A 55,304-nucleotide genomic window follows, 5' to 3' on the forward strand; every position below is an offset into this window, starting at 1 on the left:
TGGCGAGCGCGGCGCGCAGGGCGTCCAGGTCGCGGACGTGGGAGAGGTCGGTGCCGGAGGTCATCTCCAGGCCCCACACCGGGTGGCTGTGCCCGTCGACCAGGCCGGGCACCAGGCTGGCGCCGGCCAGGTCCACCACCTCGGTACCGGCCCCGCACCACTCGCGTACGGCTGCCTCGTCACCGACGTACGCGATCAGTCCGTCGCGGACGGCGACCGCGCGGGCCTCGGGCGCGTCCGGGTCGAGGGTGCGGACACGGGCACCGGTGAGGACGAGGTCGGCGGTGGGCATGGGACTCCTTGGACTCGGCGGAGGGTGCGGTCGGTCGCGAACGCGGGGGCGGTGGGTCGGTCGCGAACGCGGGGGCGGTGGGTCGGTCGCGGGCTCGGGTGGTGGGTCAGTCGCGGGCCAGGACGGCCGGTCCGGCCGGGGAGGCCGCGGTCTCGCTGCCGGGTTCGGCGGCGAAGTGGGCGTACACCTCGGGCCGGTGGCGGCGCAGCCAGCGGGCGAGCGCGAGCCCGATGAGGAACACGGCCGGGACGACGGCGGCGAGGACGGTGTTCACCGTCGCCGAGGCGCCCGTGAACAGGTCGAGGTGGGTGATCACCAGGGCGATGGCGGTGGCCAGCAGCGCCACGGCGGCCACGGGGGCGACGACGGTGCGCAGGACCCCCTCGCTGTGCCTGACGCGCCGGAAGTAGAAGGGGATGGCGAGCGCGGCCAGCAGTTGCAGCGCCAGCAGGCCGAGCATGCCGGGGGTGTTGACCCACAGCAGCAGCTGGTCGTACGGGTCGGCGCCGGCCGCTGCGAAGGCGAGCACGACCGCGGCGCCGAGCACGGTCTGGCCGATCCCGGCGACGTACGGGGAGCCGTGGCGGGAGTGGACGCGGGCCAGCGCCCCGGGCAGGACGCCCTCCTCGGCGAGGGCGAGGCCGTAGCGGTTGATGGCGTTGTGGAAGGCCAGCAGGGAGGCGAGCACGCTGGTGACGATGAGGACGTGCATGACGTCGGCCGCCCAGCCGCCCACGTAGGTGGTGATCGCGGAGAAGAAGAGCCCGCCGGGGTCCTTGCCGGCCGCCGCCACGACCTGGCTGTCGCCGAAGGCCTGGACGGCGATCCAGACCACGAAGGCGTAGAAGAGGCCGAGGAAGCCGACGGCGATGTAGGTGGCGCGCGGGACCGTGCGGTCGGGGTCGCGGGCCTCGCGTCGGTAGATGACGGTCGACTCGAACCCGGTGAACGCGGCGAACGCGAACGCGAGGACGGCGGCGGTGCCGGGCACGAAGACGTTGCCCGGGGTGAAGGAGGCGAGGGACAGGCCGTGCGCGCCGCCCTTGAGCAGGACACCGCCCGCGAGCAGGACGAGGATGCCGGTCTCGGCGACCAGCAGGACCCCGAGGACCTTGGCACCGAAGTCGATGGAGCGGTAGCCGCCGTAGCCGATGACCAGCAGGCCCACCAGGGAGACGGGGAGCCAGGGCAGGTGCGCACCGGTCAGGGCGTGGACGGTGTCGCGGGTGGCGGTGCCCAGGAGGCCGTAGACACCGATCTCCATGCCGTTGTAGCCGACCAGGGCGAGCAGGGCGGCCCCGACGCCGACGCTGCGGCCGAGTCCGCGGGTGATGTACGCGTAGAAGGCGCCGCCGCCGTGGACGTGGCGGCTCATGGTGGTGAAGCCGATCGCGAAGACGGCGAGGGTGACACCGGCCAGCAGATAGCCGACGGGTGCGCCGATCCCGCCGAGCAGGATCGCCAGCGGGGCGACACCGGCCATGACGGTGAGCGGGGCGGCGGCGGAGACGACGAAGAACGCGATGTCGGCGGTGCCGAGGGAGCCGCTTCTGAGCGCTGCGGCGGGCGGGGGTGGGGCGGTGGTGTCGGGCACGGCGAAGCCCTTCTGAGCTGCGGGCAAGGGGCGGGGCACGGGCATGCGGGATCTCCGGCGCCGTAAACCGAAAGGCTTTCGGTTTCCGCAATGTAACCTCCCCTTCAGACACCTGGGAAGACCCGAGGGGGAAGATCAAGACATGGGACGGCCGCGCACACCCCTGCTGGACCGGGAGCGCATCACCACCACCGCGCTGGAACTCGTGGACGAGCAGGGCGAGTTCAGCGTCCCGCAGATCGCGCGGCGGCTCGGGGTGCAGACCGGCTCGGTCTACCACCACGTGGACGGCCGCGACGGGATCGTGGAGCTGCTGCGCGAGCGGGTGTCACGGGACATGGACATCGCCATGCTCGACATCCGCCCCTGGGACGCGGCACTGGCGGCCTGGGGACGCTCCTACCGGGCCGCGTTCGCGGCGCACCCGCGGGCGATCCCCTTGCTGATGACGAATCCGGTGCGGGCACCCCGGGTGCTGGAGCAGTACGAGCGGGCCGTCACGCTGCTGCTGGACGCGGGTTTCCCCACGTCCGAGGTGATGCCGGTGCTGGTCGCGCTGGAGAACGTGGTCCTGGGCTCCGCGCTGGACCTCGCCGCACCCGAGGCGATGTGGGAGCTGTCCGACGCCTCGGCCACCCCGCGGCTGGCCGAGGCCCTGGACGCGGCCGGCCCGCACCGGGCCGACCGCGCCTTCGAACTGGCCCTGGAGGCGTTCCTGGCCCACGCCAGGCGCAGGCTCGAGGAGTGCCTGCAGGACTGATCAGCGGCAGACGTTGCCGTGCCGGACGTCCAGGACGACGCGGCCCGGGGAGTGGAGCGTGTAGGCGCGGTAGTGGGGGCTGCTGTGGAAGGCGGCGCCGAAGGAGACGACGCCTTCGAAGTCACCGGTCAGCGCCAGACCCCTGAGCTGGGGCAACCGGACGGTGGCCAGACGCGGCCCCCGGTACACGTTCTGCCCGGCCGCGTTGTGCGCGGCGGCGGGCGACAGCCTGAGGGAGAGGAAGTGACGCCCGGGCAGCGGGACCGGCTTGCCCGACGCGTCGTAGCGCAGTTGCCTGACCGGCGTCACGGTGACGTGGGGCACGGCGCCCCGGACGTCGATCACGAGCCGGTCGTAGGTGCAGTGCCCGGCCCAGCGGGCGTTGGTGACCAGCGCGGTCGTGGGCGCCGAAGCGGACTGCGGAGCGGCGGAGGCCGTGGCACCGGCCACGGAGAGTCCGATCAGTGCGGCCACGACAGCGGCCGCACGGCGAGGAAGAGGTTGCATGACGCCCCCCGCTTTCTTCGTGGGTGAGGGGACGGAAGTGTCATCAACAGGGACATTCCACTCGGCCGTACGGTTGCACGCCGCAGGCTGCGGTTCGGTTACGTCTCGCTCACACCTTGGTGTCCGGGCCGTGAGCGCATCATGATGACCCCATGACGTTGGCCCTGCGAGCCATGGACCGGCTGGCGAACTGGGCGGATCTCAGCGAGACCGCCCCGAGCTGCGGCAACGGACGCGCTCTGCGCTCCGCCCAGGCCGAGATCGCCCACTTCCACACCCAGCGCGATGTGGACCTGCACCTGACCACCTGGGCCATACGGCGCTTCGAACAGGACCTCGGCAGCGCGACCGCGGTGCGGCTGGTCCCGGGAGCGCAGTGGGTGACGGTGCGTCTGGAGGTCGACACCGACATCGATCTGCTGATGACCCTGGTCAGCCTGGCCCTGCGCGCCCACCAGCGGGGCCCGGTCGCGCACGGCACACCGCCCCCGCGCTGCACGGTCCACGCGGGCATCCCGGCCCAGCGCCGTTAGCCGGGGTCACCCGACTGGCTGCCACCAGTGGGCCGGGCTCCTGCCGTCGTGCTCGGATGGAGAAGTCCCTCCCCATTCCGAACCGAGGTAGCTGAGATGCACGAGATGTGGTGCGGCGCAGACACCCGGGGTGAACCGGTGTGGCACGTCCTGACGACCGACAAGACCTCCACGCTGTGCGGAATGAAGAAACGGGAGGAGAAACCCCAGGACCCCGACGAGACCGACAAGCACTGCTTCCCCTGCATGAAGACCTTCCAGGAGGCCGTGCAGGCGACGATGTGACCGTCGGCGCGGAGCGACGGCGAAGAAGCCTTGGACCGTCGGAGGCGAGCGCTGGGCCCCTGACGGCGAGCGCTGGGCCGGGCGGCCGCATCCGGCGTACCGTCCGACCATGGGCGGCAAGCACTCGGTGCCACAGCGAGCCGCGCCCCCCGGTGGGCGACCCTCACCCCGCGGGCGCCGGAACGCCGGAGCACGCCTGGACGCGGCCCTGGCCGACACGGTCCGCCGCACCGGCGCCTCCATCGGCGGCCTCTATCTGATCGCCCGGCACGAGCAGACGGACGCCCGGCCCGAGCCGGCGGACAGCCCGCGCAAGACGGCGGACGGCCCGCGCGAGACGGCGGAGGACCGGACCGAGGCGCACGGGGAGGACCGTGCGGAGGCCGTGGGAACGGAAACGCGGACGGCCCCGTGGAGAAGGGGACCCGCGCGGAGGGCCGGCCCCCGGTGTTCTTCACCGCCGTGCGCCCGCCCGGCGAGGGCCTGGCCTTCGAGCTGTACCCGGACGCCAGCGGCGTCAGCGTGCGCGTCACGCCGCGGAGCGGACCGCTGCCGGACGGCGCGCCGGCGGCCCCCCGGCCCGCCGCCCCGGCATCGCCCCCACGGGCCGCCTGTACCAGCTGGTGCATCTCGCGGCCGCGCTCGGCGAGACGGTGGGCGTACGGGGTCGCGCTGATCGCCGGCCGGATCCTGCCTGCCACGGGCCGCTACTGCGACGACATCACCGTCCTGCTGCTGCGCGCGGGCCCGGCGCCCCGGTGAAGGTCGGCCGGGAGCGGTGAAGACGCGGTGAAGGGGGCCACCTGGCGGAGCCCTCGGGCGGTGCGGTTAGCATATGAGCGCCACCTAGCTCGAAAGTTGGACCCGTGACTGTCAACGACGACTCGTTCACCACCTGGAACCACCGCGAGGAGATCGCGGAGTCGATGATCCCGATCATCGGGAAGCTCCACCGGGAGCGGGACGTGACGGTCCTGCTGCACAGCCGTTCCCTGGTGAACAAGTCGGTGGTCAGCATCCTCAAGACCCACCGATTCGCCCGTCAGATCGCCGGCGAGGAGCTCTCGGTCACCGAGACGATGCCCTTCCTGCAGGCGCTCACCACCCTCGACCTGGGCCCGTCCCAGATCGACATCGGCATGCTCGCCGCGACGTACAAGAGCGACGACCGCGGCCTGAGCATCGAGCAGTTCACCGCCGAGGCCGTGGCCGGCGCCACCGGCGAGAACAAGATCGAGCGCCGTGAGGGCCGCGACGTCGTCCTGTACGGCTTCGGCCGCATCGGCCGCCTCGTCGCCCGCCTGCTGATCGAGAAGGCCGGCTCCGGCAACGGCCTGCGCCTGCGCGCGATCGTGGTGCGCGGCGGTGGCGCCCAGGACATCGTCAAGCGCGCCTCGCTGCTGCGCCGCGACTCCATCCACGGCCAGTTCCAGGGCACCATCACCGTGGACGAGGAGAACAGCACGATCCTCGCCAACGGCAACGAGATCAAGGTCATCTACGCCAACGACCCGAGCGAGCTCGACTACACGGCGTACGGCATCAAGAACGCGATCCTCATCGACAACACCGGCAAGTGGCGGGACCGCGAGGGCCTCTCGCAGCACCTGCGTCCGGGCATCGACAAGGTCGTGCTGACCGCCCCCGGCAAGGGCGACGTGCCGAACATCGTGCACGGCGTGAACCACGACACGATCAAGCCCGACGAGCAGATCCTGTCCTGCGCCTCCTGCACCACCAACGCCATCGTGCCGCCGCTGAAGGCGATGGACGACGAGTACGGCGTGCAGCGCGGTCACGTGGAGACCGTCCACTCGTTCACCAACGACCAGAACCTGCTGGACAACTACCACAAGTCCGAGCGCCGTGGCCGTTCCGCGCCGCTGAACATGGTCATCACCGAGACCGGTGCCGCCTCGGCCGTCGCCAAGGCGCTGCCGGATCTCAAGGCGCGGATCACCGGCAGCTCGATCCGTGTGCCGGTGCCGGACGTGTCGATCGCGATCCTCAACCTTCAGCTGTCCCGCGAGACCACGCGCGAGGAGGTCCTCGACTACCTGCGCGACGTGTCGCTGACCTCGCCGCTGCGCCGCCAGATCGACTTCATCAGCGCGCCCGACGCGGTCTCCAGCGACTTCATCGGCTCGCGGCACGCGTCGATCGTGGACGCCGGCGCCACCAAGGTCGAGGGCGACAACGCGATCCTCTACCTGTGGTACGACAACGAGTTCGGCTACTCCTGCCAGGTCATCCGGGTCGTCCAGCACGTCTCCGGCGTCGAGTACCCGACGTACCCCGCCCCGGCGGTCTGACCCCGCCCCCACGGCAGCGACGAGGCCGGCGCCCTGTTCCGGGGCGCCGGCCTCCGGCGTGGAGGGGGTCAGGCCGGACCGGACACCGCCTTCGCGTCGGTCGCGGCCTTCGCGTGGGACGCGGTCATCGCGTCGGGCGCCGCCGTCCGGCCGGGCGCAGCCGTCGGGTCGGACGGCACCGCCGAGTCCGGCGGGGTCTTGTGGGCACGCAGGGCGCCGACCGTCTTCAGCAGGCGGTCGGCCGGCTCGCGCAGGGCGGGATGGGCGAGCACCGTGTTGCGCAGCCCCCGCACCGGCCTGCGCACCATCCGGTGGGCCGCGGCGACCGGGTGGGCCCGGGTGGCGAAGCCCTCGGCGACGCGCAGCTCACGGGTCTTGAGCCAGTCCTTGTACTCCTTGTCGCCGCGCCCCCAGTCGATGAGCCGCACCCCTTCCCGGCGGGCCGCCTCGGCGAGGCGCAGATGCATCATGAGGCCCGGCGAGTAGCGGCGGAAGTCGGGGTCGTACGCGGTGAACCAGGCCGCGAGCACCGTGCGGGAGCGCGGTCCGAAGTGCACCGCGACCGGCCGCTCCCCCGCGTAGAGCACGGACATCACCCCCGTGAAGTACGCCTCGCGGACCTGGAACAGGTACTCCACCAGGTCGACGATCCATGGCCGGGAGAACCGGTCCATCCGGCCCGTGCGGCGGTACTGGGCGGACTTCCACCGCATGAGGGTGCGCAGCGCCTCGGGATCACGGTCGTCGAAGACGAAGCGGACCTCACCGGCGTCCCGCCCCAGCCGGCGCTCCTTCTTCAAGGTCGTCTTGGCGTGCCCCGGGTAGGTGGCGCGCAGCCACTCCGGGTAGCTGTCGTCGCCGTCCTCCAGGTCGATCACCGGAGAGGCGAAGGCTCCGGTGACCGACGGCTCGAACGGTTTCTGGTCCGCGACGAGATGATCGAACTCGAAGCTGGCGAGCCCGCAGGCCCGCAGCAGGTCCTGGGCGTCCCAGGTGACCCCGGGCCGGTGCACCAGGGCCTGGCAGTCGGACAGGCCGAGCCCGATGGCCCGGCCGACGCCGAAGGCGCCGCGCTCGTACGGGAAGAAGCCCACCGGCTCGCCGTCCTCGTGCAGCACGGCCACCCGAGCCCCGCTCCGGTATCTGCCGACACCGATGGCGAACTCGGGTGCCAGAAAGGGGTTGGCGTACTCGGGTGACTCCTCCATCGCGCGGTGCCAGGCCCGTCTCAGGGACTGGGTCAGCTCGCCCGTTCTGTGGATCGTGATCTCCGCGGCGCTGCTGACGGATCGCATGCGATCGCTCCCCCATCCCCCCATGACGCCGACGGCCGGGAAGCGGACTTCTCGACCATGCCCAAACGTCGCGGGACTATGCGTACGTTGTCAAGGCTTTGTGGCGTAATGGGACGACCGGGTGACGGGAGAGGGCCGGTGACGGCGGGTCAGCCCCGAGGGATCAGCGCCGCCGGGTCAGCTCTCCGCCTGGGCGATGTTGACCATCCAGGGCACGCCGAACCGGTCGGTGCACATGCCGAAGACATCGCCCCACATCTGCTTCTCCAGCGGCACCGACACCGACGCGTCCGCGGACAGCTGCTCCCAGTAGCCGCGCAGCTCGCTCTCGTCGTCACCGCTGATGCTCACGGAGTAGTTGTTGCCGGCCGTGCGCTGCATCTCGGGCGGGGTGTCGGCGCCCATGATCGTGAAACCGGCGGAGGTCTCCAGCATGCCGTGCATGATCTTGTCGGCCTGTGCGGGGTCGGGGTGCCCGAACTCGCCGAAGGTGTTCACGGTGAGCGTGCCGCCGAAGACCTCCTTGTAGAACTCCAGCGCCTGCCGGGCGTCGCCGTCGAAGCTGAGGTAGGGGTTGAGACGCGAGGCCATGAGAACCTCCCAGATCAAGCGAACGGTCAGTTGTCCGCAGACTAGCTCCGGGCACTGACAACGGCCCGCCGGAGCGAGGTGATCACGGCCGGGTCAGCAGGGCCGGCCCGTCCGGGGCCGCGATGCCGAACTCCTGATCGAGCACACGACGGGCCTCGGCCTCGTCGGCCAGCTCACGCCTGATGACCGTGCCGTCCGGGCGGGTCGCGGTCAGCAGACGGTCGTCCAGGGAGAGATGGCCGCCGTCGGACGTGAGCCGCTGCGCGTAGAGGCGCCGGCTGAACGGTGAGCGCGGGTTGGTGGCGATGTGCCAGTTGATGACCTCGAAGTCGGGGTGTTCGAAGGGTTCGACGGTGAAGGCGTACTGCGCCTCCCAGCCGTTCCCTGCGCCGTCCGGGTCTCCTGCCCCGGCCGCCCGGTGCGCCTCGAGCACCCACATCGGAAGCGGTCCGTCGTGCGGGACCTGGACCAGCCGGTGCCGGCGTCCCGCGTCGCGGACCTCGGTGCCGGCCGTGAGCGGCACGGCCTCCAGCAGCGCCCCGAGCGCGCCGAACCCGACGTCGGCCAGGTACGGCTGCGGATCGTCCGGGGCCTCGGCGAGCAGGGCCATGTGCGTGCGGGGGCGGCTGAGCAGCCGATCGGCGCCCACCACGACCCGTGCCGCCAGCCGCGTCACCCGGAACCCGAGCGCCTCCAGCGCGTGGGCGAACAAGGTGTTGTGCTCGTAGCAGTACCCGCCGCGCCGGCTGTGCAGCAGCTTCGCGGTGAGGTCGGCCATGCCGAGCGAGGGCACCGTGCCGCCGAGGGCGTCCAGATTCTCGAACGGGATGGAGCGCATGTGGGCGAGGTGCACGCCCCGCAGGGTCACGGCGTCGGGGCGGCGCTCCCCTTCCCATCCGATGTGCCGGAGGTAGGCGTCGAGGTCGAACCGGGCGGTCTCATGCATGCCCTCACCTTAGGGATCACCGCCCGCCCCCGTCGGCGGTCCCTGGTCCCGCCTCCGGCTGCGACTTTCGCCCTAGGGCCGGTGCGGGCAGCCCCGCCGCAGGGGGCGCCGGGGGCATCGGTCACACTCGTGAGGCCGAGATGTGTGTACGCACCACCGGGCTGCCCAGGGGTGCGTCGCGCCAGTGTGTACGACCCTTCGGAGACCTCATATGAACGCAGTACCGGCCGCCGTGGCGGGCGCCGCCGTCTTCACCTGGCTGGGCATGGTGCTGGCCATCTCGTTCCTGGAGGCCCCACTGAAGTTCCGCGCGCCCGGCGTGACGGTGGCGCTCGGGCTCGGCATCGGCCGGCTGGTCTTCCGCGCGCTGAACATCGCCGAGGCGGTCCTGGCCGTCGCCGTCGTGGCAGCGGTCGCCGTGGGGTCGCCCGGCGCGGGGCACATCACGCTCACCGCGGTGGCGGTGGTGCTGCTGGTGGTGCAGCTGGCGGCGGTCCGCCCGGTGCTCAACCGGCGCAGCGACCGGATCCTCGCCGGCGAGGAGGCGCCCCGCTCCCGCGCCCACTTCGCCTACATCGCCCTCGAGCTGCTGAAGGTGATCGCCCTGATCGCCCTGGGCGTGACCGTGCTGGCCTCGACCGTCTGAGGTCGCACATCCGCGCCCGGCACCGCGACCGTAGTGCGGTCACACGGCCCGCCCGGCACCGCGACCGCCTGAGGTCGCACAAGGCACACGACCGTCCGGCGCCCCTGCTGCCGCGCCGGTCATGCCTCCCACGCGACGTCCAGCCGGCCGACGCGGGCCAGGTTCTCGCGGTCCTCGGCGTCGTCGCCGGGCTCGGCCGCGAACCAGGCGTCGAGGATCTCCTTCAGCAGCGGCTCGGACGTCAGGCGCAGGCTGAGGGCGAGCACATTGGCGTCGTTCCAGCGGCGGGCGCCGTCCGCGGTGTAGGCGTCGGTGCACAGGGCCGCCCGCACACCGGGCACCTTGTTGGCGGCGATCGAGGCGCCGGTGCCGGTCCAGCAGCAGACGACCCCCTGCTCGGCCCGCCCCGCGGCGACCTCCCGGGCGGCCGCCTCCGAGCACGCCGCCCACTGCGGGTCGTCACCGGGCCGCAGCGCCCCGTGCGCCACCACCTCGTGGCCACGCCGTCCCAGCTCGGCGACCAGGGCGCGGGCCACGGGTTCGTCCATGTCCGAGGAGACGGAGATCCGCATGGACCGGAGCCTACAGCGGCCCGGGCGCGCGGTGCCGGGCCCCGCGGGCGGGAACCGCTCAGCGGCCGGCCGCGTCGCCCTGGGCGACCTCGATGTCCTGGTGGACGCTGATCGCGCCGGTCGCCGCGGCGGTGCAGGACAGCAGGGCGCAGGCGGTCAGCAGGGCGGCGATCCACGAGGCACCGCGCGGCGGCCTCGTGGCGGGCGACAGCAGGGCGGCCACGCGGCGCGGTACGGGCCCGGAGGTGGCCGCCGGGGTCATCGCGGGCCGGGCGGTGTCCGCGGTGTGCGTGGCGAGGGCGGCGCGGGCGATGGCCCGGGCGATCAGGCGGCGGTCGCCGACGGCGGCCGCGGCGGCCTCGTCGGCGGCGCGCTCGGCGGCCAGCCGGATGGCCTCGCGGACCGGGCGCAGGGCGGGGTGGCAGTGGGCGGCCAGCTCGGCCGCCGCCAGGAAGTAGTGATGGCCGCCCGCGATGTGGGCGCGCTCGTGCGCGAAGAGCGCCTCACGTTCACGCGCGTCGAGGCTGCGCAGCATGGCGGTGGTGACGACGATGCGGTGCGGGCGGCCGGGCAGGGCGTACGCGTCGGGGCGCGGGGAGTCGACGACGCACAGGTCGCCCGCCGCGGGCCGACGGCCGGCCTCCGAGCGCGCGGTGCGCAGACCGGCGGCCTGCCGCAGCACCGTGCGGACGAGGGCGAGCGCGGCGAGGGTGAGCAGCCCGGCGGCGAGGGCCGCCAGGGGCAGGACCAGGCGTGCGGAGGGCGTGTGCAGCGGGTGCACCAGCTCGCCGAGCGCGGCGAAGGCCGGGATCCTGAGCAGGCCGGTCAGCGCGAGGGTGCCGAGCGCCGCGACCGTGCCGGCCGCGAGCAGCAGCGCCGAGACGGTCAGGGTCCACAGCGCGGCCACGGGCGCGCAGCGCTCCAGGACCCTGCGGGCCGGCGCGGGTGCGGCCCAGGGCAGGAGCAGGGGAATCAGCAGCAGGGCGATCCTCACGGGCTCTCCTCCAGCAGTCGGCGCAGGACCTCCTCGTCGTCCGGACTGAGCTGGGCGACGAAGCGGGCCAGGACCGTCTGCCGGTCGCTGCCGCGGTCGAGTTCGCTGTGCATGCGCAGGGCGGCCAGGCCGTGCGGGTCCTGCACGGGCCGGTAGGCGTAGCCGCGGCCCTGCCGCTCACGCTCCAGTGTCCCCTTCTCGTGCAGCCGGGACAGGATCGTCGTCACGGTCGTACGGGCCAGTCCGGAGGCGAGTTCGGCCTGCACCTGGGCGGGGGTCAGCGGTGTGCCCGCCGCCCACAGTGCGGCCATCACGGCGGCCTCCAGCTCGCCCGCCGGCCGGCGTTCGTCCTTTTCGGCGCTCATGGAACGATCCTCACCCCGCGATCGTCTACAGTGTCGTAGACCGTCTACTTGATTGTAGACGGTCGGGTGCCGTGCATCCGGCGGCCCGCACAGAAAGGACTCATACGATGACCACACCCGTGGTTCTATCGTCGCAGCTCGCGGTGAATCCACTCGACGCCCGGTCGCTGCTGGCCGCCTTCGGCGTCCTCGGCGTCGGCGTGGTGATGTTCGCCGAGACGGGACTGCTGATCGGTTTCTTCCTGCCGGGCGACTCCCTGCTCTTCACCGCGGGCCTGCTGTGCACCGGCACGGAAGCGCACGGCATCCATCTCTCCCTCGGGCCCCTGCTGGCCGCCGCGGCGCTGGGCGCACTGGCCGGTGCGCAGGCCGGCTACCTGATCGGCCGCCGCGCGGGCGGCACCCTGCTCGCCCGCAGCCGCTCGGCGCGGCTGCAGGAGGGAGCCCAGAGAGCCGAGGAGCTGCTGGCGCGCTACGGCCACGCCAAGGCGATCGTGCTGGCGAGGTTCATCCCCGTGGTGCGCACCGTGCTCAATCCGCTCGCGGGTGCGCTGGGCGTGCCCGCCCGGGTGTTCACCGTCTGGCAGGTGGCCGGCGGGCTCGTGTGGAGCCTCGGCCTCACTCTGGCGGGTTACGCGCTGGGCTCCTCCGTCCCGAACGTGGACCGCTATCTGCTGCCACTGGTCGCACTGATCGTGGCAGTGTCCCTGATCCCGCTCGCCCTGGAGCTGTACCGCGGCCGCAGGCGTGCCAAGACCGAGGAGGTCCGCGGATGAAGTCGGCGTTCGACGGAGCGTCCATCGACGGCTCCGCCTACCGGGACGTGGTGGACCTCGCGCAGCACACACCGGGCTGGCTGGACACCGTGATCAAGGTGTGGTCGACGTACGGGCTGGCACTGTTCGCCGTGCTCATGGTCCTGGCCTGGTGGCGGGCCCGGCGCGCCGGGGCCGCCGCCGCGGTGATGGCCCTGGCCGTCCCCGTGGTGGTGGTCCTGGCCTACGTGGCGAACGACGTGCTGAAGGCGTTCGTCCACGAGGACCGGCCCTGCCAGACCCTTCAGGTGCGCACCCTCGAGGCGTGCCCGGCACACGGGGACTGGTCCTTCCCCAGCAACCACGCGGCGATCGCCGCCGCGGCCGCCGTGGCGCTGCTGCTCCTCTCGCGGCGGCTGGGCGTGCTCGCCTGTCTGGCGGCGGTCGCCATGGCCGCGTCGCGGGTGTGGATCGGCGTGCACTATCCGCACGACGTCCTGGCCGGCCTGGTGGTCGGCGGGCTCCTCGCCCTCGCGGCGATCGTGCTGCTGCGCCGCCGTTCGGAGGCGCTGGCCCGCCGGCTGACGGCGTCCGCTCCGCTGCGTCTGCTGCTGTCCGCATCGTGAACAGCGAGGGCGACGGCACGACGGCGAGGGAACGGGGCGGGCGGCGCAGGGACGTCGCCGATCTCGCGGGGAGCGCGGGACTCGGCGCGTGGGCGGCGTTCACCGTGCTGGCGCTGGTCGTCGGCGGCCGGGCCGGTGTGCCGCTCTGGCCGGACGACAGGTTCCTCATATGGGCCGTCGGCCACCGCCCGGAGGAGGCCGTGGCGCTCGCCCGGGGCGTGACCGCCACCGGTACGGGAGTCGTCCCGTACCTGCTCGCCGCGCTGGCCGGCGTGGTGGCGGGACGCACCACACGGGCCCGGCTGCTCGCCGCCGCCGTCGGCCTGGCCTGCCTCGCCGCGGGCCAGCTGGTGCGCTACGGCGTGATGGAGCTGGTCCATCGCTCCCGCCCCCCGCAGGCGGACTGGACGTCCCACGCGAGCGGCTGGGCGTTTCCGTCCGGGCACACCACGACGTCCGCGCTGGCCGCCGGCGTGCTCGTCGTCGCCCTCACCCTGCGCGCCCCGCGCGGGGGAAGCGCGCTGCGGATCGCCCTGTGCGTCTGGGCCCTGCTCGTCGGCCTGAGCCGGGTCTACCTCGGCGTGCACTGGTTCACGGACGTCGTCGGGGGCTGGCTGTTCGCGGCGGGCTGGCTGGGGCTGTGCCTGTGCGCAGCCGCCCATCTGCTGCCCACGTCGTTCCTCACCGGCCCGGCCGCCCCCGCGAGGGACGCCGGGCAGGACGCCGCGCCCCCGGACCCCGGCCACCGCGGACGGCCGGGCACGGTCTGAGACCCCCTGACGGCGCCGGAGGCCCGGCGATCGTCTTCCGAGCGCCTGCGCGACGGAGGGCGAGAGCGCACCCGCTGCCGACCGACGGTGAAGAGCCCACCCGCTGCCCACGGACGGTGGCGAGCGCACCCGGTGTCCGCGGCCCGCCGCACCTGCGGCGTCACCGCGCGTCGAGCGCCTTGTCGAGGGTGAGGGTGGCGTCGATGAGGGCGAGATGGGTGAAGGCCTGCGGGAAGTTCCCCAGCTGGCGGCCCGTCGGGTCGATCTCCTCCGAGTACAGGCCCAGATGGTTGGCGTACCCCATCATCTTCTCGAACACCAGCCGGGCCTTCTCCGTCCGCCCCGCCCGGGCCAGGGCGTCGACATACATGAACGTGCACAGCGAGAAGGTGCCCTCCGATCCGCGCAGGCCGTCCGGCGACGCCTCCGGGTTGTAGCGGTAGACGAGGCTGTCGCTGACCAGTTCCCGCTCGATGGCGTCCAGGGTCGAGGCCCAGATCGGATCCTCGGGGCTGAGGAACCCGACCGTCGCCATGCGCAGCAGCGAGGAGTCCAGTACGTCACTGCCGTAGTGCTGGACGAAGGCCCGCTGTTTGTCGTCCCAGCCCTTGGCCATGACCTGTTCGTAGACGGCGTCCCGCTCGGTCTGCCACCGTCCCGCCGACGACGGCCAGCCCTTCGACCGGGCGAGGCGCAGCGCGCGGTCGAACGCCACCCACGACATGACCCGGCCATAGGTGAAGTCCTGGGGCCCGCCGCGGGTCTCCCAGATCCCCTCCTCCGCCTGGTCCCAGTGCTCGGCCAGCCAGTCCAGGTTCGCCCGCATCGAGGTCCACCCCTCGTACCCGACCTGGAACCCGTGCTGGTGCGCGAAGTACATGCTGTCCAGCGCCTCGCCGTAGATGTCCAGCTGGAGCTGCGTCGCGGCGCCGTTGCCGATCCGTACCGGCCTTGAGCGCGCGTAGCCATCCCAGTGCTCGAGGGTCTGCTCCTCCAGGTCGGACGAGCCGTCGACCTTGTACATGATGTTGAGCGGCCCCGTCTTGCCGCCGCTCCCGGCCCGCTCCTTGACCCGGTCGCTCAGCCAGGCGTTGAAGGCCCGTGCCTCCTGGGTGAAGCCCAGCCCCAGCAGGGCGTACACGGAGAAGGAGGCGTCACGGATCCAGGTGAACCGGTAGTCCCAGTTGCGTTCGCCGCCCAGTTGCTCGGGCAGGGCCGTCGTCGGAGCGGCCACCAGGGCGCCGCTGGGCGCGAAGGTCATGAGCTTGAGGGTGATCGCGGAGCGCTCCACCATCTCGCGCCAGCGTCCGGTGTAGCGCGACTGCGCCAGCCAGGAGCGCCAGAAGGCCGCGGTCTCTCCGAAGAGCTGCTGGTAGGTCTCCTGGCGGACCTCGGCGGGTGGCCCCCCGGTACCCGTCTCCAGCACGAGCCCTCGCTGCTGACCGGCCTGCAGCGTCAGCGACAGGTGCAGGTCGGCGCCCTGGTCCGTGGCGACGTCGATGAGCCGCTCGTCCTCCGGTTCCCGGATGGGGTGCACGGTGAGTTCCGTGCCGTCCTCAGCGGCGAAGACCGCTCCGTGCTCGGAGATGTGCAGTTCGTGCTTGCTGCGTCCGTAGTCGAACCGCGGGGCGATCTCCACCTGGAACGTCATGCTGCCGCGCACACAGCGGACCAGACGCACCAGCCGGTGGCGGGACGTGACCGTCGTACCGGTCACCGGCATGAAGTCGACCACCTCGCCGGCGCCCGCCTCGGTCATGAACCGGGTCACCAGGACCGCCGTGTCGGGCAGGTACAACTGCTTGGTCGCATCGGTCCGGTGAGCCGGCCGGACCGTGCAGTGACCGCCCTTCTCCTGGTCCAGCAGTGACCCGAAGATGCTCGGCGAGTCGAACCGCGGGGAGCAGAACCAGTCGATCACCCCCTCGGTGGTCACCAGCGCGGCGGTCTGCAGATCGCCGATGAGACCGTGGTTCTCGATCAGTGGGTAACCGTCCATGGGGGCGCTCCTTCCGGTGTGAGCAGGCGTCCGCTCGCGATCGGCCTCCTCGGCATCCCGCTAGTGCGCCTTCCAGTTCGCGTTGTCGGGGATCGTCTTGTCCGGCACCCGCACCTGGATGACGGACGGGCCGTCCGAGTACTCCAGCGCTCCCGTTACCGCGTCCCGCAGCTCTCCGTAGGTGCCGACCTCCCAGCCCCGGCAGCCGAAGACCTCCGCCAGCGCGCTGTAATTCCACCGGTGCAGCTCGCACGGCTTGTAGAACGGGGTGTCGGAATGGAAGATCCCGGCGTCGGCGAGCCATTGCTCCACGGCGTAGACGCCGTTGTCGACGACGAAGACGACCGGATGGAGCCCGAACCGGGTCTGCGTCGAGAGGCATTGGGCGGTCATCTGGAAGCCGCCGTCGCCCGAGAAGACCAGCACCTTGTGGTCCGGGCCCTTCGCCAGGCAGATGCCCGTCGCGGCCGCCGCGCTGTACCCGATCGCGGAGTAGGACGACTGGACGACGAACCCTCCGGGGCTCGGCACTTCCAGCAGCAGGCTTCCGAAGTAGTTCATGCTCGCGTCGGCGCCGACGATGGTGTCCGTGTCGACGTACTGCTGGACGTAGTTGTAGAACCCCTGGTAGGTGATGACATCGGCGTCGCTCACGGTCGGCACGCTGCGGGCCGGCTTGTCCGGCAGTTTCTGTGTCCTGGGGGCGATGTTCTCCGCCAGGATGCCGTCGATGAGGTGTTCCAGGGCGACCTGCCCGCCGAAATACGTGCCGAACTTCACCGCGTCGAACGAAGCGAAGGCGGTCTTGCCGTAGTCCGGGTCCCAGCCCAGGGAGTTGATGTCCGTCAGCCACACGCCGAGGGCCAGTATGAAGTCGGACGCGGCGGCAAGGTCCGTGACCGCGGTCGATGACGCCTGCCCGTCGAGCACGCCGACGAACTGGGCGTCTTCCTCGGAAAGGACCGCCTTGCTGAGGAGTTCCGTGACGAACGGGACGTTCAGTTGCTCGATCAGCGTCATGGCCTTGTCCTGAAGGCCGAGCCGGTCGATCTCCACGCCCACCCAGATGAGCGGATTCTCGGCGTTCTCGAGCCTTTCGCGGATCCGCGCGACCGACTCCTTCAGGCTGGTGTCGTCGGACAGGGTCCTGGCCGGCTTCAGAACGCCCCTCGGCGGCTCGCACTCCAGGTCGACCATGTCCTGGAGCAGCTCGATGTAGATCGGGCGCCGTTCGGTGATGCACCGGGTCAGCGCGTAGTCGATCAGGGTCGGCGCGAGGTCCGGATTGTCGAGCCGGACGGCCGCGACCGTCAGGTGCTCGAACGACTGGAGATCCGTTTCGCGTCCACTGATGAAGTGATGGGCGCTGAAGCCGGTCTGCTCGAAGGTGATGGTCTTCTTGATGCTCGGTGTGCCGTTGATCAGCACGATCGGCACCTTCTCGACATAGGCGCCGGCGACGGCGTTCACCGCGCACAGCGCACCCGCGGAGTAGGTGACGCAGAGGGCGCCGATCCCCTTCAGCCTCGCGTATCCGTCCGCCGCGTAACCGGCGTTGACCTCGTTGACTTCCTCGATGATCTGGACGCCGCCCGGCGTGACGTACCGGTTCAGCCATTCGATCGAGTAGTCGCCGGCGATGGCGAACAGGTGCTCGAGGCCGAGTTGGCGGAGCCGGTCCACCAGATAGCGTCCTACAGTGCAGCCCTCGTTCATGGTCGGAGCACCTCCGTGCTCAGTAGTCGCTCGCGCCGCCGAACAGCCGGGGCAGGTAGATGTCGAAAATGCCCGGGCACCTGCGTTCCGGATACCGCCGCAGCATGAAGTCCTTGAAGGCGCCGTCCGCCAGTCCGTCACCGATGGCCTGCCTGGCGGCGGAGAGGTACTCGATGTTGCGTGCGACTTCGTTCTTGTCGGCCGGCAGGCCGTGGCCCGGCAGGAACACCTCGTAGTCCGAGACCAGCATGTCCTGCAGCACCCGGGTCCAGTGGTCCAGGTGTTTCGTCAGGTACAAATGGGTGCCGCTGTAGATCAGGTCCTGAGCGACGTACACCCCTACCTCGGGAAGCCTGATGGTCAGGCCGTAGTCGATCTCGGTGTCCGTCACCCGGTCGAAGACGTAGCGGACTCCGTCGATCGTCTCCTCACCCGGACCGGCGACTTCCTTCGGGACGGTGATGCGTTCCGGAGCGAGGTCACCGAGTTTCCAGTGGTCGCTCCTGGAGTCCTCGCCGTGCTCCTGGATGAAGGTCATGGTTTCGGACAGCGCGTAGACCGGGACGTCGGTGAACGCCGTGCCGAGTCCGAACCAGTGGTCGGGGTGGCGGTGGGAGACGTACAGCCTTGCGATCGGCTTGCGCAGGCTGTCCGCGTAGTCCCGGAACGCCCGCGCGTACGGGACGAGGAACTGCGCGTCGACGAGCACCAGTTGGTTCCGGGTTTCGACGACATGCGTGGCGTTGGCGATGTTGTCGCCCGTGAAGGACGCGACGAAGGTGTGAATTCGGACATCGCCTGCCTGCTTCACGACCATGCTGATGGGATCTGATACCTGGGCGAGCATTCGAGGCCTCTTCGGGTTAGGTGGTCTGCTTGCGCAGTTCCTCCAACGCGGCCCTCGCGACGTCGTAGGCACTGTCTCTGCCGGGCACCGGGTCGTCCTCGCCCGGCCGCCAGAAACGCCGGCGCGCCATGCGCATGGAGCGGTCGAACGGCGGGATCGCGTTGAACACTTCGATCAGATAGGGCCCGCTGTACACCGGCGCGATCTCGTTCGAAACGATGTCCCACGGGATCCAGCTGTCCTTCACCGCGCCCCGGTCGGGAGCGGAGATGTGGACGTAGTAGAGCCGGTGCCGGCGTACCGCTCGGGCGACGTTCTCCTTCAGGACCGACGGGCCCTGACTTTCCATCACGACCTGTGCGGTGTCGATCGTGACGCCACCCTGCGCGTGCTCGAGGCCGTCGAGGAAGTCCAGTACCTCCGACACCATGTTGGGCGGCGGCGTCTCCCAGCTCTTGACGGGCTCGACGGCGAGCTTCACCTCGCGCGCCGCGGCGTACTCCACCAGCTCCTCGAAGACCGGGCGGGCCGCGGCGAAGCGCGGTTTCATCCAGTCCTGCAGGGCGTCGCTCCAGATCGGCTCGTCGGTGTCCGTGACCGGGAAGACCCCGTAGGGGTAGATGAACGGCCCGGACATGATCGAGTCGCCGCCCAGGACCCGGGTGATGTCGACGCGCGACTTGAGGTAGGACAGGGCCTGCCTGCGCTGCTCCTCGTACGGCGACGTCGGGTCGAAGGTCCGTGTGGTGCCGACGTTGGTGGTGAACCTCACCTCCCCCAGCCCTGCCTGGTCGAACGCTTTCCTCAGGCCGGCGTAGCAGTCGACCTCGAGCTTGTGATCGACGTCCGCCGGCTGGGCCGCGATGTGCACGTCGAAGCCGTCGTAGCCCATGTCGGTCAGGGCCCGCACGTGATCGATGAGGACCCGGGCGTACCGCGTGTCCTGGGGCCGCAGGTCGGCCGTGAACATGAAGAAGCTGAAGAACACGTCTCGTCCGAACGTCGCGTTCATCGTCACCACCCCAGGACGTCGGCGAGGTAGGCGCGGGCCTTCTTGGCGTACTCGAGCGGGACGGCCTTGTTCGGATCCTGCTCCGCTTCGACGACCAGCCACCCCTGGTACTGCGCGTCGGCCAGCACTTCGAGGATGGGCCGGAAGTCGATCGCGCCCTCTCCGGGCACGGTGAAGACGCCCTGCTCGATGGCGTCCTGGAACGACAGGCCCTCCTCCCGCACCCGCTTCACGACCTCGGGCCGGACGCTCTTCAGGTGGACGTGGCCGATGCGGTGGGCGTGCGCCCGGGCCAGCTCCAGCGGATCGTCACCGGCGAAGGCCAGATGGCCGGTGTCGAGCAGCAGGTGGACCAGGCCGGGATCGGTCGACGCCAGCAGCCGGTCGATGTCGGCGCGGGTCATGACGCCGGTGCCCATGTGGTGGTGGTAGCTCAGTTTCATCCCGGCCGCGCCGGCGATCCTGCCGAGTTCGTTCAGACCCGACGTCAAGGCGTCCCACTGGGCGTGGGTGAAGACCGGGCGGTTGGCGAACACGTCCACGGGAAGCAGGTGCGAGGAGGCGCCGAACTCGGCGACGACCAGCTCGGTGCCGCCCAGCTCCTTGATGTGGGCCAGCGTCTCCTCGAAAGCGGCGATCGTCTTCTGCCGCATGTTGCCGATCGTGAAGTACGTGCTCGTCCAGGGCTCGGACACCCGCAGGCCGCGGATCTCCAGGGCCGCCCTGAGCTCGGCGGCGTCCGAGGGGTACTTGTGCCCGAGGCTGCAGCCCTGGAAGCCGGCGAGCGCCATCTCGCTCACGGCCTGACCGAAGGAGATACCGGCGTCGATGGTGGGGAAGTCGTCGTTCCACCACAGGGTGCAGCAGACGCCGAGCTGCACCTTGTCCGGGCTGAGCCGGTCGGCCAGCGCCGTCATCGTGCCACCCCTTTCAGATAGCGGTCGGCGATGCGGGGCGGCTGGGCCCAGGAGCCGTATCCGGGTGCCTTGGCACCGGGAGGATTGGCTCCGATGGCCCGCCACAGCAGTCCCTCCTGGTAGGAGGCGGCGGTGACCGTGGAGGTGCCTGCCGATGTGTGGGGTCCGTAGTGGTCGACCCACTCGGGCGGCAGTGCGTACCACATCCCGGCGTACCAGAGCTTGATCACCTGGCGGGCCACCGGGCCGAGCCGGTCGTCGCTGAGGATCCGGTGGCGCAGGGCCCGGTCGAACACGTCCCGGTCGAGCGGGGTGCGGGCACGCCGCCCGGCATCGTCGCCCGCGTCGGCCCGCGCGGCCCGGTGGGCTTCGAGGAGGGCGTTCACGACCTCGTCGCCGCAGGCGGTCCGCACCTTGGCCAGATATTTGTGGGCCATGCCGGTGCCCAGGAGATCGGTCTCCTCGAAGGCGGTGAGGTCGACCGACAGGGAGAGGAACTCCTTGAACGAGGGGGCGGTGGTCATCGCGTCACCGCCTGAACGGTCGCACCGGCGTCCGGTGAGGTCTGCGGATCGGACCCGTCCGCGGCCGGGATCTCGAAGGTGGGAGCGGCGTGCAGTCCGTCGCTGCCGGGCAGGGGGGTGCGCACCAGCCGGTTGAACCCGTCGCGCAGGCGGAACATCTCGCAGACAGCTTCCTGCAGGAGGCCCGGCTGCCCGTTGAAGGCCTTGGTGAGCAGGGCGAGGAACTCCCCGTAGCCCGCGTTGAAGTCCCGGGCGACACGGGCGAGTTCGGATCCCTCCGGGTAATCGGTCAGCCGGGCGCTCACCTTCACCTTGTACACATCGTCCCAGCAGATGCTCAGCTCGGGCCCCGTCGGCGCGTCGGGCTTGTCGCCCACCTGGTAGTAGCGCCCGAGCTGGAGCTGCCGGAACCGGTAGTAGTGGGCGAGCTCCCCGTCCGCGTCGTAGATCCCGGAGTCGAGGCCCTCCCCCTGGGCGGCGATGAAGCGCAGCGCCCGCTGTGCCGATTCCAGGTCGGTGACGACGATGATCTCTCCGCCGCCCGAGTAGAAGAACTCGGAGCCCACCTGCCGTGCCGGGTCCCCGCAGAAGAGCGCGGGGTCGTCGGCCGCGACCTTTTCGAGCCCTTCGATGATCTCCTCGTAGAACTCGCCGATGCTGTAGAAGCGCATGCCCTCGGTCGTGGGGCTGGCGACCAGCGGCGAGGACCTGCCGTCCGGTGCCGGTACCAGCCGTGAGCCGTCGCTGGGGGCCCGGCCGGGCCGCTCGATCTTGCAGAACGTCTCCACCGCCTCGGGGGAGAACGGCCGCAGGTCGACGGTGAAGTCGTCCTCCCCGTCGGGCAGCCGTGCCGGATACGACGGCACGAAGCCGGGGCAGGTCAGATCGGGTGTCCCGCCGATGGCGTTCAGGACGTTGGCGACGAGGGTCAGGTGCAGCATCTCCTCCACCGCGGCCACCCGGATGATGTGGGCGGCGTCGGAGTTGGTGGTGGAGCGTATGGAGTAGTACGCGGTCAGATACGTGGGGATGGTCGCGTGCTCGAGCGCCATCGCCGCGTTCAGGTAGCTGGTCAGGTCGTCGCGGTTGTCGATGGTCGACACGGTCATCGGGCCACCTCCCCGGAGGTCGGCGCCGGGTGGCGCCGGTCGAAGGCAACGTCGGTCGCAGCGGTGCCGGAGCCGAGCTGGGACAGCATGGCCCGGACGCTGCGCAGGCACAGGGCGGCGACGGTGAGCGTCACGTTCGACGTGCCCACGGTGGGCATGCTTCCGCCGCCGACCAGATAGAGGTTGTCGTGGTCCCAGCACCGCTGATCCGGGTCGACCACCGAGACCGACGGGTCGTCGCCCATCACATGGGTGCCGGCGAGGTGGTTGCCCCCGCGGATCTCGTACCCCACTCCGTCGTGGACGGCATAACCCCAGAAGTTCGGCTGGTACACGGTGTGGTCCTCGGCCCCGAGGCGGGCGAAGATGCGTTTCGACAGTTGCCGGGCGTACGCCACCCCGCGCATCGTGTACTCGGGGATGTCGTAGGTGAGGACGGGCCGCATGTTCCCCAGCCTGTCGGTGAAGTCGGGGCTCACGGTGACCCGGTTGCTCGGGTTGGCGGGGACCTCGACCATGAAGGCCAGCTGCAGCTGGCGGGACACATGGTCGACCAGCCCCTGGCGGAGGGACTCGCCGTAGCGGCCGCCGGAGTCCACCAGGCCGATCAGGTCGGTCATCGGCGCGCCCCGGGCCCAGCCCCAGCCGTCGTTGTGGATGTCGATGGTGAACGCCGCCTGGTGACTGCGGAAGCCGCCGCCGCGCAGGTCGGCGATGCCGCCCGTGCAGTTCGTGCCGCGGAAGGTGCCGGCCACCTCCGGCAGCAGGCCCCACGCCAGCAGATAGGCGTGGTCCATGAAGTTGCGCCCCATCATCCCGCTCGAACCGCGCAGGCCGGAGGCCAGCATCAGCCTGGGGTTCTCCACCGCGTTGGCGGCCAGGACGAACAGCCGGCCACGGGCTCGCATCGTGGTGAAGCCGGGGCTCTCGGGCCGGTCGTAGCGGCGGTACTCGATCTCGGTGACCCGGCCGGTGCGGTCGTCGGTGTGCACCTTGTAGGCCACCGCCTGCGCCACGAGGTCGACGCGGCCGCTCTGAAGGGCCAGGGCGAGGGTTTTGCCGGCGTTGTACTTGGCCTGCACCGGGCAGATGGGCACGCAGTTGTTGTTGCCCTGGCACCGCTCGCCGACCTCGACCTGGTAGGCGCTGACCGCCCCTCGGGGCACATAGCCCTTCCCGCCGTCGTAGGCCGGGTTGGGAATCCCGTTGCGGCCCTGCGGGAACGGCCGGACCCGCAGCTCCCGGCGCTCCCCGCCGAGTTCGACCGGCATCCCGTCGATGTCCCTGGCCACCATCCGGTCCAGGTAGGACAGGGGCAGCCCCTTCATGGGGAAGACGTAGTCCTCGTCGAAGGTGATCCCGAGGTAGGCCTGGTCCTCCACGTCGGCGGAGACACCGATCTCGCGTTCGGCCTCGTTGTAGTACGGGGCGAGGTCCTCGTAGCCGAGCGGCCAGTCCGCCCCCTGGCCGTAGAGCGTCCGCATCCGGAAGTCCTCGGGCAGCATCCTCAGGGTCTTGCCCTCCCAGTGCATGGTGGTGCCGCCGAGGACCCGCGTGTACGTGGTGTCGGTGGCGAAGGGCCCGGTCTGCACGAGGTAGGAGGAGGCGTCGGGCGCTCCCGGGGTGATGCGCCGTGCGTCGGTGCCACGCGGCATCGGAGCGTTGGGCACGGCCGGGTAGGGGGCCTGGTTGTCCTTGCCGATGGCCGAGTAGAAGCGGTCCAGGTAGCGCTCGTAGCCCCGGAGGGTGAGGTCTTCGGCCGGGCCCGCTTCGAGGATCAGCACTCTCTTGCCGGCGTCGCTCAGCCGCGAGGCGATCAGGGCGCCGGAGATGCCGCCGCCGACGATGACGGCGTCGTAGACGATCTCGGCCGCCGCCATGGGGTCGGTGCGCTGCGCCGCCCCCTCGGGGAACTTCGCGTACATGAGGCAGTCACCCCTCCTCTGCCTTCTCTGCTCCGTGAGCTTTCGAGCGGATCTGTGGAATCCGCTCGCGGTCGGCGCCCTGATCACGCGGATGGAAAGGCGTGGAAGCCGAGTACGTCCATGGGCTGCCGCCAGGAATACATGGAATTCCGACGCGAGCGAGCCGGACGGCCGGCGCGAGGAAGCGCGGATTGTTCAGTGAATTTCGATGATCGGGCGGCATGTGTGAGCGCTGCCGGTAATGCCTGACACGCAGACCACTGCCGCACCACAACCATACGCGGGAACCGTCAAGATCGCCGAACGAGAACAGCGATTCGGCCAGCTGTTTCCTGAGTGAACGTCATAAACTTCACTTGTAATGGGAGATGAGTACCGAAAGGCCTTGCGGCGCGATTGGGTGACCCGTCAACTTCCTGCATCTGAAGGAATCTTGGGGCCGTGTTGCGCTCTTCTCCGCCGGTGCTTTCATTGGAATTGAAGGGCAAACGTGCCGGTAGATATATGCGAGGCCGACGCCCTGGGCGCGGGCAGCGATATCGCCATCCGAAAACGACTCGCCGGCCTCCGCTCCACTGCGGCACTCGGCGTCCTTGCGGCGCCCCGCCCGTCCTGCGCAGCGCGGAGGGAACCTCATGTCCACCAAGGTCATCCGCCATCCGGCAGGCGCGGTACGGCCGCATGGCGCCCCGTGGTACACGCTGTACCCCCGACGGTGGTCGTCCCGGATCTCACGGTCGGCGGGCAGGAGATGGCGTAAGTTCAGGACCGAAAGGGAGGCGCGCAGGAGCATCGTCCCCAACCGCAGTTGGCGCTCCTGGAGGTTCACCCTCGGGCCCCTTTTGCGCGTATGGGCCCTGCTCTGGACGCTTCTGCTTTTCACCTGGGTGGGACTGGCGCTTTATGATTTCTACAGCAAGGGAGAGGAGCACAAAACCAAGCTCCACGAAGTGCTCGAGTCTCTGTGGTTCGATGCCGTCAACCACATCCTGGGCCCTGTACTGACGGGTTCCGTGCTGCTGGCGATCTTCCTTCTCTACTGGTACCACCAGACCAAGAAGCCGCTCGTCAAGAAGGCGCGCACACATCCACACGATCTCGTCCCCACAGCCGGAACCCTCGTCAACCGCATCGTCGGGCGCCGGGAACTGTCCCAGGTGATCGCCCAGACCCTCCGCAGCCGTAAATCGCGAAAGCCCTATCTTCTGGTCGGCGGCGTAGGGGTCGGCAAGACGGCCGTCTTGGTGGAACTCACTCGGATGCTGGCCGAGCAGTCCGCCGTTCCCGTGCCCATAAGTCTGCGCGACAGAAAAGACGACGGTGAACTCGACTTCGAGGAAATGGCACGGCGCCGCTTCGCGGAGGAAGCGGACCAAGGGGTGCTGGCCGGCAGCAACATCGACAAAACGTGGCGGCAGCTCAGGCTCGACGACAAGGCCGTCGTCATCGCCGACGGCCTTGAAGAGGCCCTCCTCGGCGAGAAGTACCAGGAGGACCGCGACAACATCATCCGGCGTGCGATCGAGCGCGCGGACCGCCAGAAGCTGCCCCTGGTCATCGCCTCCCGTCCGCACGCTCCGCTGGAGGGCACCCGGGCGGCGATCGCCAACCTGGAACCCCTGAGCGAGGAAGCGGCGCTGGAATACCTGATCCGGGAACACCGTGAGCTGGACGAGCGCCGGCTCGACTGGGTGGTGGAGACGGCTCAGGTCACGGATTCGCCGATCTACCTGCGGATCGCCCGTGTGCTCCAGCAGTACGGTCTGCTGGAGCATCTGACACTGCGCGAGGAAGGCGGCCGCCTGGACACCCGCAGCAACGACTGCTCCACGCTCAGGCTCGGGCTTCTGAACACCTACCGCCAGGCCATCGAGGACGGCCGCATCTTCGACAGACTGGTGATGGACCACAAGGAACGCCGGGAAACCCTGTGGGTCGTCTCGGCGCTGGCCTGCCTCGGGCTGTTCCAGGACAGTATCGAGGTGACGTTCGACGATTTCGTCAGTGCACACGTGGACGACCTTCTGTGTCGCCGGCAGTTTCCGGAAACGCACCCAGGGTCACCCGGCGATGCCGAGCAGCACGGGATCCGCCTCGTCGTTTCCGCGGCGCAACGCGACGCGATCTGGGAGGTGGTGGGCCGGAAGGTCGGCGGGTCGGCGCCCTGGCTCAACGCCCTGGACTATCCCGTCGAATGCCGTACCGAGTTGGCGAGATACACGGCCAACGGACAGCTCCTCGGGCTGGTGTACGGCTGCAAGAACAAGGTCCGCTTCCCGCACAGCATCCTTCAGGCATACCTGGGTTACCGCCTCCTGAGGGAAATGGACGACGAACAGATCAAGGCGGTCGTCGAACCGGCGCTGCGCAGCCCGGGCCCGTCCCGGGAACTGCTGATCGCTCTGGTACTGCTGTCACGTCACCCGGAAGGTCCTCCGGCCGCCCGGTCGGCCACCCCGAAGTACACGACTCGTCGTGCCGCTGGTGGGCAAGGCGCGCGATGCGGACTGTCCGAGCTGCTCAGCCGCGCCGCGGCGAACCGGCATGACGCGAAGTATTTCGACCTGTACGCCGCGGCCCTGGAAATCGACTGCGTCCATCCGGACCCGCGGCAGGACGAGTTCGCCCGGATTCTTGAGGAACAGTGGGCCGTCCTCGACATCCGAGGCGATCAGCGCACCATCCAGGACGCGAAACTGCGGTTGGTGCGGCGCTTCGGTGCCGCGCTGCGGGAACGGGACCGGCGCGGCAAGGGCTGTGACGCTCTGCCCTACAAGCGTCTCTTCCGCATCGGTACGCATGAGCCCTCTCGCTCCGTCCGGCTCGCGATCGCCCATCAGATAGCCGCCGGTGGCGATGCGGCTTTCCAGGGTCTGCGCTCGGAATTCCCGCTCGGAACCGATCCGATGTCGCAGTACCTGGAAAAGACCCATGAGGTCAAACAGAAGCTCGACGACGACTACAGTGCGTGGCTCGACGAAGTGGACGCGGACCCCGTCACCGACCCGGACACGACGGAGACAAGGCAGCACAAGCACGACCGGATCGTCGAGGAGTACGAGCAGTGCCGCACCATCTGGTGGCGTCACTTCGCCCTCCGGGCCTGGCTCGTCCCCATGATCGTCGGATCCGTCTCGGAAAAGTACCGTGACGAGGCGAAGGAGCGGCTGGGTCTCTGGCTGGACAATCTGATGGTCCCGGCCGGCCGGCAGAGCCCGCCCATGCCGCTCTCTTTGGAGATCGCACTGGCCCAGGGCTTCAAGAACGCGGCGAACCGCAGGAGACGGCACCCGGACGCCTACGAGGAGACCCGGGCCTACCTGGTGAAGCAGGCCGAGAACATGCTCACCCGCAGCCGCTACTGGTACGCGCAGCTGACGCTGATCCAGGCACTGTGTCTGTGGGAGCTTCCCGACACCCTGGGACACGCCGCCGGGTCAGGCGCGGCGAACGAGCACGGCGGCCGGTCCACGCCGGCGACGACCGGCCACCCGGCGAACGGCGAGGTGGCGTCGGAGGGTGCCATGGAGCCCATGAGGTCGGTCACCCGATGGCTCGCGATGGCGGGCAGTGCACACCGGGCCGCGGCTCCCGTCGGCGTCACGTACGAGCGCCGTGCCGAACACGTCCTCCATCCGTTCGTCGCCGAAGCCGGCGATCTGGTGACCCTGGCCCTGGAAACGGGGCACCCCGAGCGGTTCATCTGGATCGACGAGAACGAAGCCACCGACAACGTCGGTTCCACCCCGGCCGATCCGGAGCGCTACCGGAAGCACAACCTCTGGATCGCCCCGTCCGTCGGGTGGAGTGTCCTGCACCCGCGAGCCCAGCGTCTTCTCGCCGACGTACTGGTGATGCTCAATCTCACCGAGGGCAACGGGACCCCGGACGACATCGAGGAGCGTCTGAAACGCGCGAACCGGAACGACCTTCCGTACTGCCTCACCCATGACCGCAGCCGGCTGCACCCGGAGCGCAGCGTCGGCCGGGCCGAGAGGGACGAATCCCGCACCACCTGCGTGTCCCCGTGCGAGTTCCGTCTGTGCCCCTACCCGCCGCAGGCCGGAAGCGCACAGTCGGAGATGGCGGAGCTGTTCTGCCGCCAGCAACAGGCTCTCCTGCACAGCCGCTTCCGCTGGCACCTGCCGGCCGTCAGCCGGCACACCGCACCCTGGGTGTCGATCCCGGTCCGGGAGTTGGACGCCTTCTGGGAGGAGATGGCGAACCGGAACCGCAAGACGACCGACGAGGACGAGCACTTCCTCTGAGATTTCCTCTGAGATTTTTCCTCTGAGGTTTCCTCTGAGATTTCCTCTGCGATCGATGTCCGGGCTTCGTCTCCGGCGGCATCGATCACGGTCCTCGCCGTCGGGACGGCGCCGCGTTCCGCCGCCCGGCGGCTTCGTTGCACCGGGCAACCTTCGACCGCACGGGGCGTTCCACGTGACCTCGGCGCCCGCAAGGTCGATACTGCCGACATCAGGACATACAGCCAGACCGGGGCCGCCGTGGACCATCAAGATCATTGATCCGGCCACGTGCCTGCCTGACCTGGAAGAATGTAGGCCAGGGGCCCACCTGTCCATCGCTTCAGGAGGTACCCATGAAGATGCTGATCAACGTTCCCGAGACCGTCGTCACCGATGCGCTGAAGGGGATCGCGGCCGCCCATCCGGAACTGACCGTCGATGTCGAGAACCGGGTGATCGTACGGCGGGACGCCCCCGTGGCGGGCAAGGTCGGGCTGATCTCCGGCGGGGGCTCGGGGCACGAGCCGCTGCACGGCGGGTTCGTCGGCCCGGGCATGCTGTCGGCGGCCTGTCCGGGTGAGGTGTTCACCTCGCCCGTGCCCGACCAGATGCTGCGCGCCGCGGCCGCCGTGGACAGCGGCGCCGGGGTGCTGTTCATCGTCAAGAACTACACCGGTGACGTCCTCAACTTCGACATGGCGGCCGAAATGGCCGAGGACGAGGGCATCCAGGTGGCAAAGGTGCTGGTCAACGATGATGTGGCGGTCACCGACAGCCTCTACACGGCCGGGCGCCGCGGCACCGGGGCGACGCTGTTCGTGGAGAAGATCGCCGGGGCCGCAGCCGACGAGGGACAGCCGCTGGAGCGCGTCGAGGCGGTCGCACGCCAGGTCAACGAGAACGCGCGCAGCTTCGGCGTGGCCCTGAGCGCCTGCACGACCCCCGCCAAGGGCAGCCCGACGTTCGATCTCCCGGCCGGCGAGCTGGAGTTGGGCATCGGTATCCACGGCGAGCCGGGGCGCGAGCGACGGGCGATGATGACCTCCGGGGAGATCGCGGACTTCTCGGTCAACGCCATCCTCGACGACATGAGCCCGCGCAACCCCGTCCTGGTGCTGGTCAACGGCATGGGCGCGACGCCGCTGCTGGAGCTGTACGGCTTCAACGCCGAGGTGCAGCGGGTACTCGCCGCGCGGGGCGTCGCCGTCGCCCGCACCCTGGTCGGCAACTACGTGACCTCGCTCGACATGGCGGGCGCCTCGGTGACCCTGTGCCAGATCGACGAGGAACTGCTGCGGCTGTGGGACGCGCCGGTGAGCACGCCGGGGCTGCGCTGGGGCATGTGACACGGTGATCAGCAGGTGCGCGACACCCCTGGCCACACCTCTACCACGCAAGGAGATCACGTGCTCGACGCCGACTTCTTCCGCCGCTGGCTGACGGCGGCCGCCGCGTCCGTGAACCGTGAGGCCGAGCATCTCACCGCGCTCGACTCGGCCATCGGGGACGCCGACCACGGCACCAACATGCAGCGCGGGCTCACCGCGGTGACCGCCGCGCTGCAGGAGGAGTCGCCCGACACGCCCGGCGCGGTGCTGATGCTGGCGGCGAAGCAGCTGATCTCGAAGGTCGGCGGGGCCTCGGGACCGCTCTACGGCACCCTGCTGCGCCGTACCGGCAAGACGCTCGGTGACGCCGCCGAGGTCAGCGAGGAGCAGTTCGCGCAGGCGCTGCGCGCCGGGGTGGACGCGGTCATGGCGCTGGGCGGTGCGGCGCCCGGCGACAAGACCATGATCGACGCTCTCCTCCCGGCGCTCGACGCGCTCGGCGACGGGTTCGCCGCGGCACGGACCGCCGCCGAGCAGGGCGCGGAGGCCACCACGCCGTTGCAGGCCCGCAAGGGCCGGGCCAGCTATCTCGGCGAGCGCAGCATCGGACACCAGGATCCGGGGGCGACGTCGTCGGCCCTGCTGATCGCGGCTCTCGCGGAGGCGCACGGTGAGTGACGACAAGCTGGTCGGGATCGTCCTGGTGTCCCACAGCGCGGACGTGGCGGAGTCGGTGGCCAAGCTGGCGAAGTCGCTGTCGGGGGGCGGCTCGGCGGTGCCGGTCGCCCCGGCCGGTGGCACCGAGGGCGGCGGGCTGGGCACCAGCGCCGAACTCATCGCCGCCGCGGCCGCCTCGGTGGACCGCGGGGCCGGGGTCGCTCTCCTCACCGACCTGGGCAGCGCCGTGCTGACCGTGAAGGCGCTGCTCGCGGAGGGCGACGAACTGCCCGAGGGCTCCCGCCTGGTGGACGCGCCGTTCGTCGAGGGCGCGGTCGCCGCGGTCGTCACGGCGGCGACGGGCGCCGACCTGGACGCGGTGGAGGCGGCCGCGAAGGAGGCGTACGACTACCGGAAGGTGTGAGCCCCGGCGGCCAGCGGATTCCGGCGGGCGCGGTGCGCCGGAATCCGTCCCCGTCGGGGCCGCCCCATGGAGTCCTTGAAGACCATGTAGGTGACTCCGGACGGGGTGCCGCCGCCGTGCGGGTCGGCGCGGATGCCCAGCGCCCGCGCGGTGGCGTAGGAGGCCTCGCCGATGATGTCACTCGGGCCGATGTCGCCGACGACGGCGTACCGGACGCGGGCCGTGGTGGACGACGGCGGCGACCGAGCGGCCGCGCACCCGGTCCCTGCGGTGATCCCACCGGGCGCTCGGCGCGGGCACGACGATGTAGGGCAGCGTCTCGGCGCTCGGGTAGCCCCCGTCGGCCCGGGCGAAGGCGGTGGCCTCGGCGAAGAGCGGATCGCTGTCGCCGTTGCAGCGCGGGGTGGGCCGCCCGTCGCAGTCGTTGTCCAGGTCGGCGGTCCAGATGACGGCCTCGCGGGTGCCGCACACGGGGACGGTGGCGGGTGCGTCGTCGTCGGTGCGGTAGCGGCCGCGCGAGACGGTTGTGCAGGAGCGGGCCGGGGCGAGCAGTTCGGCGGCGCGTACGGCGCCCTGCGGCCGGGCGGACACGAGCGCCTGGGGACCCGCGGCCGGCGGCCGTGGTGCGGCGGCCGACGGCAGGCCGGGGCCACCAGGAGGAGCCCGGCCGCGGCCGGCGTCATCGAGGGGACACGCACGACGGTGGACCTTCTCGTGGGGGACGGTGACGGTCACTCAGCCAATCTGGGGCGGGTGTGCCGTCCCGGCCACCCGGCGGGCCGTACGGTGCAGGGTCCTGACGGGCCGCCAGGTGCCGGGACGCCGGGCCTGCGTCGGCTCCGGCCTCCCGGCCGCCCGGGTCCGGCGCGGGAACAGCGACGACAGCGGTCCGCGCCGTGCGGCACGAACTCGCCGGTTCTCCGGGCGAGTTCGGCCAAGGCGAGCCTCAGCATACGTAACGGCCACGCGGACAACGACGCCCGGCTCGGCCGACCCACACCCTGAGGCCGTCACCCCTCTTGATGAGTCCGCGTCACCGATGCCATGGTGAGCGCATTGGTCCGGACCTTTACCGGACCGCTCGACGACCGAGACGGGAGGCACGTCGTGCGACGCGTGGTGCGGTACACGGTGCTCCTGCTGCTCGTCGCGTCCTGCGCACCGGCGGGCGCGGACGACACCGACAGCGGTGCGCTGCCCGGCGCCCCGGCCGGGGTGACGGCGGCCGCGGGCAGTGCGACCAGTGTGCACGTCATGTGGAACGCCGTCTCCGCGGCCGACGGCGTGCGCGGCTACGAGGTGTACCGCGACCGTGCCAAGGTGGCGGACGTGCCGGCCGGCGAGCACATGGTGGACGTCGTCCGGCTGCGGCCGGCCACCAGGTACGTCTTCTCGGTGCGCGCCCGCGACCGGGCCGGCCGGCTCGGGCCGCCGAGCCGGGAGGTCGCGGCGACGACCCCGGCCGCCACGGCGGCGGACCGCTCGGCCCCGACCCGGCCGGGCCGGCTGACCGGCCGGAGTGCCGGGAGCACGGCGGTCCAGCTGTCGTGGACGGCCGCCCACGACGACCGGAAGGTGCTGTCGTACGACGTCTACCAGGGCGGTGTGAAGATCCACAGCGTGGGCGGGGCACAGACGGCGACGGTCGTGACCGGGCTGCGGCCGGGCACCCGGTACGTCTTCACCGTGCGGGCGCGGGACGCGGCCGACAACCTCTCGCCCGCCGCCGGTCCGCTCCCGCTCACCACGGCCCCCGGCACGGACGACGGCCGCGACACCGCGCCCGCCGCGTTCCGCGCCACGAGCCACGAGGCGGGCGGCGCCTACTACCTGGACCTGTCCTGGGTCCCACCGCGGACGGACGGCACGGTCGGTGAGTACCAGGTGCAGCTCGACGGGCGGACGGCGACCTCCCTGGTGTGGGGCGCCGACGCACCCCGGGACCGGGCGAGCTACAGCTTCTACGCCGGCGGCGAGCCCGGGGTGCCTCACCGGCTGCGGCTGCGGGCGCGGCTGCCCGACGGCAGCTGGGGCGGCTGGTCGGCGGAGCGCACGGTGACGACCGGCGCGGGCCGGTGACCGGATGACCGGAAGGCTGACGACCGGCGCCGCCCCGCGACCCGCCGGCGGACGACCGGCGCGGACCTGGTGACCCGCGGGCCGACCTGGGCCGTCGGTGGGAATCCGTCACCTGCCCGGGTGCCGTCCGCGTGCGCGGGCGCGCCGGGGGACGTTGGCTGCCCCTGAGGCAGCACGGGCGTTCCCGATCCTCGGCGGCGCAAGGGATGTTCCGCCAACCGTGCCGCCGCCGGAGGACACCCCATGCGCTACTCCCCCTGCTTCGGACGCCACGGCATGGCCGTGGCGGCCGCCGCCGCCCTGCCCCTCGCCCTCGTCGCCGCGGGGCCGGCCACCGCCCGGGGCTCGGGCATCTCCGTGAGCACGACCGGGTCCACCGTGTCCGTGGTGACCAGCGCCTGCACCCAGATCAACGGCAGCTGGGGCACGGCGGCGCTGCTCAACAGCAGCCAGGCGAACTTCGCCCAGGGCCGCCAGGTGGCGCTCTCGGGGACCGGCGTCAGCCAGTCCGCCGCCTGGTCGAACGTCACTCCGGGCACCTACACGGTCATCGTGATGTGCGCGAACAACACCACCGCCGGCACCCAGTCGGTGATCGTCTCCACGCCCGTCGCGCCCACCTTCCGCCCCACGCCCTCGTCCTCGCCCTCACGCGGGGTGATGGGTGGCCTCGGCGGCGCGGCCCGCGACTACGGCCCGGTCACGATGGGCGTGGGTGCGGCCCTGGTGGGCGGCGGTGTCATCGGGGCGGCGTGGTTCCTGCGCCGCCGCTCGAAGCCGCATCGCCTGTGACGGAAGCATCCCCTGTGACGGAGGCGTCGCCGGTGGCGGAAGCACGGTCCGTGCCCGACGCCCCGTCCGCCCCCGGCGCCCCGTCCGCCCCCGGCGCCCCGTCCGCCCCCGGCGCCCCGTCCGCCCCCGGCGCCCCGTCCGCCCCCGGCGCGTCGTCCGCGCCTGGCTCGCCGGCCGCGCCCAGGGCGGCGAACTCCTCCAGCGCGTGCGTGAGCCAGCGCGTCCAGAAGGTCTCCAGATCGATCCCGGCCCGCAGCACGAGGTGCCGCAGCCGGTCCTGAACCCCGTCCTTGCCGGGCGGGAAGTCGCGCTGCTCGATCTCCAGGTACTCCGCCAACTGCCGCTCGTGCAGCTCCAGATGGCGCCGCAGGTCGTCCTCCAGGCCGGCGGTGCCGACCACGGCGGCGGCGCGCAGCCGCAGCAGCATGACGTCGCGCATCGGCCTCGGGTCCTGTGCCGCCGCCGTCCAGCGCCGCAGCTCGGCGCGGCCCGCGGGCAGGACCTCGTAGGCCTTCTTCTGCCCGCGGGCCGGCTGTTCGGACGGCAGCGCGCGGATGTAGCCCTCGGACTCCAGGCGTCCCAGCTCGCGGTAGATCTGCTGGTGTGTCGCGGACCAGAAGTAGCCGATCGACCTGTCGAAGCGGCGGGTCAGCTCCAGTCCGGAGGACGGCTTCTCCAGCAGGGCGGTGAGGATCGCGTGCGGCAGGGACATGGGTTCATCCTAGGGACGCGTCGCGTGCCTACAGGGCGGCGGCGACCTCCGTGCCCTGCTTGATGGCCCGCTTGGCGTCCAGTTCGGCGGCGACGTCGGCGCCACCGATCAAGTGCGCCTTGCGGCCGGCCGCCACCAGCGCGTCGTACAGGTCTCGGCGCGGCTCCTGGCCGGTGCACAGCACGATGGTGTCGACCTCGAGCACCGTGCTCTCGCCATCGACGGTCACATGCAGCCCGGCGTCGTCGATCCGGTCGTAGGTCACGCCCGGCACCATGGTGACGCCGCGGTGCTTGAGCTCGGTGCGGTGGATCCAGCCGGTGGTCTTGCCGAGGCCGGCGCCGACCTTGCTGGTCTTGCGCTGGAGCAGGTGGACCTGGCGGGGCGGGGCCGGCCGCTCGGGCGCGGCGAGGCCGCCGGGGGCCCGGTAGTCCAGGTCGACGCCCCAGTGGCGGAAGTACGTCGCCGGGTCCTCGCTCGCCCGGTCGCCGCTGTCGGTGAGGTATTCGGCGACGTCGAAGCCGATGCCGCCCGCGCCGAGGATCGCGACCCGGTCGCCGACGGACGCGCCGCCCTGGAGCACGTCGAGGTAGCCGACGACGCGGGGGTGGTCCACGCCGGGGATGTCCGGGGTGCGCGGGGTGACTCCGGTGGCGACGACGACCTCGTCGTAGTCCGCGAGGTCGTCGGCGTCCACCCGGGTGCCGAGGCGTACGTCCACGCCGTGGGCGTCGAGCTGGTGGCGGAAGTAGCGCAGCGTCTCGTCGAACTCCTGCTTGCCGGGGACCTTGCGGGCCACGTTGAGCTGGCCGCCGATCTCCCCGGCGGCGTCGAAGAGGGTGACGGTGTGGCCGCGTTCGGCGGCGGACACCGCGCAGGCCAGGCCCGCGGGGCCGGCGCCGACGACCGCGACGCGCTTGGCCAGCCGGGTCGGGGCCAGCACCAGCTCGGTCTCGTGGCAGGCGCGCGGGTTGACCAGACACGAGGTGATCAGCCCGCTGAAGGTGTGGTCGAGGCAGGCCTGGTTGCAGCCGATGCAGGTGTTGATGGCCGCGGAACGGTCCTCGGCGGCCTTCTTGACGAACTCCGGGTCGGCGAGCATCGGGCGGGCCACGGAGACCATGTCGGCGATGCCGTCGGCGAGCAACTGCTCGGCGAGTTCGGGGGTGTTGATGCGGTTGGTGGTGATGAGCGGGATCGACACCTCGCCCATGAGCTTCTTGGTGACGAAGGTGTAGGCGCCGCGCGGCACGGAGGTCGCGATGGTGGGGATGCGGGCCTCGTGCCAGCCGATGCCGGTGTTGATGATCGTGGCGCCGGCCGCCTCGACGGCCTTGGCGAGGGTGATCACCTCGTCCAGGGTGGAGCCACCGGGGACGAGGTCCAGCATGGAGAGCCGGTAGATGACGATGAAGTCCTCGCCGACGGCCTCGCGCACCCGGCGCACGATCTCGACGGGAAAGCGCATCCGGTTCTCGTAGGAGCCGCCCCAGCGGTCGGTGCGCCGGTTGGTCTGGGCGGCGATGAACTCGTTGATGAGGTAGCCCTCGGAGCCCATGATCTCGACGCCGTCGTAGCCGGCCTGCCGGGCCAGCTTCGCCGTGCGGGCGTAGTCGTCGATGGTGCGCTCGACGTCGGCGTCGGTCAGCTCACGCGGCGGGAACGGGCTGATGGGGGCCTGGAGGGGGCTCGGGGCGACCAGGTCGCGGTGGTAGGCGTAGCGGCCGAAGTGCAGGATCTGCAGGGCGATCTTCCCGCCCTCGCGGTGCACGGCCTCGGTGACCTGGCGGTGCTGGTCGGCCTCGGCGTCGGTGGTGAGCCTGGCGCCGCCCTCGTAGGGGCGTCCCTCGTCGTTGGGGGCGATGCCGCCGGTGACGATCAGGCCCACTCCGCCGCGGGCGCGCTCGGCGTAGAAGGCCGCCATGCGTTCGAAGCCCCGCTCGGCCTCCTCCAGGCCGACGTGCATCGAGCCCATCAGGACGCGGTTGGGCAGCGTGGTGAAACCCAGGTCGAGCGGGCTCAGCAGGTGGGGGTAACGGCTCATCGGGCCCTCCGTGCGCGGTGTCTTGCGCACTGTTCTAGAGGACCCGGGAGCCTTTATGCAACTAGTTGCACAACGAGGTGGCCGGTATCACCCGCCCGTCGTCGGCCGGCCGTCGACCTGCCGTGTCACCTGCGCTCCAGCCGCAGGTGCATCTCCCGCTCCTGATCGCCCGAGGCGTGGCTCAGGTCCTGCACGGTGAACAGGTCGTCGAGCGTCTTGCGGAAGCGGTCGATCGCCCAGTAGCCGCCCTGGACGTCCGCCGTGACGCTGCCCTGCAGCGGAGCGGGGTGCACCGTCTTCTCGGCCCCCTCGTGGGCGTCGTCGACGTCGAAGGTGCCGAGCCACACCATCGGACGGACCTCCGACAACTGCTGCGGCACGTCCTCGTGGCACCGGTCGGACTCGAAATACCCGCAGAGCGCGTCGAAGACGATCCCTGCGTCCTCCTTGGTGCAGTCACTGATCTCCAGGGAGACCGAGTGCGGGTGTGCCTTCTCGTTGTCCATGTGCTGGTGCATGCACTGCTCCTTCCATGACCGCGCTGCGGCAGTGCGGGTTCCCCGCGACACCGCTCCCCCACACCCAAGAAAAGCACCGGCCGCCGGTGCGGGCCACCAAAGAGGCCACCGGCGGCCGGAGCGGGTCCGGGGACCCGGCCACCCGTACGGGCGGCGGGTGCGGGGACTCAGCCGCGCACCAGGCGGTAGGTCTTGCTGTCGGTCAGGACGCAGAAGCCGGGCGAGACGACGATGACGCGCAGGGTGCCGGTGCGCCGGTCGTAGTCGACACCCTCGGCCTCGAAGGTGCCGGAGCAGGCGCTGCGCAGCGGCAGCTGGCGCACGGCGCTGACCTGGCCGTTCACATCGGCGGTGCCGTTCGGCGCGGCGGACAGGTCGATCTGCAGCAGCGGCTTCGTCACGCCGAACAGGGTGCCGTCGGGGTCGTCGGAGGCGCACAGCAGCCGGGTCGAGGTGACGAAGTCGCAGCCCTGGACGTCCCGCACGGGGCGGTCGAGGTTCACCGTCGCGGCCTGGGGCAGGTTCGCCGACGGCGAGGTGGCCGGGTTGACGCCGGGCGTGGGCAGGACGAGCAGCCGGGTCATCGTGCCCCACTCCCCGGTGAGCATCCACTGGCCGTCCGGGCTGATCGCCACCCAGGAGTTGTTCAGGGCCTCGCCCGGGCTCAGCGTGTGGACGTACTCCGACCAGCCGCCGCCCGGTGCCCGCACCCGGAACATCTTCGCGTCGCCGGAGTCCCGCTGGTACGGCTCGACGTAGTGGCCGTCGTAGGAGGCGTCGGGGTCGCCCACATGGTTCCAGCCGCGACTGGAGACGCTCAGCGGGATCGTGCCGATGCCGGTGTAGCGGTTGGGGCTGCCGGCCGGGACCTCGATCGAGGCGAGCCCCTGGCTCTCGGTGAGCGGGTCGGCGCGGTCGGAGCCGACCTCGTTCCAGGTGTCCGCGGCCGTGGCGTGCGGGGCGCCGCAGAGCACGAAGGCGAGGGCCACCAGGCCGGTGAGGGCGGTGCGACAGCGTTGCCGGACGGTGCGTGGGGGCATGGGCCGACTCCTCGGTCAGGGGGTGGTCGGGCACAGTCTGGCGCCGCCTGATAGTCATGTACAGACCAAAACATGAACGGATGCCGTCCGCCCGGCGACGCCGCGACCGTGCGGAGGCGCGCCGCGCCCGCCGGGACGTTTCCGGTCGTGTTGGGGGATGGTGGAGGTGAGGGAGGAAGGCTTAGGAGAAAGGGTTGTGCGCGGTACAACATGGGGAGTCGGCACCGGGAACGCGTGCCGCAGGGACGGGCGGAGGCGGTACCTGGATGACGTCAGCCAGATCTCCCGTGACCGACGGCGATGAGCCGCCGGGCGGGCCCGTGCGGCCCAGCGGCCTCCTCGACGTGCTGAGCGTCGCCTCCGTGGTGCTGGACACACAGGGGCGGGTGGTGCTGTGGAGCCCGCAGGCCGAGGAGCTGTTCGGGTACTCCGCGCAGGAGGCGCTCGGCCGGTACGCGGCCCACATCATGGTGCACGAGCAGCACCTCGACCTCGTCGTGAAGCTGTTCGCGGACGTCATGGAGACCGGGCAGAGCTGGGCCGGCGCCTTCCCCGTCCGGCGCAAGGACGGCACCACGCGCCTGGTGGAGTTCCGCAACATGCGGCTGCTGGACGACCGGGGCGACGTGTACGCGCTCGGCCTGTGCGCCGACCGGTCCACCGTGCGCCGCCTGGAGCGGGACGTGGCGCTGTCGACGCGCATGGTCACCCAGTCGCCGATCGGCCTCGCCGTGCTGGACACCGACCTGCGGTTCGTGTCCGTCAACCCGGCGCTGGAGCGCATCAACGGGCTGCCCGCCGAGCAGCACCTGGGCCGCCGGCTGCGCGAGGTGCTGCCGGACCTGGACGCGGACGCCCTGGAGGCTGCGGCGCGGCGGGTGCTGGCGTCGGGACTTCCGGTGGTCGACCAGGCGATCGTGGGCCGCACCCCCGCCGACCCGGGCGAGGACCACGCCTGGACGATCTCGCTGTACCGCCTGGAGGACGCCGTCGACAACGTGCTCGGCGTGGCCGCGTCCGTCGTGGACATCACCGACCAGTACCAGGCGAGCGTGGAGGCGGAGGCCGCCCGCCGCAGACTGGCCGTGATCGCCGACGCCTCCGCCCGGATCGGTACGACGCTGGAGCTGGAGCGCACCGCGCACGAACTGGCCGACGTGGCCGTGCCGGAGCTCGCCGACATCGCCGCCGTGGACCTCCTGGAGGCGGTCGTGGAGGGCCGGCGCAGCAGCCTGGGCCCGGCGGAGGCGGCGGTGATCCGGGCGCTCGCCGTGCAGGCGCGAGACGCCCCGGAGGCGCTGCGGGCGGCCGACCCGCCGGGACAGATCGCCCGGTACGGCCCGGACCGGCTGGTCACCGAGTGCGTGCGCACCGGCCGGCCGGTCATGATGGCCCATGTGCGGCCGGAGAACCTGCCGCGCATCGCCCGCTCCGCCGAGGCGGCCCAACTGCTGGAGACCGCCGGCGTGCACTCCTATCTCGCCGTGCCGCTCATCGCGCGCGGCGAGGTGCTCGGCGCGCTCGATCTGAAGCGCACCCGCAACCCGCTCCCCTTCAGCCGGGACGACCTGCTGCTGGCCCGCGAACTGGCGGCCCGTGCCGCCGTGCAGATCGACAACGCCCGCTGGTACCAGAGCGCCCGCAACACCGCCCTGACCCTGCAGCGCAGCCTGCTGCCCAGCCATCCGCGGCTCACCGGCGGCCTGGAGGTCGCCTCCCGCTACCAGCCGGCGGGCGCCACGACCGAGGTCGGCGGCGACTGGTTCGACGTGATCCCGCTGGAGCACGGCAAGACGGCGCTGGTGGTGGGCGACGTGATGGGCAGCGGCATCAACGCCGCCGCCACCATGGGCCGGCTGCGCACCGCGACCAACACCCTCGCCTCCCTCGACCTCGACCCGGCACTGCTCCTGGAGCACCTCGACAAGATCACCTCCGGGCTGGACGAGGCCATCGCGACCTGTGTGTACGCCGTGCACGACCCACGGCTCGGCCAGTTCCGGATCGCCAACGCCGGGCACCTGCCACCGGCCCGGGTGCGCGCCGGACGGGCGCCCGAGCTGCTCGACCTGCCGACCGGCGCACCGCTCGGCGTGGGCGGGGTCGCCTTCTCCACCACGACCGTCGAGGTGTGCCCCGGAGACCAGCTGGTGTTCTACACCGACGGTCTGGTGGAGACCCGCCGGCACTCCCTGGACGAGCGTCTCGCCGCCCTGCTCACTCTGCTGGACGGCCCGGAACGGCCGCTGGAGGAGGTCTGCGACCTGCTGCTGCGCACGCTGCACCACCCCGACAACCACGACGACGTGGCCCTGCTCATCGCACGGGTCCGGCAGGAGGGCTGATTCACAGGCAGCCGTTACCCCGTCCTTACCGGGCCCCTCGGACAATCACAGGAAGGGGTGCCGTGACGCCGGCCGAGGAGAGTGAACGCGATGCAGGAACCGGACCAGGGGAACACGCGGGAGCGTGAGTCCGCGCGAGAGCTGTGGCGACGCCGGTCGGCGCGCGGCCGCACGGTGATCGCGGCGACCGCCGTCGCGGTGCTGGCACTGGGCGGGACCGTCGCCTACGCCGCCACCTCGGGCGACTCTCCGACGCCGCCCGGGGCCTCCGGGTCGTCGTCACCGTCGCCGGGAGGACCGGACGGGCGGCACGAGCGGGGCGGCCCCTGGTTCGGCTTCGGCGAGGCCGTGCACGGCGAGGCCACCGTGAAGGATCCCGACACCGGCAAGTGGGTGGTACGGATCTGGCAGCGCGGCACCGTCGAGTCGGTCTCCGGTGACCAGACCACCGTCAAGAGCGCGGACGGTACGTCCTGGACCTGGACGGTGGGCTCGGACGCCGCCGTGCGCGGCGGAGCACCGAAGAAGGGTGACACGGTCCTCCTGGTCGGCACCCGGGGCACCGACGGCAAGCGCACGGCGATCCGCGCCCTGACCGGCGACTTCACCGACCGGGGCCCGGGCCACCACCGCGACGGCTTCCGGGGCCACCGCTGGGACGACGAGCGCTCGCCGAGCGCGTCCGGCAGCGGAGCCACCACCTGACACCGACCGGCCCGCAGGAGGAAACCGCCCGGCAGCGGAGGAGAAAACGCCCGGCGGCCCGGGGAGAAAGCCGCGCGGCAGGCCGGAAGGCGGAGGCGCCCGACAGGCCCGGAAAGGGAAGCCTCCCCGGCAGACCCGGAAAGGGAAGCCATCCGGCACGTCCGGAAGACGAAGCCGGCCGGCACGGCCGCAAGAGGAAGCCCCCCAGGCCGGGCACCTTCTCCCCCGGGACGGCCCGGCCGGCTTCAGTCCGCCGGGCGGGTCCCGATGACCACGTGGGCGTAGCCCTCCTCGGCCACCGCCAGTCGCGGGACGAGCCCGGCGCGCCCGAACGCCCCGACAGCGGCGGGCGCCTGGTGCTCGCTCGTCTCCACCAGCAGACAACCGCCCGGGGCCAGCCACCGCGGCGCTCCCTCGGCGACGCGCCGCAGCACGTCCAGGCCGTCCGCGCCGCCGTCCAGCGCGGTCAGCGGCTCGTGGTCGCGGGCCTCGGGCGGCAGCAGGCCGACCTCGGCGGTGGGGACGTACGGCACGTTGGCGGCGAGGATGCCGACCCGGCCGCGCAGGCGGTCCGGCAGCGCCGCGAACAGATCGCCGCGGTGGACGTGGCCGCCGTAGGGGGCGATGTTGCGCCCGGCGCAGCGCACCGCGGCCGGGTCGATGTCGGCGGCGTGCAGTTCGACGCCGTGCAACGCGGCGGCCAGGGCGGCGCCGACCGCGCCGGAGCCGCAGCACAGGTCGACCACGACCGAGGCGTACGGGAGCCGGGCGAGCGCCTGGTCGACGAGGAACTCGGTGCGGCGGCGCGGGACGAACACGCCAGGCTCGACGGTGATGCGCAGGCCGTGGAACTCGGCCCAGCCGAGCACGAGTTCGAGCGGGAGCCCGGCGACACGGCGCTCCACCATGGCGGCGGCCTCGTCGTCGCCGCGGGCGGTGTCCAGGATCAGCCGCGCCTCGTCCTCGGCGAAGACACAGCCGGCGGAGCGCAGTCGGGCGACGACGGAAGGGAAGGAGACGGAGGGGGAGGATGTGGGCATGGAAGCCGAGGGCCTTTCGGTAGCCGAAGGGCGCTCTCCTGGGTCACCTGTCGCCGGCGGTCCGCGCGCGGCGAGGGAAGAGCACCCGACCTGTCCTTGCGGTGATGGGTCCCACCTCCCTGGGTGACGCACGGCTGGGGCGGTCCGCAGCCGGACCGCCACACTACCCCAGCGCCGCCCCCGGTGATCACACTCCGACGGTCTCCTCGACCTCTTCCTCCGCCGCCTCCTCCTGCGCCGCCTCTGCCTCCGGCTGCGGTGCGGGCGCGGGCGCCTTGGGGCGCTCGTGGAGGGCCGCCACGCCGGTCACCGCGAGACCGGCCAGCAGCCAGGCCGCCAGGGTCCACAGGGTGCGGCCGAGGCCGTCCTGGCCGAAGTACAGCAGGCTGCGGGCGCCCTCGACGAAGCCGGCGCCGTTCCAGAAGGCGTGCAGGGAGCCGAAGAAGCCGTTCTGCAGCTCGGGCCGGAACAACCCGCCGGAGCTGGTGAAGTTGAGCATCACGAACAGCACCATCATCGCGAGTGTGGTCCACCGCTTGAGGAAGGTGTGCAGACCGACGCCGATGAAGAGGATGCCCGCGGAGTACAGCCACGCCATGCCGAAGATCCCGGCGAGGTCGTGGTGGGCGAGGTGGAAGACCGGACCGGCGAGCAGCGTGCCGATGCCGCCGACGACGGCCGAGACGCCGAGCGCCAGCAGGGCGCGTACCCGCATCGCCAGCGCGCCGCCGGCGGCGCCGATCGCGGCGACGGAGGCGTAGGAGCCGATGGAGACGGCGATGAGCAGGAAGAACAGGCCCTGCCCTGTGGGGTCGTCGGAGACCGGCCGGGCCACGTCGGTGACCTTCAGCGGGGCGCCCTGCTTCTCGGCGACGGGGGTGAAGACCTTCTCGACGGCGGTGGCGCCCATGTCGGAGGCGGCGGTGGCGACGACCAGTTCGGGGCTGCCCGCGCCCGGCACATAGGCGCCGGTGATGTCGCGGTGCTTCAGCAGGTCGACGGCGGCGTCCCGGGAAGCGACCGTGCGGACGTCGAGCTTGTCGCCGGCGGCGTCCTTGACGGACTGTGCGAGCACCTTGGCCTCGGGTCCGGCGCCGACGACGGCGACCGGGAGGTGGTGCGGCGCCGGGGTGACGAACGCGCCCATGTATGCGAGCCCCATGCCCAGGCACATCAGCAGCGGGGTGATCAGGTGCGTGAGCACATGGCGCACGGCGGGCGACCTCATCGCTCACTCCTCCAATGGTTGGCTTATACAACTCTCACTACAAGTTGTACTATACAACCAGAACCCCGGAGGAGGGCAAGTGAACGCAGCCGATGCCGTCGAGACCATCCAGCGCGAGATGACGATCTTCGCGCGCCGCGCCCGCGCGTCGGCCGGGCGCATGCACCCGGAGCTGTCGCTGGTCTCCTACACGCTGCTCGGGCACCTGGAGGAGCGCGGCGGCTGCCGCGCCACCGACCTGGCGGCGCACTACGCCCTGGACAAGTCGACGGTCAGCCGCCAGGTCGCGGCGCTGGAGCGGGCCGGCCTCATCGAGCGGCGGCTGGACCCGGAGGACCACCGTGTCCAGGTCCTGCATCTGACCGAGGCCGGCCGCAGCATCCTCGCCCAGGTCACGGACAGCCGCCGGGCCGCCTTCCGCGAGCGCCTCGCCCACTGGCCCGAGGAGGACCTGGCCCGCTTCGCCGACTACCTCGTGCGCTACAACGCCTGGGCGCCGGCGCAGGACAAGGACGCCTGAGGCGCCCTCCCGGCTACCCCACCGGCACGGCCCGCCCCTCCCCCAGCGCCTGCGGCACCCTCGCCTCCAGGAACGCGGTCCGGCGGCGCAGCCGGAAGCCCAGCGACTCGTACAGCCGGATCGCGTTGGTGTTCCCGGCTCCGGTGTGCAGGAACGGGCTCTCCCCGCGCGCCCGGATGCCGTGCGCGACGGCGCGGACCAGCCGGGCCGCCAGGCCCTGGCCGCGGAAGTCCGGGTCGGTGCAGACGGCGCTGATCTCGGTCCAGCCCGGCGGGTGCAGCCGCTCCCCCGCCATGGCGACCAGCGCCCCGCCGCGCCGGATGCCCAGATAGGTGCCGAGTTCGATGGTCCGGGGCAGGAAGGGGCCGGGGCGGGTGCGCGCGACCAGGTCCAGCATCTCGGGAACGTCGGCGGGGGTGAGCCGTACCGCCTCCGGGTCGGGTGCGGCGGCGAGCCCGTCGTCCACCAGCTGGACCCCCTCGATACGGAAGGTGACCTCCCAGTCGTCCGGGACAGGGCCGGTGTAGCCGGCCAGCGGCACCCCGGCGCCAGGACCGGCGAGCGCGGCGACGTCCGCCCAGTCTTGCGCGTCCGGGTCGTCGGGCAGCGCCAGCCACGGCGACACGTCGACCGGGTAGCGCAGCACCCGGCCGCGCCGCTCGGCGAAGGGAGCGTGCGGCCCGGTCAGCGAGGCGAGAGCCGGGTTGTCGAGGACGTGCGGGGCGCTCATGCGGTCACCTCGATCACCGTCTTGCCGCGGGCGTGCCCCTCTTCGACGAGGCGCAGCGCCTCACCGGCCCGCTCCAGCGGGAACACCGCCGTGACGAGCGGGTCGAGGTCGCCGCTCGCCACCAGCTCGGCCACCGCCTCCAGGACGGCGCTGTCCCGCACCCTGGCCACGCGGGAGCCGCCGAGTCGCTCGGCCTCGTCCGGGGGCGCCGCGGCCGTGACCAGCCGGGCGCCGCCGGTGCGCAGCCGCGCCGCCTCGGCGAACACCTCGCCGCCGACCAGGTCGTAGATCCCGCCAATGCCGCCGGGCGCCGCAGCGCGCGCCCGTTCGGTCCAGCCCGGGCCCGAGGCCACGTGGACCGCTCCGAGCGACTCGACGAGGTCCTTCTTGCTCTCGCTCGCCACCCCCACCACCCTCAGCCCGAGGGCGCGGGCGATCTGCGCGAGCGCCACTCCGACCCCGCCGCCCGCACCGGTGACCAGCACGGTCGCGCCGGGTGCCAGGCCGAGCTGCCGTACCCCGTCATAGGCGGTCGCCGCGGCGACGGGCAGAGTAGCCGCGGCGGCGAAGGTCACCCCGGCCGGCTTGCGGGCGATCAGATCGACCGACAGCAGCGCGTACTGCGACCACCCGCCGACGACCGGGCGGCCGAAGACCTCGTCGCCGGGCGCGAAGCCGTCGGCGCCCGCCCCGGTCTCCTCCACGACGCCGGCCACCTCGTTGCCGAAGTACGCCGGGAAGTCCCGCTCGCCGCTGTCGCCGGGGCGCCGCAAGCCGTTGCGCAGCTTGAAGTCCACCGGGTTCACGCCGGCCGCCCGCACCGCGATCAGGACCTGACCGGGCCCGGGCCGGGGACGGTCCACGTCGACCAGCGCCTCGGTCTCCGGGCCGCCGTACCGCGTGAAGACGTACGCCTTGGGCATGGGCTCCTCACTCTCCTTCGCTGTTCACCGGCGGCAAGCGAGGGATGCGCGGCCGTATTCCCCGGCCTGCGGGAAGTTCATACGGCCGCAACGATCGCCGGGGACGGCGAGGCCGGAGCACGCTCTGCGACCCCTTACGGTTGAATCATGAACGTCACCCGAGGCTTCACCGGACGCCCCCGCGTCCAGGACCCGGGCCTGCCCCCGGGTCAGTACGACGCGGGCGACGACTGGCCCGTGCTGTCCGCCGAGGTCACCCCGGACATCGCGCCGGAGCAGTGGACCTTCCGGATCGACGGGCTGGTCGAGCACCCCCGCGGCTGGGACTGGGCGCAGGCGCAGGAACTGCCCGCGTCCGGCTACGAGGGCGCCATCCACTGCGTCACCGGCTGGTCGAGGTTCGGGACCCGGTTCTCGGGCGTGTCCCTGGACGTCTTCCTCGACGCGGTGCGCCCGCAGGCCTCGGCCACGCACGTCGTCGCCTACTCCCACACCGGGTACACCACGAACCTGCCGCTCGCCGACCTGGCCGGCGGGCGGGCCTGGATCGCCTTCGCCCACGACGGTCGCCCGCTGCCCGCCGAGCACGGCGGCCCGGCGCGGCTGCTGGTGCCGCATCTGTACTTCTGGAAGAGCGCCAAGTGGATCGCCGGCCTGCGCCTGCTCGACCACGACGAACCGGGCTTCTGGGAGAAGAACGGCTACCATCCGCGCGGCAACCCCTGGCAGGAGCAGCGGTACTCCGGTGACTGAGACCTTCACGCCCCCGACCCGCTTCGCCGTGCCCGGACGGATCGCCGTCGGCGAGCAGGCCGCCTCCGTGTGGCGGACGGCGACCCTCACCGAGATCCGCCGCGAGACCGCGCGTGCCGCCACGTTCCGGCTGGCGGTGCCGGGCTGGCCGGGACATCTGCCCGGCCAGCACCTGATGCTGCGGCTCACCGCGCCCGACGGCTATGTCGCCCAGCGGCACTACTCGATCGCCTCCGCGCCGGACGAGAGCGGGCACATCGAGCTCACCCTGGACCACGTCGAGGGCGGCGAGGTCTCCGGCTGGTTCCACACCGTGGCCCGGCCCGGTGACACCGTCGAGGTGCGCGGCCCGGTCAGCGGCTTCTTCGCCTGGCCGGGCGACCGGCCGGCGCTGCTGATCGGCGCCGGCTCCGGCGTCGTACCGCTGATGTCGATGGTGCGCCACCACCGGGCGCGCGGGCTGACCACGCCGGTGCGACTGCTGGTGTCGGCGCGCAGCCCGGAGGACCTGATCTACGCACGCGAGTACGGCCCCGAGACGACCCCGGTCTACACCCGGCGCGCCCCGGCCAGGGTGGCGGTGGGACGGCTGCACGCCGGGCAGGTGGCACCGCTTGTGGCACAGGCGCCGCCGGGCGGCTGGGAGGCGTACGTGTGCGGGTCGAACGCCTTCGCCGAGCACGCCTCGCGGCTGCTGGTGGCGGCGGGCCAGCCGGTGGACCGGATCCGGATCGAACGTTTCGGCTGACCGCTGACCGCTCACCGACCACTGACCGCCGGCCGCCGGGTCCGCGGCGCCCGGGACTTCCCGTTTGCGCGGATCCGGTGAAGGATGTCTGCTGGACGGGGTACGAGATCCATGTGGGCACTCGCACGCGTGACGGCGAGGAGGTCGACATGCGAACCCGGGTGCGTAACTGGCGCTGGCGGCGCAATCCGCTGCGGCGCAGGTGCGACGTGGTGGAAGCGTGGACGGCAATGGTCGTCGCGGCGCTCCTGCTCGTCGGCGCGCCGCTGGCCGGGGTACTGACCGGCTGGTGGGCACACGGCGAGGCACGGGCGGTCGCGGCACAGCAGCGCGCCGACCGGCACGAGGTGCACGCCAGGGTCGTGGGCAGGACGCCGGACACACCGCCGAGCGTGGAAGGCGGCACCGGGCACACCACCCCGGTGGCCGTGCGCTGGAGCGATCCGCGCGGCACCCCGCACACGGCGACGGCGCGGGTCCCGGCGGGCACGCGCACCGGCGACAGCGTCGACGTCTGGTTCGACGCCCACGGCCATAACGTGACCGCACCTCCCACCGAGTCCGCCGTCTGGCAGCACACCCTGTCCATGGGGGTCGCCGCCACGGGCGGTACGGTCGCCGTCGTGCTCCTCGCGCACGGCGTGGTGCGCCGGGTGTCCCTGCGCCACCGGCTCGACGAGTGGGACCGGGACTGGGCGCTCACCGAACCGCTGTGGACCCGGCGGCGGCCGGCCTGACGGCCGTCCGAACGCCGGACCCGGAACCTGGCGACCGCCCGCGGAGACCGCATCTGGAAAGCGCTCTCACCGCCACGTACCGTGTGATCGTTCCGCATGTCCCACACCCTGCGAGGCGGTCCCCCATGGCCCTGTTCGACCTGCCCCTCGACGAACTGCGCGACTATCGCAGCGCGTCCACCGCGCCCGAGGACTTCGACGCGTTCTGGTCCAAGACCCTGCAGGAGGCGCGCGAACACGACCTCGGCGCCCGCTTCGAGCCGGTCGAGACGGGCCTGACCACCGTCGAGGTGTACGACGTGACCTTCGCCGGGTACGGCGGCCACCCGGTCAAGGGCTGGCTCGTACTGCCCGCCGGAGCCGGCGAGCCGCTCCCCCTGGTCGTGGAGTTCGTCGGCTACGGCGGCGGGCGGGGACTGCCGCACGAGCACCTGCTGTGGGCCTCCAGCGGCCGGGCGCACTTCGTGATGGACACGCGCGGACAGGGCAGCGCATGGGGCGGCGGGGGCGGCACCGCCGACCCGGTGGGCGGCGCCCCGGCCTACCCGGGGTTCATGACCCGCGGCATCGACGCCCCGGAGCACTACTACTACCGCCGGGTGTTCACCGACGCCGTACGGGCCGTCGAGGCGGCCCGCTCGCATCCGCTCACCGACGCCTCGCGCACCGTGGCGCTCGGCGGCAGCCAGGGCGGGGGCATCACGATCGCGGTCGGCGGCCTGGTGCCCGACCTGGTGGCGATCGCCCCCGACGTGCCGTTCCTGTGCGACTTCCCGCGCGCGACGACCCTCACCGACCGTCACCCCTACCGGGAGATCGGCCTCTACCTCAAGACGCACCGCGGCCGCACCGAGGACGCGCTGCGCACGCTGTCGTACTTCGACGGCGTGCACTTCGCCGCCCGCGGCCGGGCGCCCGCCCTGTTCTCGGCGGCGCTGGAGGACGAGACCTGCCCGCCGTCCACGGTGTTCGCCGCCTTCAACGCCTGGGCCCACGACGACAAGGCCATCGAGGTCTACGAGTTCAACGACCACGAGGGCGGCGGCCCGTACCAGGACGCGGCCCGGCTGCGCTGGCTGCGCTCCTACGCCTGACCCTCTTCCTTCCGGTCGCCCTCTTCCTTCCGGTCCGACCAGTCGGTACGTTGCCGGTGCCCGGCGCCGCACGACCGCGGCCCCGGGTTCCCGGCCGACCCCGAGGAGGGCCCATGTCCCGCGCCGAGCCACAGGTGCACGGCCACTGCGACCCCCGGTTCACGGCGGTGCGCGAGGCGTTCGAGGAGAACTTCCGGCAGCGGGGCGAACTCGGCGCCGCGGTGGCCGTCACGGTCGGCGGCCGGACCGTGGTGGACCTGTGGGGCGGGTGGGCGGACGCGGCACGCACCCGGCCCTGGGCGCGCGACACGGTGGTGAACGTGTGGTCCACGACGAAGGGCCCGGTCGCCCTCGTCGCGCACGTCCTCGCGGACCGGGGGCTGCTCGACCTGGACGCGCCGGTGGCCGCGTACTGGCCCGAGTTCGCCGCGGCCGGCAAGGAGAAGGTGCTGGTGCGGCATCTGCTGTCGCACCGTGCCGGTCTCGCGGGGCTGCGCGCACCGCACTCCTTCGAGGAGCTGTGCGACTGGGAGCTGACGACCCGCCGGCTCGCCGCGACCGAGCCGTGGTGGGAGCCGGGGACGGTGTCGGGGTACCACGCGCTGACGTACGGCTTCCTGGTCGGCGAGGTCGTGCGCCGGGTGACCGGGCTGCTGCCGGGGGCGTTCCTGCGGCGGGAGGTGACCGGCCCGCTGGGCATCGACTTCAGCATCGGACTGCCGGAATCCGAGGCGCACCGGGCGGCCGAGCTGGTGCATGCGCCGGCGCCGGCGAACGGTGAACGGGCCGCCGCGTTCGCACAGTTGACGCCCGCGGCGCTGGCCGCGCTGGCCAACCCGCCGGTGGGCGCCGCGCAGGCCAACTCGGCGCGCTGGCGGGCCGCGGAGATCCCGGCCGCGAACGGGCACGGCACGGCGCGGGCGGTCGCCTCGCTGTACGGCGTCTTCGCCGGGCGGGGCGCGTTCGGCGGGCGCAGACTGCTGTCCGCCGAGGCGGCCGAGCGGGTGCGCGAGGGACAGGGCGCCTGCCGCGACCTGGTGCTCGGCGCGGGCTTCGCGCACGAGACGGAGGTCGGGCTCGGGCTGTGGCTCAGCGGGCCGAACGGCTCCTACGGTCCGGATCCGAAGGCTTTCGGACACGACGGCTTCGGCGGCTCGTGCGGTCTCGCGGACCCGGACGCGGGGGTCTCGCTGGGCTACGTGATGAACCGGATGGGCCCGCACATCGCCGACGACCCGCGCAAGAGGGCGCTGGTCGGCGCCCTGTACGAGGCGCTGTGACGGCCGGCGCGGGTGGTCTCGTTTCGGCCGAACCGGCAGCCCCCGCTTCCCTGCTGGTGTAGACCAATGGTAATCCTGGTGGCGACTGAGCGCGAACGACACGTACGTCACCCACAGGAGGGCGCGGCATGGCCCGCACCACCCCGCTCGACCACCCGCACACCGCCGACGAGGGCGAGCCGCTCTACCGGCGCGTCGCCACGCTTCTGCTGTCCGAACTGACCGGCGGGACGGTCCCGCCCGGCGAACGACTGCCCAGCGAACGGTACTTGGCCGCGTACTACGGCGTCAGCCGGGAGACCGTGCGGCAGGCGCTGGAGGTCCTGCGCGACCGCGGCCTGGTCGCCACCGACCGGCGGGGCAGCCACGCCACCCTGCCCGGCCCGGCCCCGCGCCTCGCCCAGGCGCTGACCTTCCCGGTCGGCGCCCACGCCGCGGACCGGGGCGGACCGACCCGGGCCACCGTGGCCTGGCAGCCGCCCCCGCCGCAGCACGCCGAGGCGCTCGGTCTCGCCCCGCACCGGCCGACCCTGGTGCACCGCTACGACTCCATCGCGGCCGACGGGCGCGGCCGGCGAACCGCCGTGACGTCCTTCTCGTCGGTGGCGCTCAACGAGGTGGAGGAACTGGCGCGTTACCGTGACCGCGCCGACGGCACCGCCTCGGCCGAGCTGCGCCGGGTCTACGACTGGATGCGCCGCGCCGGTCTGACCCTGCACCACCGTGACTCCATCGTCCGCCCCGACGACGGCCCGTCGATGCGTGTGACGCGGTATGTGCACGACCAGTACGCCCGCCCGCTGGAGGTCACCGACCTGGTCGTGGACGCCCAGCAGGAGGCGCTGGTCTACGAGTTCACGCTGCCGGCCGCCGGCTGACCCCTCCCCCGCACGACGGCCGGGACCCGTGGAGGCGGGTCCTGGCCGTCCTCAGCCCGCGGTCAGCGGACCGGGGTGAGGGTCAGGGTCTGCTCGGCCGCGGTGCGGGAGCCACCGACCGGGCTGCCGCCGGTGTCGGTCCAGCCGCGCAGGGGTGTGGTCTCGGCGAACCGGCCGCGCGTCGCGGAGAGGCCGATGACCAGCCCGCTGTAGCGGTTGACCAGCCGGTAGCTCCCGGTCGGGGTGCCGTCGGCGGTGCGGCCCGGGACGACGAACCACTGCTGCCCCACCGTGGGCCCGCCCGTCCCGGCCCGGGTCACGAGGGGCTTCGCGCCCCAGGCGCGGCCGGAGGTGGCGCTGGAGTCGACGCCGAGGAGCCGGCCCGTGGCGGCGTTGGCGACGCGGTAGGAGCCGTCGCCGTCGGCCGTGAAGGTCCACGCCTCCCGGCGGGAGCCGGTCGGGACGGCCAGGGACGTCGTGGTGGCCCCCGCGCCCTGGGCGAGGACGCGCCCGTCACCGCTGGCGATGCGGAAGGTGGCGCCGCTGCGCACCGGCGCGGCGGGGGCGGAGGCACCGATGGTGATGTCGACGTACTCGCCGTAGGAGTCGTTCGAGCACCCGAAGGAGCAGTAGGAGCGGAAGGACTTGCCGACGATCTGGCTGCTGGTGCGGTTGGCGGGGTCGAGGAACCAGCGGTACCAGGAGGCGTTGGTGTGGCTGCCGGTGTCGCCGATCAGCCGCCACTTCTGCGAGGCGAGGTCGTCGGTGGCGTAGAACTGCTGGGGTGCCTTGCCGCTCTGGTCGACGGCCTGCGGTTCGCCGATGTAGAGACCCAGATACGCGTTGTAGGTGATGTCCATGACGAACAGTGGGGACGTGGGGGGCATCTTCCCCGCGGCCACCTGCTGGTTGGCGGTGCCGGGGGTGGCCGGGTCGTACTCCTGTCCGGCGGGCGTGTAGCCGGTGGGGTGGGCGGAGTCGACCGGGACCATGTTGCTCTCGCGGCCGCCGGTGCCGGGCTCGGACCAGGTGCCGTCGTACCACTTGCGCCAGCTGCCCGGCGCCATCTTCCCGGCGATCGGTGCACGGGCCACGTGCGCGTGGAAGGCGCGCCAGCTGCCGCCCTTGTCGACGATCCGGGAGCCGTAGAAGACGTAGAAGTAACCCGATGCGGTGTCGACGTACAGGCGCGGGTCGCCGTCGCCGTAGTGGTACGTCTGCTGCGGGAAGGCGGCCGTGTCACCGCGCTTCGTGCTGTACGGCGAGGTGATCACGTGGTCCTTGACGGTCCAGGTGCGGCCCCGGTCATGGGAGACGGCGTAGTCGATGGCGTCGTAGTGCAGTCCGTCGGCGAAGGGCTGCGGGGTGAACTCGTTGTGCACCAGGCCGTACCAGTCGCCCGTGTCGGGATCGACCCACACGCCCGCCAGATCGCAGTAGTTCTTCTGCGCGTAGTGGGAGCCGCTGGGTGCGTAGGTGGCTTCCTTGCCGGTGGGGCTGTTGTTGCAGCGTGAAGTGGTGTCGTTGTTGCGGTCGTTCGGGTCGGCCGGATTCACGGCGTCGCTCAGGGCGCTCGACCGGGTGGCGCTGTCGAAGTCCTTGCCGGTGTAGAAGCCCCACTCGCGGGGGTCGTCCGCGCCGTAGAGGGCGTGGGACTGCTGGAAGTAGAAGGTGCCGTCCTGGTCGAGGTACGGCGTTGCCGGGGTGTCGTCCGGATTGGTCCAGGAGCCCTTCGCGCCGACGGTCACGGTGTAGGCCGCGGCGGCGGCCGGGGGGCTCGCCGCCAGCCCGCCGCCGCACAGGGCGAGGACGGCGGCGACGACGACGGCGGCTCGTCTTGCGGGGGGAGTGGGCACGACTCCTCCTCCTTGGGATCGCTAACATACGCCGAATGGCTATAGCGCGCCGAACTATGGCACAGCTTGTTAGCGCTGCCAACCGTCCGCTCACAGAGGCGTGCCGCGCGGAGGGAACGCTCCGGACAGGGCGCGGGCCACTCAGGCGGGTCGTCGGGCGACGACCGTGCGCACCCGGGGGCTGCCGTCGCGGCGGTGCCCGAACGCGGGCAGGGCGTGCAGCTCGGCCTCGAACCCGGCGCGCTCCAACTCCCGTAGCACGTCGGCGAGCCGCAAGGCGCGGTAGTACATGACGAACGGCGGGCGCCACAGCGCGTTGCGCACCCGCATCACGGTGTCGAAGCCGAGCAGCATCCAGTAGGCGGGCTCGGTGGGCCGCGGCGGGGCGACGACCGGGAACGCGAAGCGGCCGCCGGGGCGCAGGGCGGCGTGCACCTGCGCGAACAGGCCTGGCAGTTCGCGGGGCAGGAAATGGCCGAACGCGCCGAAGCTCACCACCAGGTCGAAGGCTTCGGCGAAGGGCAGGGCACGGGCGTCGGCACGCACCCAGGACACCCGCTGCCCGGCCGGCGGGGTGCGCCGGCTCGCCACCTCCAGCATCCCGGCGCTGAAGTCGACCCCGGTGACGCTGCGCCGGCACAGCGGCGCGAGCACGTCGAGCCCGGCTCCGGTGCCGCAGCACAGGTCGAGGCCGTCGTCGTAGGGGCCGAGCGGAGCGAGCTGCTCGGCGACGGCGGCGAGGAGGGAGGCGGACGTACGGAACGGTGTGTGGTCGAACTTGGGGGCCAGCAGGTCGTAGCCGCACTCGACGGAGGACAGTGCCTGGACGGCGAGTTCGCGCAGGGTGGGGCCTTCGGGGCTGAACACCGGGTCAGCCTAGAGGAACGCGCTGTTCCAGGACGGCGAGTACGCGATCGCACCAGCGCAGGTTCTCCTCCTCGAAGGAGATGCCCGCCATGAGCGTCAGATAGGGACCGACACGGTCGGCCTCGCGCAGGTACTCCTGCTCGTCGCGGCCGTTCAGCAGGCGCTCGCGGACCCGCCGGTAGCGGTCCAGCTTGCCGCGCACCCAGGATCTGCGCTCCTCGATCAGGGCCCGGGTCGCGGCCGGATCGGTGCCGTCCATGGCCTGGATCTTGATCAGCAGCTCGTCGCGGATGGCGGTGGGCCTGCGCGGTGGCGCGACCGCGAAGGCACGCAGTTCGGCGCGGCCCTCCTCGGTGAGGGAGAACATCCGCTTGTTCGGGCGGCGCTCCTGCTGGACCAGGCGGGCTTCGATCAGCCCGTCGCCGGCCAGGCGGTCCAGCTCCCGGTAGAGCTGCTGCGGCGTGGCCGGCCAGAAGTTGGCCAGCGAGACGTCGAACACCTTGGACAGCTCGTATCCCGAGGCCTCGCCCTCCAGCAGGGCGGCCAGCACCGCGAACTTCAGCGACATGTGGACACGCTAACAGCAGGTGACTATTGTCCTCCGCACCTATTCAAATAATTGAGTATGAGGTGATCCCGATGCGTGCGTTCCGCGAGGCGGTCGAGGCGGGCGACCTCGACGCCGTCGAGGCGCTGCTGTCCGACGACGTCGTCTTCACGTCCCCGGTGGTCTTCAAGCCGTACCCCGGCAAGGCCGTCACGGCGGCGATCCTGCGCGCCGTCTCGACGGTCTTCGAGGATTTCCGCTACCTCCGTGAGCTGGCCGGTGCCGACGGGCGCGACCACGCTCTGGTGTTCGCCGCCCGCGTGGGCGACCGCGAGCTGACCGGCTGCGACTTCATCCACGTCGACGACAACGGGCTGATCGACGAATTCACCGTCATGGTGCGCCCGCTGTCCGGCGCGCAGGCACTGGCGGCGGCGATGGGCGCCAAGTTCGACGCCATCGCCGCCGAAGCCGCTGCCCGGTCGGTCTGACCTGGCAGAACACCCCTTCCGGAACAACCCGGGGCGTCACCGCGTTGGACGTGGTGGCGCCCTTTGCCGTTGTTTCGCGGACATCCGGTGCTACAGTGCGAACAGCACATCTCCGCGCCCCGTCGAGGGCGTCGGTGCAGAACTTCTCTTCCTGCGCCTTCTTTCGTCGTACGCCTGATGCCGGCGGCTCTTTCCCGCCGAGGCACGACATCTCCGCCGCCGGGCGCGCTCTTCCGCGCCCCTCGTTCCGCGGCCTCTCCCCCTCTTCTCGCTTGTCCCCCCTCGGCCTGAACGAAAGGACCGAACTCCCATGACCACCACACTCGAACGCCCGCCGGTTGCCGCGCGGCCCCCGTCCGCCCAGCTCGTCAGCGGTGTCCTGGACATCGACGGCAACGGGAAGGGGCACCTGCGCACCGCCCACTGCCTGCCCACGCCCACCGACCCGCCCGTCGCCCCCGCCCTGATCCGCCGGCACGGCCTGCGCAAGGGCGATCTCGTCGAGGGCGTACGCGACGGACGGCAGGGCCTGACCGAGGTGCGGCACGTCGGCGGCCGTACCCCCCAAGAGGCGCGTGACCGCCGCCACTTCCGCGATCTGACCCCGCTGCACCCGCGGGAGCGGCTGCGGCTCGAACACCCGGCGGCCGGAGCTGCCGGACGGGTCGTCGACCTGTTCGCCCCCGTCGGCAAGGGCCAGCGCGGGCTGATCGTGGCCCCGCCCAAGACCGGCAAGACCGTGCTGCTGCAGCAGATCGCGGCCGCCGTCGCCGGCAACCACCCCGAGTGCCGTCTGATGGTGCTGCTGCTGGACGAGCGGCCCGAA

54 protein-coding genes and 1 pseudogene (2 of these 55 only partly in view) are annotated in these 55,304 nt (G+C 71.8%); 26 read left to right on the forward strand and 29 right to left on the reverse strand.

Translation table 11 applies throughout. The features are described 5' to 3' along the window. Positions 1–292, reverse strand: the 5' end (the start) of a protein-coding gene (locus tag ACZ64A_RS16075; protein ID WP_469810902.1) for an amidohydrolase. Its footprint begins 1,283 nt before the window's first position; 292 of the gene's 1,575 nt are visible here — the first part of the coding sequence; its start codon is at positions 290–292; the stop codon falls past the left edge of the window. A 106-nt stretch (positions 293–398) separates the two neighbouring features. Then, on the reverse strand, positions 399–1,931 hold the full coding sequence (locus ACZ64A_RS16080; RefSeq protein WP_469810903.1) for an APC family permease: 1,533 nt from the start codon (positions 1,929–1,931) through the stop codon (positions 399–401). Positions 1,932–2,028: 97 nt separating this feature from the next. Here ACZ64A_RS16080 and ACZ64A_RS16085 point away from each other — a divergent pair, with 97 nt between their 5' ends. After that, on the forward strand, positions 2,029–2,646 hold the full coding sequence (locus tag ACZ64A_RS16085) for a TetR/AcrR family transcriptional regulator (protein WP_469810904.1): 618 nt from the start codon (positions 2,029–2,031) through the stop codon (positions 2,644–2,646). Here ACZ64A_RS16085 and ACZ64A_RS16090 read toward each other — a convergent pair whose 3' ends face one another. Continuing rightward, positions 2,647–3,153 (reverse strand): AMIN-like domain-containing (lipo)protein, encoded by a 507-nt coding sequence (locus tag ACZ64A_RS16090; protein WP_469810905.1) that lies wholly within the window; start codon positions 3,151–3,153, stop codon positions 2,647–2,649. 152 nt (positions 3,154–3,305) lie between these two features. On the opposite strand from ACZ64A_RS16090, the gene ACZ64A_RS16095 reads away from it, so the two are divergent. From ACZ64A_RS16095 to ACZ64A_RS16110, 4 genes are all read left to right on the forward strand, one after another. Beyond that, positions 3,306–3,686 carry a luciferase domain-containing protein gene (locus tag ACZ64A_RS16095; protein WP_469810907.1) on the forward strand — a complete coding sequence of 127 codons (381 nt, stop codon included), beginning with the start codon at positions 3,306–3,308 and terminating at the stop codon, positions 3,684–3,686. A 96-nt stretch (positions 3,687–3,782) separates the two neighbouring features. Further along, positions 3,783–3,971: a hypothetical protein gene (locus ACZ64A_RS16100; protein WP_469810908.1), complete on the forward strand. Its 189-nt coding sequence runs from the start codon at positions 3,783–3,785 to the stop codon at positions 3,969–3,971. Positions 3,972–4,382: 411 nt separating this feature from the next. After that, a complete protein-coding gene (locus tag ACZ64A_RS16105; RefSeq protein WP_469810909.1) occupies positions 4,383–4,733 on the forward strand; it encodes a hypothetical protein in 351 nt (116 codons plus the stop codon). A 104-nt stretch (positions 4,734–4,837) separates the two neighbouring features. Beyond that, on the forward strand, positions 4,838–6,283 hold the full coding sequence (locus ACZ64A_RS16110) for a glyceraldehyde-3-phosphate dehydrogenase (protein ID WP_469810910.1): 1,446 nt from the start codon (positions 4,838–4,840) through the stop codon (positions 6,281–6,283). Between the two features lie 68 nt (positions 6,284–6,351). On the opposite strand, the gene ACZ64A_RS16115 is transcribed toward ACZ64A_RS16110, so the two are convergent. The 3 genes from ACZ64A_RS16115 to ACZ64A_RS16125 form a co-directional block, all read right to left on the reverse strand. Further along, entirely contained in the window at positions 6,352–7,578 is a 1,227-nt protein-coding gene (locus tag ACZ64A_RS16115; protein ID WP_469810911.1) for a GNAT family N-acetyltransferase, read from the reverse strand. 177 nt (positions 7,579–7,755) lie between these two features. After that, a complete protein-coding gene (locus ACZ64A_RS16120; protein WP_469810912.1) occupies positions 7,756–8,169 on the reverse strand; it encodes a VOC family protein in 414 nt (137 codons plus the stop codon). 82 nt (positions 8,170–8,251) lie between these two features. Further along, positions 8,252–9,115 (reverse strand): arylamine N-acetyltransferase family protein, encoded by an 864-nt coding sequence (locus ACZ64A_RS16125; RefSeq protein WP_469810913.1) that lies wholly within the window; start codon positions 9,113–9,115, stop codon positions 8,252–8,254. 211 nt (positions 9,116–9,326) lie between these two features. Here ACZ64A_RS16125 and ACZ64A_RS16130 point away from each other — a divergent pair, with 211 nt between their 5' ends. Next, the gene (locus ACZ64A_RS16130) at positions 9,327–9,761 is read left to right on the forward strand and encodes a hypothetical protein (RefSeq protein ID WP_469810915.1); all 435 of its coding nucleotides are present in this window, start codon (positions 9,327–9,329) and stop codon (positions 9,759–9,761) included. A 119-nt stretch (positions 9,762–9,880) separates the two neighbouring features. Here ACZ64A_RS16130 and ACZ64A_RS16135 read toward each other — a convergent pair whose 3' ends face one another. The 3 genes from ACZ64A_RS16135 to ACZ64A_RS16145 are packed head-to-tail and all read right to left on the reverse strand — an operon-like array spanning position 9,881 to position 11,692. Continuing rightward, the gene (locus ACZ64A_RS16135) at positions 9,881–10,333 is read right to left on the reverse strand and encodes an RpiB/LacA/LacB family sugar-phosphate isomerase (RefSeq protein WP_469810916.1); all 453 of its coding nucleotides are present in this window, start codon (positions 10,331–10,333) and stop codon (positions 9,881–9,883) included. Between the two features lie 58 nt (positions 10,334–10,391). Beyond that, complete coding sequence (locus ACZ64A_RS16140) at positions 10,392–11,327, reverse strand: M48 family metalloprotease (protein WP_469810917.1); 936 nt, start codon at positions 11,325–11,327, stop codon at positions 10,392–10,394. After that, a complete protein-coding gene (locus ACZ64A_RS16145; RefSeq protein WP_469810918.1) occupies positions 11,324–11,692 on the reverse strand; it encodes a BlaI/MecI/CopY family transcriptional regulator in 369 nt (122 codons plus the stop codon). Before ACZ64A_RS16145 ends, ACZ64A_RS16140 begins: the two co-directional genes overlap by 4 nt. 107 nt (positions 11,693–11,799) lie before the next feature. On the opposite strand from ACZ64A_RS16145, the gene ACZ64A_RS16150 reads away from it, so the two are divergent. Genes ACZ64A_RS16150 through ACZ64A_RS16160 form a run of 3 tightly spaced genes read left to right on the forward strand, consistent with a single transcriptional unit; the run spans position 11,800 to position 13,843 of the window. Next, on the forward strand, positions 11,800–12,468 hold the full coding sequence (locus ACZ64A_RS16150; RefSeq protein ID WP_469810919.1) for a DedA family protein: 669 nt from the start codon (positions 11,800–11,802) through the stop codon (positions 12,466–12,468). Then, the gene (locus ACZ64A_RS16155; RefSeq protein WP_469810920.1) at positions 12,465–13,073 is read left to right on the forward strand and encodes a phosphatase PAP2 family protein; all 609 of its coding nucleotides are present in this window, start codon (positions 12,465–12,467) and stop codon (positions 13,071–13,073) included. The genes ACZ64A_RS16150 and ACZ64A_RS16155 overlap by 4 nt, the downstream gene beginning before the upstream one ends. Continuing rightward, on the forward strand, positions 13,070–13,843 hold the full coding sequence (locus ACZ64A_RS16160) for a phosphatase PAP2 family protein (RefSeq protein ID WP_469810921.1): 774 nt from the start codon (positions 13,070–13,072) through the stop codon (positions 13,841–13,843). The genes ACZ64A_RS16155 and ACZ64A_RS16160 overlap by 4 nt, the downstream gene beginning before the upstream one ends. A 160-nt stretch (positions 13,844–14,003) precedes the next feature. Here the strand turns inward: ACZ64A_RS16160 and ACZ64A_RS16165 are convergent, their stop codons facing one another. Genes ACZ64A_RS16165 through ACZ64A_RS16200 form a run of 8 tightly spaced genes read right to left on the reverse strand, consistent with a single transcriptional unit; the run spans position 14,004 to position 23,892 of the window. Continuing rightward, the gene (locus tag ACZ64A_RS16165) at positions 14,004–15,842 is read right to left on the reverse strand and encodes a glycoside hydrolase family 15 protein (protein ID WP_469810922.1); all 1,839 of its coding nucleotides are present in this window, start codon (positions 15,840–15,842) and stop codon (positions 14,004–14,006) included. 60 nt (positions 15,843–15,902) lie between these two features. Continuing rightward, a complete protein-coding gene (locus tag ACZ64A_RS16170) occupies positions 15,903–17,558 on the reverse strand; it encodes an alpha-keto acid decarboxylase family protein (RefSeq protein ID WP_469810923.1) in 1,656 nt (551 codons plus the stop codon). Positions 17,559–17,577: 19 nt separating this feature from the next. Then, entirely contained in the window at positions 17,578–18,375 is a 798-nt protein-coding gene (locus ACZ64A_RS16175; RefSeq protein WP_469810924.1) for an MBL fold metallo-hydrolase, read from the reverse strand. 46 nt (positions 18,376–18,421) lie between these two features. Then, positions 18,422–19,417 carry a sugar phosphate isomerase/epimerase family protein gene (locus tag ACZ64A_RS16180; protein ID WP_469810925.1) on the reverse strand — a complete coding sequence of 332 codons (996 nt, stop codon included), beginning with the start codon at positions 19,415–19,417 and terminating at the stop codon, positions 18,422–18,424. Between the two features lie 2 nt (positions 19,418–19,419). Next, positions 19,420–20,334 (reverse strand): myo-inosose-2 dehydratase, encoded by a 915-nt coding sequence (iolE, locus tag ACZ64A_RS16185; protein WP_469810926.1) that lies wholly within the window; start codon positions 20,332–20,334, stop codon positions 19,420–19,422. Further along, positions 20,331–20,858, reverse strand: a complete 528-nt coding sequence (locus tag ACZ64A_RS16190) for a hypothetical protein (RefSeq protein WP_469810927.1) — start codon at positions 20,856–20,858, stop codon at positions 20,331–20,333. The genes iolE and ACZ64A_RS16190 overlap by 4 nt, the downstream gene beginning before the upstream one ends. Next, complete coding sequence (locus tag ACZ64A_RS16195; RefSeq protein WP_469810928.1) at positions 20,855–21,967, reverse strand: ferritin-like domain-containing protein; 1,113 nt, start codon at positions 21,965–21,967, stop codon at positions 20,855–20,857. Before ACZ64A_RS16195 ends, ACZ64A_RS16190 begins: the two co-directional genes overlap by 4 nt. Next, positions 21,964–23,892: a GMC family oxidoreductase gene (locus ACZ64A_RS16200; protein ID WP_469810929.1), complete on the reverse strand. Its 1,929-nt coding sequence runs from the start codon at positions 23,890–23,892 to the stop codon at positions 21,964–21,966. The genes ACZ64A_RS16195 and ACZ64A_RS16200 overlap by 4 nt, the downstream gene beginning before the upstream one ends. A 635-nt stretch (positions 23,893–24,527) precedes the next feature. Between ACZ64A_RS16200 and ACZ64A_RS16205 the strand changes: the two genes are divergently transcribed. From ACZ64A_RS16205 to ACZ64A_RS16220, 4 genes are all read left to right on the forward strand, one after another. After that, the gene (locus tag ACZ64A_RS16205; RefSeq protein ID WP_469810930.1) at positions 24,528–28,160 is read left to right on the forward strand and encodes an ATP-binding protein; all 3,633 of its coding nucleotides are present in this window, start codon (positions 24,528–24,530) and stop codon (positions 28,158–28,160) included. Positions 28,161–28,495: 335 nt separating this feature from the next. Beyond that, on the forward strand, positions 28,496–29,488 hold the full coding sequence (gene dhaK, locus ACZ64A_RS16210; protein WP_469810931.1) for a dihydroxyacetone kinase subunit DhaK: 993 nt from the start codon (positions 28,496–28,498) through the stop codon (positions 29,486–29,488). Between the two features lie 60 nt (positions 29,489–29,548). Then, positions 29,549–30,148 carry a dihydroxyacetone kinase subunit DhaL gene (gene dhaL, locus ACZ64A_RS16215; protein WP_469810932.1) on the forward strand — a complete coding sequence of 200 codons (600 nt, stop codon included), beginning with the start codon at positions 29,549–29,551 and terminating at the stop codon, positions 30,146–30,148. Then, complete coding sequence (locus ACZ64A_RS16220; protein ID WP_469810933.1) at positions 30,141–30,551, forward strand: PTS-dependent dihydroxyacetone kinase phosphotransferase subunit DhaM; 411 nt, start codon at positions 30,141–30,143, stop codon at positions 30,549–30,551. Before dhaL ends, ACZ64A_RS16220 begins: the two co-directional genes overlap by 8 nt. Before the next feature lie 177 nt (positions 30,552–30,728). On the opposite strand, the gene ACZ64A_RS16225 is transcribed toward ACZ64A_RS16220, so the two are convergent. Continuing rightward, positions 30,729–31,142: a hypothetical protein gene (locus tag ACZ64A_RS16225; RefSeq protein WP_469810934.1), complete on the reverse strand. Its 414-nt coding sequence runs from the start codon at positions 31,140–31,142 to the stop codon at positions 30,729–30,731. Positions 31,143–31,658: 516 nt separating this feature from the next. On the opposite strand from ACZ64A_RS16225, the gene ACZ64A_RS16230 reads away from it, so the two are divergent. After that, positions 31,659–32,630 carry a fibronectin type III domain-containing protein gene (locus tag ACZ64A_RS16230; protein WP_469810935.1) on the forward strand — a complete coding sequence of 324 codons (972 nt, stop codon included), beginning with the start codon at positions 31,659–31,661 and terminating at the stop codon, positions 32,628–32,630. Positions 32,631–32,873: 243 nt separating this feature from the next. Next, positions 32,874–33,422 carry a hypothetical protein gene (locus tag ACZ64A_RS16235; protein ID WP_469810936.1) on the forward strand — a complete coding sequence of 183 codons (549 nt, stop codon included), beginning with the start codon at positions 32,874–32,876 and terminating at the stop codon, positions 33,420–33,422. A 181-nt stretch (positions 33,423–33,603) separates the two neighbouring features. Here the strand turns inward: ACZ64A_RS16235 and ACZ64A_RS16240 are convergent. The 4 genes and pseudogenes from ACZ64A_RS16240 to ACZ64A_RS16255 form a co-directional block, all read right to left on the reverse strand. Then, positions 33,604–34,134 (reverse strand): annotated as a pseudogene (locus tag ACZ64A_RS16240) (PadR family transcriptional regulator); the annotation flags it as partial. A 28-nt stretch (positions 34,135–34,162) separates the two neighbouring features. Beyond that, positions 34,163–36,178 (reverse strand): NADPH-dependent 2,4-dienoyl-CoA reductase, encoded by a 2,016-nt coding sequence (locus ACZ64A_RS16245; protein WP_469810937.1) that lies wholly within the window; start codon positions 36,176–36,178, stop codon positions 34,163–34,165. A 125-nt stretch (positions 36,179–36,303) separates the two neighbouring features. After that, positions 36,304–36,684, reverse strand: a complete 381-nt coding sequence (locus ACZ64A_RS16250; RefSeq protein WP_469811371.1) for a hypothetical protein — start codon at positions 36,682–36,684, stop codon at positions 36,304–36,306. Between the two features lie 179 nt (positions 36,685–36,863). Further along, positions 36,864–37,736 (reverse strand): hypothetical protein, encoded by an 873-nt coding sequence (locus ACZ64A_RS16255; RefSeq protein ID WP_469810938.1) that lies wholly within the window; start codon positions 37,734–37,736, stop codon positions 36,864–36,866. Positions 37,737–38,002: 266 nt separating this feature from the next. Here ACZ64A_RS16255 and ACZ64A_RS16260 point away from each other — a divergent pair, with 266 nt between their 5' ends. Then, positions 38,003–40,081 (forward strand): SpoIIE family protein phosphatase, encoded by a 2,079-nt coding sequence (locus ACZ64A_RS16260; RefSeq protein WP_469810939.1) that lies wholly within the window; start codon positions 38,003–38,005, stop codon positions 40,079–40,081. 90 nt (positions 40,082–40,171) lie between these two features. After that, complete coding sequence (locus tag ACZ64A_RS16265; protein ID WP_469810941.1) at positions 40,172–40,786, forward strand: hypothetical protein; 615 nt, start codon at positions 40,172–40,174, stop codon at positions 40,784–40,786. Positions 40,787–41,031: 245 nt separating this feature from the next. Here the strand turns inward: ACZ64A_RS16265 and ACZ64A_RS16270 are convergent, their stop codons facing one another. Continuing rightward, the gene (locus ACZ64A_RS16270) at positions 41,032–41,826 is read right to left on the reverse strand and encodes a putative protein N(5)-glutamine methyltransferase (protein ID WP_469810942.1); all 795 of its coding nucleotides are present in this window, start codon (positions 41,824–41,826) and stop codon (positions 41,032–41,034) included. 187 nt (positions 41,827–42,013) lie between these two features. After that, on the reverse strand, positions 42,014–43,054 hold the full coding sequence (locus ACZ64A_RS16275) for an ABC-2 transporter permease (protein ID WP_469810943.1): 1,041 nt from the start codon (positions 43,052–43,054) through the stop codon (positions 42,014–42,016). A 79-nt stretch (positions 43,055–43,133) separates the two neighbouring features. Here ACZ64A_RS16275 and ACZ64A_RS16280 point away from each other — a divergent pair, with 79 nt between their 5' ends. Further along, positions 43,134–43,574 carry a MarR family winged helix-turn-helix transcriptional regulator gene (locus ACZ64A_RS16280; RefSeq protein WP_469810945.1) on the forward strand — a complete coding sequence of 147 codons (441 nt, stop codon included), beginning with the start codon at positions 43,134–43,136 and terminating at the stop codon, positions 43,572–43,574. Between the two features lie 13 nt (positions 43,575–43,587). Here the strand turns inward: ACZ64A_RS16280 and ACZ64A_RS16285 are convergent, their stop codons facing one another. After that, a complete protein-coding gene (locus ACZ64A_RS16285; protein WP_469810946.1) occupies positions 43,588–44,304 on the reverse strand; it encodes a GNAT family N-acetyltransferase in 717 nt (238 codons plus the stop codon). After that, positions 44,301–45,227 (reverse strand): NADP-dependent oxidoreductase, encoded by a 927-nt coding sequence (locus ACZ64A_RS16290; RefSeq protein ID WP_469810947.1) that lies wholly within the window; start codon positions 45,225–45,227, stop codon positions 44,301–44,303. The genes ACZ64A_RS16285 and ACZ64A_RS16290 overlap by 4 nt, the downstream gene beginning before the upstream one ends. A gap of 147 nt (positions 45,228–45,374) precedes the next feature. Between ACZ64A_RS16290 and ACZ64A_RS16295 the strand changes: the two genes are divergently transcribed. The 6 genes from ACZ64A_RS16295 to ACZ64A_RS16320 all read left to right on the forward strand — a co-directional run bounded on the left by ACZ64A_RS16295 (position 45,375) and on the right by ACZ64A_RS16320 (position 50,717). Next, positions 45,375–45,980 (forward strand): sulfite oxidase-like oxidoreductase, encoded by a 606-nt coding sequence (locus tag ACZ64A_RS16295; protein ID WP_469810948.1) that lies wholly within the window; start codon positions 45,375–45,377, stop codon positions 45,978–45,980. Beyond that, a complete protein-coding gene (locus ACZ64A_RS16300) occupies positions 45,973–46,728 on the forward strand; it encodes a ferredoxin reductase (protein ID WP_469810949.1) in 756 nt (251 codons plus the stop codon). Before ACZ64A_RS16295 ends, ACZ64A_RS16300 begins: the two co-directional genes overlap by 8 nt. Before the next feature lie 149 nt (positions 46,729–46,877). After that, entirely contained in the window at positions 46,878–47,465 is a 588-nt protein-coding gene (locus ACZ64A_RS16305) for an Rv1733c family protein (RefSeq protein ID WP_469810950.1), read from the forward strand. A 125-nt stretch (positions 47,466–47,590) separates the two neighbouring features. Further along, positions 47,591–48,559 (forward strand): acetylxylan esterase, encoded by a 969-nt coding sequence (locus tag ACZ64A_RS16310; RefSeq protein WP_469810951.1) that lies wholly within the window; start codon positions 47,591–47,593, stop codon positions 48,557–48,559. Positions 48,560–48,672: 113 nt separating this feature from the next. Continuing rightward, positions 48,673–49,839 (forward strand): serine hydrolase domain-containing protein, encoded by a 1,167-nt coding sequence (locus ACZ64A_RS16315; RefSeq protein WP_469810953.1) that lies wholly within the window; start codon positions 48,673–48,675, stop codon positions 49,837–49,839. 128 nt (positions 49,840–49,967) lie between these two features. After that, positions 49,968–50,717: a GntR family transcriptional regulator gene (locus ACZ64A_RS16320; RefSeq protein WP_469810954.1), complete on the forward strand. Its 750-nt coding sequence runs from the start codon at positions 49,968–49,970 to the stop codon at positions 50,715–50,717. Positions 50,718–50,779: 62 nt separating this feature from the next. Here ACZ64A_RS16320 and ACZ64A_RS16325 read toward each other — a convergent pair whose 3' ends face one another. The 3 genes from ACZ64A_RS16325 to ACZ64A_RS16335 all read right to left on the reverse strand — a co-directional run bounded on the left by ACZ64A_RS16325 (position 50,780) and on the right by ACZ64A_RS16335 (position 54,008). Further along, complete coding sequence (locus tag ACZ64A_RS16325) at positions 50,780–52,573, reverse strand: RICIN domain-containing protein (protein WP_469810955.1); 1,794 nt, start codon at positions 52,571–52,573, stop codon at positions 50,780–50,782. A gap of 141 nt (positions 52,574–52,714) precedes the next feature. Then, positions 52,715–53,440, reverse strand: coding sequence for a class I SAM-dependent methyltransferase (locus ACZ64A_RS16330; RefSeq protein ID WP_469810956.1), 726 nt, complete (start codon positions 53,438–53,440; stop codon positions 52,715–52,717). Positions 53,441–53,444: 4 nt separating this feature from the next. Then, positions 53,445–54,008, reverse strand: coding sequence for a PadR family transcriptional regulator (locus ACZ64A_RS16335; RefSeq protein WP_469810957.1), 564 nt, complete (start codon positions 54,006–54,008; stop codon positions 53,445–53,447). 71 nt (positions 54,009–54,079) lie between these two features. Between ACZ64A_RS16335 and ACZ64A_RS16340 the strand changes: the two genes are divergently transcribed. Both ACZ64A_RS16340 and rho read left to right on the forward strand, forming a co-directional pair. Beyond that, a complete protein-coding gene (locus ACZ64A_RS16340) occupies positions 54,080–54,478 on the forward strand; it encodes a nuclear transport factor 2 family protein (protein WP_469810958.1) in 399 nt (132 codons plus the stop codon). A gap of 310 nt (positions 54,479–54,788) precedes the next feature. Further along, positions 54,789–55,304, forward strand: partial view of a transcription termination factor Rho gene (rho, locus tag ACZ64A_RS16345; protein WP_469810959.1) — the beginning only. 630 nt of this gene lie beyond the right edge of the window; the window shows 516 of its 1,146 coding nt (coding positions 1–516); it begins with the start codon at positions 54,789–54,791; its stop codon lies off the right edge, out of view.

The organism is Streptomyces sp. NPDC104814, assembly GCF_055583185.1.

Bases quoted from the DNA above. Each gene is read 5' to 3' on its own strand.
- ACZ64A_RS16195 (WP_469810928.1), bottom strand. From the start codon at position 21,967: ATGACCGTGTCGACCATCGACAACCGCGACGACCTGACCAGCTACCTG.
- ACZ64A_RS16080 (WP_469810903.1), bottom strand. From the start codon at position 1,931: ATGCCCGTGCCCCGCCCCTTGCCCGCAGCTCAGAAGGGCTTCGCCGTG.
- ACZ64A_RS16255 (WP_469810938.1), bottom strand. From the start codon at position 37,736: ATGCCCCCACGCACCGTCCGGCAACGCTGTCGCACCGCCCTCACCGGC.
- ACZ64A_RS16340 (WP_469810958.1), top strand. From the start codon at position 54,080: ATGCGTGCGTTCCGCGAGGCGGTCGAGGCGGGCGACCTCGACGCCGTC.
- ACZ64A_RS16180 (WP_469810925.1), bottom strand. From the start codon at position 19,417: ATGAACGCGACGTTCGGACGAGACGTGTTCTTCAGCTTCTTCATGTTC.
- ACZ64A_RS16085 (WP_469810904.1), top strand. From the start codon at position 2,029: ATGGGACGGCCGCGCACACCCCTGCTGGACCGGGAGCGCATCACCACC.
- ACZ64A_RS16265 (WP_469810941.1), top strand. From the start codon at position 40,172: ATGCAGGAACCGGACCAGGGGAACACGCGGGAGCGTGAGTCCGCGCGA.
- ACZ64A_RS16305 (WP_469810950.1), top strand. From the start codon at position 46,878: ATGCGAACCCGGGTGCGTAACTGGCGCTGGCGGCGCAATCCGCTGCGG.
- ACZ64A_RS16285 (WP_469810946.1), bottom strand. From the start codon at position 44,304: ATGAGCGCCCCGCACGTCCTCGACAACCCGGCTCTCGCCTCGCTGACC.
- ACZ64A_RS16150 (WP_469810919.1), top strand. From the start codon at position 11,800: ATGACCACACCCGTGGTTCTATCGTCGCAGCTCGCGGTGAATCCACTC.
- ACZ64A_RS16250 (WP_469811371.1), bottom strand. From the start codon at position 36,684: ATGGACAACGAGAAGGCACACCCGCACTCGGTCTCCCTGGAGATCAGT.
- ACZ64A_RS16315 (WP_469810953.1), top strand. From the start codon at position 48,673: ATGTCCCGCGCCGAGCCACAGGTGCACGGCCACTGCGACCCCCGGTTC.
- ACZ64A_RS16335 (WP_469810957.1), bottom strand. From the start codon at position 54,008: ATGTCGCTGAAGTTCGCGGTGCTGGCCGCCCTGCTGGAGGGCGAGGCC.
- ACZ64A_RS16115 (WP_469810911.1), bottom strand. From the start codon at position 7,578: ATGCGATCCGTCAGCAGCGCCGCGGAGATCACGATCCACAGAACGGGC.
- ACZ64A_RS16275 (WP_469810943.1), bottom strand. From the start codon at position 43,054: ATGAGGTCGCCCGCCGTGCGCCATGTGCTCACGCACCTGATCACCCCG.
- ACZ64A_RS16145 (WP_469810918.1), bottom strand. From the start codon at position 11,692: ATGAGCGCCGAAAAGGACGAACGCCGGCCGGCGGGCGAGCTGGAGGCC.
- ACZ64A_RS16310 (WP_469810951.1), top strand. From the start codon at position 47,591: ATGGCCCTGTTCGACCTGCCCCTCGACGAACTGCGCGACTATCGCAGC.
- ACZ64A_RS16130 (WP_469810915.1), top strand. From the start codon at position 9,327: ATGAACGCAGTACCGGCCGCCGTGGCGGGCGCCGCCGTCTTCACCTGG.
- ACZ64A_RS16175 (WP_469810924.1), bottom strand. From the start codon at position 18,375: ATGGTCGTGAAGCAGGCAGGCGATGTCCGAATTCACACCTTCGTCGCG.
- ACZ64A_RS16295 (WP_469810948.1), top strand. From the start codon at position 45,375: ATGAACGTCACCCGAGGCTTCACCGGACGCCCCCGCGTCCAGGACCCG.
- ACZ64A_RS16205 (WP_469810930.1), top strand. From the start codon at position 24,528: ATGTCCACCAAGGTCATCCGCCATCCGGCAGGCGCGGTACGGCCGCAT.
- ACZ64A_RS16125 (WP_469810913.1), bottom strand. From the start codon at position 9,115: ATGCATGAGACCGCCCGGTTCGACCTCGACGCCTACCTCCGGCACATC.
- ACZ64A_RS16270 (WP_469810942.1), bottom strand. From the start codon at position 41,826: ATGCCCACATCCTCCCCCTCCGTCTCCTTCCCTTCCGTCGTCGCCCGA.
- ACZ64A_RS16260 (WP_469810939.1), top strand. From the start codon at position 38,003: ATGACGTCAGCCAGATCTCCCGTGACCGACGGCGATGAGCCGCCGGGC.
- ACZ64A_RS16100 (WP_469810908.1), top strand. From the start codon at position 3,783: ATGCACGAGATGTGGTGCGGCGCAGACACCCGGGGTGAACCGGTGTGG.
- ACZ64A_RS16235 (WP_469810936.1), top strand. From the start codon at position 32,874: ATGCGCTACTCCCCCTGCTTCGGACGCCACGGCATGGCCGTGGCGGCC.
- ACZ64A_RS16320 (WP_469810954.1), top strand. From the start codon at position 49,968: ATGGCCCGCACCACCCCGCTCGACCACCCGCACACCGCCGACGAGGGC.
- ACZ64A_RS16165 (WP_469810922.1), bottom strand. From the start codon at position 15,842: ATGGACGGTTACCCACTGATCGAGAACCACGGTCTCATCGGCGATCTG.
- ACZ64A_RS16120 (WP_469810912.1), bottom strand. From the start codon at position 8,169: ATGGCCTCGCGTCTCAACCCCTACCTCAGCTTCGACGGCGACGCCCGG.
- ACZ64A_RS16135 (WP_469810916.1), bottom strand. From the start codon at position 10,333: ATGCGGATCTCCGTCTCCTCGGACATGGACGAACCCGTGGCCCGCGCC.
- ACZ64A_RS16090 (WP_469810905.1), bottom strand. From the start codon at position 3,153: ATGCAACCTCTTCCTCGCCGTGCGGCCGCTGTCGTGGCCGCACTGATC.
- iolE (WP_469810926.1), bottom strand. From the start codon at position 20,334: ATGACGGCGCTGGCCGACCGGCTCAGCCCGGACAAGGTGCAGCTCGGC.
- ACZ64A_RS16095 (WP_469810907.1), top strand. From the start codon at position 3,306: ATGACGTTGGCCCTGCGAGCCATGGACCGGCTGGCGAACTGGGCGGAT.
- ACZ64A_RS16200 (WP_469810929.1), bottom strand. From the start codon at position 23,892: ATGTACGCGAAGTTCCCCGAGGGGGCGGCGCAGCGCACCGACCCCATG.
- ACZ64A_RS16290 (WP_469810947.1), bottom strand. From the start codon at position 45,227: ATGCCCAAGGCGTACGTCTTCACGCGGTACGGCGGCCCGGAGACCGAG.
- ACZ64A_RS16245 (WP_469810937.1), bottom strand. From the start codon at position 36,178: ATGAGCCGTTACCCCCACCTGCTGAGCCCGCTCGACCTGGGTTTCACC.
- dhaK (WP_469810931.1), top strand. From the start codon at position 28,496: ATGAAGATGCTGATCAACGTTCCCGAGACCGTCGTCACCGATGCGCTG.
- ACZ64A_RS16170 (WP_469810923.1), bottom strand. From the start codon at position 17,558: ATGAACGAGGGCTGCACTGTAGGACGCTATCTGGTGGACCGGCTCCGC.
- ACZ64A_RS16155 (WP_469810920.1), top strand. From the start codon at position 12,465: ATGAAGTCGGCGTTCGACGGAGCGTCCATCGACGGCTCCGCCTACCGG.
- ACZ64A_RS16190 (WP_469810927.1), bottom strand. From the start codon at position 20,858: ATGACCACCGCCCCCTCGTTCAAGGAGTTCCTCTCCCTGTCGGTCGAC.